At 58.1% G+C, this 57,671-nt stretch carries 38 protein-coding genes (2 of these 38 cut by a window edge); 18 read left to right on the plus strand and 20 right to left on the minus strand.

The genetic code is table 11. The features are described 5' to 3' along the window. The 6 genes from IEX74_RS18335 to IEX74_RS18360 all read right to left on the minus strand — a co-directional run. Window positions 1-420: the 5' portion of a PKD domain-containing protein gene (locus IEX74_RS18335; protein ID WP_188815486.1), read on the minus strand. 3,273 nt of this gene lie to the left of the window's left edge; only the first 420 of its 3,693 coding nucleotides appear in the window; it begins with the start codon at window positions 418-420; its stop codon lies beyond the left edge, outside the window. 215 nt (window positions 421-635) lie between these two features. Then, entirely contained in the window at window positions 636-1,526 is an 891-nt protein-coding gene (locus IEX74_RS18340; RefSeq protein WP_188815487.1) for a M48 family metalloprotease, read from the minus strand. 272 nt (window positions 1,527-1,798) lie between these two features. Continuing rightward, entirely contained in the window at window positions 1,799-3,583 is a 1,785-nt protein-coding gene (locus tag IEX74_RS18345) for an ABC transporter ATP-binding protein (RefSeq protein ID WP_188815488.1), read from the minus strand. 384 nt (window positions 3,584-3,967) lie between these two features. Then, the gene (locus IEX74_RS18350) at window positions 3,968-5,422 is read right to left on the minus strand and encodes an efflux transporter outer membrane subunit (protein WP_188815489.1); all 1,455 of its coding nucleotides are present in this window, start codon (window positions 5,420-5,422) and stop codon (window positions 3,968-3,970) included. Between the two features lie 309 nt (window positions 5,423-5,731). Then, complete coding sequence (locus IEX74_RS18355) at window positions 5,732-6,949, minus strand: efflux RND transporter periplasmic adaptor subunit (protein ID WP_188815490.1); 1,218 nt, start codon at window positions 6,947-6,949, stop codon at window positions 5,732-5,734. Window positions 6,950-7,048: 99 nt separating this feature from the next. Continuing rightward, window positions 7,049-10,399 (minus strand): efflux RND transporter permease subunit, encoded by a 3,351-nt coding sequence (locus tag IEX74_RS18360; RefSeq protein ID WP_188815491.1) that lies wholly within the window; start codon window positions 10,397-10,399, stop codon window positions 7,049-7,051. Window positions 10,400-10,790: 391 nt separating this feature from the next. On the opposite strand from IEX74_RS18360, the gene IEX74_RS18365 reads away from it, so the two are divergent. Both IEX74_RS18365 and IEX74_RS18370 read left to right on the plus strand, forming a co-directional pair. Then, window positions 10,791-11,747 (plus strand): bifunctional helix-turn-helix transcriptional regulator/GNAT family N-acetyltransferase, encoded by a 957-nt coding sequence (locus IEX74_RS18365; protein ID WP_188815492.1) that lies wholly within the window; start codon window positions 10,791-10,793, stop codon window positions 11,745-11,747. A gap of 147 nt (window positions 11,748-11,894) precedes the next feature. After that, complete coding sequence (locus tag IEX74_RS18370) at window positions 11,895-12,269, plus strand: spore germination protein GerW family protein (protein WP_229755365.1); 375 nt, start codon at window positions 11,895-11,897, stop codon at window positions 12,267-12,269. Window positions 12,270-12,290: 21 nt separating this feature from the next. Here the strand turns inward: IEX74_RS18370 and IEX74_RS18375 are convergent, their stop codons facing one another. The 5 genes from IEX74_RS18375 to IEX74_RS18395 form a co-directional block, all read right to left on the minus strand. Further along, entirely contained in the window at window positions 12,291-13,961 is a 1,671-nt protein-coding gene (locus tag IEX74_RS18375) for an MFS transporter (RefSeq protein ID WP_188815493.1), read from the minus strand. 252 nt (window positions 13,962-14,213) lie between these two features. Beyond that, entirely contained in the window at window positions 14,214-16,895 is a 2,682-nt protein-coding gene (locus IEX74_RS18380) for a PA14 domain-containing protein (protein WP_188815494.1), read from the minus strand. Window positions 16,896-17,518: 623 nt separating this feature from the next. Further along, window positions 17,519-18,187 (minus strand): hypothetical protein, encoded by a 669-nt coding sequence (locus tag IEX74_RS18385; protein WP_188815495.1) that lies wholly within the window; start codon window positions 18,185-18,187, stop codon window positions 17,519-17,521. Between the two features lie 515 nt (window positions 18,188-18,702). Then, entirely contained in the window at window positions 18,703-19,461 is a 759-nt protein-coding gene (locus IEX74_RS18390) for an OBAP family protein (protein ID WP_188815496.1), read from the minus strand. Between the two features lie 119 nt (window positions 19,462-19,580). Then, the gene (locus IEX74_RS18395) at window positions 19,581-20,594 is read right to left on the minus strand and encodes a chemotaxis protein CheB (protein WP_188815497.1); all 1,014 of its coding nucleotides are present in this window, start codon (window positions 20,592-20,594) and stop codon (window positions 19,581-19,583) included. Between the two features lie 243 nt (window positions 20,595-20,837). On the opposite strand from IEX74_RS18395, the gene IEX74_RS18400 reads away from it, so the two are divergent. Further along, complete coding sequence (locus tag IEX74_RS18400) at window positions 20,838-23,894, plus strand: CheR family methyltransferase (RefSeq protein WP_188815498.1); 3,057 nt, start codon at window positions 20,838-20,840, stop codon at window positions 23,892-23,894. A gap of 138 nt (window positions 23,895-24,032) precedes the next feature. Then, window positions 24,033-26,411: a PAS domain-containing sensor histidine kinase gene (locus tag IEX74_RS18405; RefSeq protein ID WP_188815499.1), complete on the plus strand. Its 2,379-nt coding sequence runs from the start codon at window positions 24,033-24,035 to the stop codon at window positions 26,409-26,411. A gap of 210 nt (window positions 26,412-26,621) precedes the next feature. On the opposite strand, the gene IEX74_RS18410 is transcribed toward IEX74_RS18405, so the two are convergent. Continuing rightward, window positions 26,622-28,781: a hypothetical protein gene (locus IEX74_RS18410; RefSeq protein ID WP_188815500.1), complete on the minus strand. Its 2,160-nt coding sequence runs from the start codon at window positions 28,779-28,781 to the stop codon at window positions 26,622-26,624. 362 nt (window positions 28,782-29,143) lie between these two features. Here IEX74_RS18410 and IEX74_RS18415 point away from each other — a divergent pair, with 362 nt between their 5' ends. Next, window positions 29,144-30,925 (plus strand): glycoside hydrolase family 15 protein, encoded by a 1,782-nt coding sequence (locus IEX74_RS18415; RefSeq protein WP_188815501.1) that lies wholly within the window; start codon window positions 29,144-29,146, stop codon window positions 30,923-30,925. Between the two features lie 78 nt (window positions 30,926-31,003). On the opposite strand, the gene IEX74_RS18420 is transcribed toward IEX74_RS18415, so the two are convergent. Next, the gene (locus IEX74_RS18420) at window positions 31,004-33,181 is read right to left on the minus strand and encodes a bifunctional alpha,alpha-trehalose-phosphate synthase (UDP-forming)/trehalose-phosphatase (RefSeq protein ID WP_188815502.1); all 2,178 of its coding nucleotides are present in this window, start codon (window positions 33,179-33,181) and stop codon (window positions 31,004-31,006) included. Window positions 33,182-33,807: 626 nt separating this feature from the next. Here IEX74_RS18420 and IEX74_RS18425 point away from each other — a divergent pair. Further along, window positions 33,808-35,568: an FG-GAP-like repeat-containing protein gene (locus tag IEX74_RS18425; RefSeq protein WP_188815503.1), complete on the plus strand. Its 1,761-nt coding sequence runs from the start codon at window positions 33,808-33,810 to the stop codon at window positions 35,566-35,568. A 69-nt stretch (window positions 35,569-35,637) separates the two neighbouring features. On the opposite strand, the gene IEX74_RS18430 is transcribed toward IEX74_RS18425, so the two are convergent. From IEX74_RS18430 to recQ, 3 genes are all read right to left on the minus strand, one after another. Beyond that, window positions 35,638-36,357, minus strand: coding sequence for a pirin family protein (locus tag IEX74_RS18430; RefSeq protein WP_188815504.1), 720 nt, complete (start codon window positions 36,355-36,357; stop codon window positions 35,638-35,640). A gap of 182 nt (window positions 36,358-36,539) precedes the next feature. Next, complete coding sequence (locus tag IEX74_RS18435) at window positions 36,540-37,343, minus strand: LexA family transcriptional regulator (RefSeq protein ID WP_188815505.1); 804 nt, start codon at window positions 37,341-37,343, stop codon at window positions 36,540-36,542. A gap of 216 nt (window positions 37,344-37,559) precedes the next feature. Next, window positions 37,560-39,797, minus strand: coding sequence for a DNA helicase RecQ (gene recQ / locus IEX74_RS18440; RefSeq protein WP_188815506.1), 2,238 nt, complete (start codon window positions 39,795-39,797; stop codon window positions 37,560-37,562). A 157-nt stretch (window positions 39,798-39,954) separates the two neighbouring features. On the opposite strand from recQ, the gene IEX74_RS18445 reads away from it, so the two are divergent. Next, entirely contained in the window at window positions 39,955-40,302 is a 348-nt protein-coding gene (locus tag IEX74_RS18445; RefSeq protein ID WP_188815507.1) for a four-helix bundle copper-binding protein, read from the plus strand. Between the two features lie 12 nt (window positions 40,303-40,314). Then, entirely contained in the window at window positions 40,315-40,569 is a 255-nt protein-coding gene (locus IEX74_RS18450) for a hypothetical protein (RefSeq protein WP_188815508.1), read from the plus strand. A 141-nt stretch (window positions 40,570-40,710) separates the two neighbouring features. On the opposite strand, the gene IEX74_RS18460 is transcribed toward IEX74_RS18450, so the two are convergent. Then, a complete protein-coding gene (locus IEX74_RS18460; protein ID WP_188815509.1) occupies window positions 40,711-41,910 on the minus strand; it encodes a THUMP domain-containing class I SAM-dependent RNA methyltransferase in 1,200 nt (399 codons plus the stop codon). A 234-nt stretch (window positions 41,911-42,144) separates the two neighbouring features. On the opposite strand from IEX74_RS18460, the gene IEX74_RS18465 reads away from it, so the two are divergent. The 6 genes from IEX74_RS18465 to IEX74_RS18490 all read left to right on the plus strand — a co-directional run bounded on the left by IEX74_RS18465 (window position 42,145) and on the right by IEX74_RS18490 (window position 50,657). Further along, a complete protein-coding gene (locus IEX74_RS18465) occupies window positions 42,145-42,807 on the plus strand; it encodes an aquaporin (RefSeq protein ID WP_188815510.1) in 663 nt (220 codons plus the stop codon). A gap of 151 nt (window positions 42,808-42,958) precedes the next feature. Continuing rightward, entirely contained in the window at window positions 42,959-44,362 is a 1,404-nt protein-coding gene (locus tag IEX74_RS18470; protein WP_188815511.1) for a sugar MFS transporter, read from the plus strand. 113 nt (window positions 44,363-44,475) lie between these two features. Continuing rightward, window positions 44,476-45,510 carry a UDP-N-acetylmuramate dehydrogenase gene (murB, locus tag IEX74_RS18475; RefSeq protein WP_188815512.1) on the plus strand — a complete coding sequence of 345 codons (1,035 nt, stop codon included), beginning with the start codon at window positions 44,476-44,478 and terminating at the stop codon, window positions 45,508-45,510. 287 nt (window positions 45,511-45,797) lie between these two features. Next, entirely contained in the window at window positions 45,798-47,846 is a 2,049-nt protein-coding gene (locus tag IEX74_RS18480; RefSeq protein ID WP_188815513.1) for a HelD family protein, read from the plus strand. Between the two features lie 273 nt (window positions 47,847-48,119). Continuing rightward, entirely contained in the window at window positions 48,120-49,427 is a 1,308-nt protein-coding gene (locus IEX74_RS18485) for an APC family permease (protein ID WP_188815514.1), read from the plus strand. Between the two features lie 60 nt (window positions 49,428-49,487). Next, the gene (locus IEX74_RS18490; protein WP_188815515.1) at window positions 49,488-50,657 is read left to right on the plus strand and encodes an LLM class flavin-dependent oxidoreductase; all 1,170 of its coding nucleotides are present in this window, start codon (window positions 49,488-49,490) and stop codon (window positions 50,655-50,657) included. A gap of 358 nt (window positions 50,658-51,015) precedes the next feature. Here IEX74_RS18490 and IEX74_RS23390 read toward each other — a convergent pair whose 3' ends face one another. After that, entirely contained in the window at window positions 51,016-51,144 is a 129-nt protein-coding gene (locus IEX74_RS23390) for a hypothetical protein (RefSeq protein WP_262892046.1), read from the minus strand. Between the two features lie 384 nt (window positions 51,145-51,528). On the opposite strand from IEX74_RS23390, the gene IEX74_RS18495 reads away from it, so the two are divergent. The 4 genes from IEX74_RS18495 (at window position 51,529) to IEX74_RS18510 (ending at window position 55,891) form a co-directional block, all read left to right on the plus strand. After that, window positions 51,529-52,524, plus strand: coding sequence for an aldo/keto reductase (locus tag IEX74_RS18495; protein WP_188815516.1), 996 nt, complete (start codon window positions 51,529-51,531; stop codon window positions 52,522-52,524). A 119-nt stretch (window positions 52,525-52,643) separates the two neighbouring features. Then, entirely contained in the window at window positions 52,644-53,522 is an 879-nt protein-coding gene (locus IEX74_RS18500; RefSeq protein ID WP_229755367.1) for an alpha/beta hydrolase family protein, read from the plus strand. Window positions 53,523-53,606: 84 nt separating this feature from the next. After that, window positions 53,607-54,521 (plus strand): helix-turn-helix domain-containing protein, encoded by a 915-nt coding sequence (locus IEX74_RS18505; protein WP_188815517.1) that lies wholly within the window; start codon window positions 53,607-53,609, stop codon window positions 54,519-54,521. A 167-nt stretch (window positions 54,522-54,688) separates the two neighbouring features. Next, window positions 54,689-55,891 (plus strand): hypothetical protein, encoded by a 1,203-nt coding sequence (locus IEX74_RS18510; protein ID WP_188815518.1) that lies wholly within the window; start codon window positions 54,689-54,691, stop codon window positions 55,889-55,891. A gap of 143 nt (window positions 55,892-56,034) precedes the next feature. On the opposite strand, the gene IEX74_RS18515 is transcribed toward IEX74_RS18510, so the two are convergent. Both IEX74_RS18515 and IEX74_RS18520 read right to left on the minus strand, forming a co-directional pair. Next, a complete protein-coding gene (locus IEX74_RS18515; RefSeq protein WP_188815519.1) occupies window positions 56,035-57,510 on the minus strand; it encodes a carotenoid oxygenase family protein in 1,476 nt (491 codons plus the stop codon). A gap of 132 nt (window positions 57,511-57,642) precedes the next feature. Next, window positions 57,643-57,671 carry the end of a GAF domain-containing protein gene (locus tag IEX74_RS18520; RefSeq protein ID WP_188815520.1) on the minus strand. It continues 679 nt past the right edge of the window, so only the last 29 of its 708 coding nucleotides appear in the window; its start codon lies beyond the right edge, outside the window; its stop codon occupies window positions 57,643-57,645.

Genomic DNA, 57,671 nt, shown 5'->3' on the forward strand with positions numbered 1-57,671 from the left:
CTTGCCAGGAGCCAGCTGGCTCAGCGGCAAACGGCCCTCAATAAAGTGCAGCTTGCTTTGGTCGGAAACCACCTCGAAGCCCCGCGCCACCAGCAACGGGCGCAACGCCGCCACATCCTCGGCCGTGATGCGCACCATCACGGTTTGCTTCGAGTCGTTGATACCTAGGTCCGAAAAGCTGCTCTGCATCGACACAGAACCCCCGCGGGCGGCGCTGCTCTGCCACTGCTGGTAGAGCTGCTGGAGCGAGCCCCCGATACGCGAATTTGGGTCCGGCCGCTTCAGCTCAAGGTCGGGAGCTACTGCTACTGCCTTGGCTCGACTGGTCGGGGAGAGGTTCCCTTTCGTGGAGCTACCGGACTGCGCCCAAAGCGGTCCGGAGAGCAGTGTCAGCATGAATACTGTAGTTAGTTTTCTCATAAAATATGATAGTGAAAGCAAGAATCAGGGGTAAATTATGACATTAAAATTTAATTAAAAATGGGTTTGTTAATAATATCCCTAATTTGTGATAAATGGTTTTCTACCTGCTCGTCACCGGCCAGAAAACCGTTGGAACCTAGGTTGTTGGCAAACGCAAAAAGGCCGGTTCCTTTTGGGAAGGAACCGGCCTTTTTACTTGGAGTAAGCTGGGGTTAGGAAGGGTCGGAAACCTGGCCGATCTGCTGACCGCGGTTGTTGTACACGCCGCCTTCTGCACTCACATAGAGCCGCCGCTCCTGGCCGTCTACCAGGATGTAGGGGAAGGAGCGGCTGTTGGAGCGCGTCAGCTTGCCGACGACCTGGGCCGTGCGGGAGTTTTGCTGCAACCGCACCACACTCAGCTTGTTAGTGAGGTAATACAGCTCGTCGGGGCTGTCGTGAAACGTGATTCTGCCGACCACGCTCACCGGGCTGGCCGAGGTTTGGGTAATCGGAGCCGGAGCCTGAATCGGGCGGCTGGCAATAGCCACCGGCGCCGACGAAGGAGCCGCCGTGCGGGTGCTGGCTACAATCTGGTCGTTGGCGCGTTTCCAGCCGTCGCCGATGGCTTTCAGGCGCGGGGCCTGGCTAGGGTGAGTGGCCGAAGCCCCTTCATCCGACACAACGGCCATAGCCGTTTGCGCCTGGGCCAAGCTGGCACCCATCTTGCGGAGCACAAAGCCCGAAAACTCGTCGGCTTCCAGCTCGTCGCTGGGGTTGCTGCCACCCGATTGCAGGGTATGGCCGTTGAGGTGGTGGCCCATCTCGTGGGCCAGAATGCTGATACCGGCCCAGTCGGTGTGGCCAGCGCGGTTCACGGCCGCCACAAACTGAGGATTGTAAAGCAAGTAGCGCTTGCCGCCGTACACGACGGCCGCAGCGTTTTGAACGTCCGTTGTGGCCCGCAGTTCAAAGCGAGGCTTCAGGCCGACCACATCCGTGATTTCACGCAGAATGTCGCGGGTGCTGGTCGTGGTTTGTGCCACGGCCATGGTGCCCGTCAGGAAGAGCCAGCCGGCAAGCAACAGGCCTGCACAGCGGCGGAAGATGCGGTTGGTTTTCATGAATATTTCCTTGGTTAGCTGGACGAAACAAAGACAAAAATCCTGCCGGAAGCGGGTTCTCTGCCAGTTTGCCCGTGTAGCTTTATAACGTAGAATAAGTATGTTTTAGTGCCTGAGCTCGTCTGATACTTAGCCTGTTTTACGCCTGTCGTCCTGAGGAACGAAGGACCTAATGCCAGTTCAACGAGTCGTTGTCACGATGGTCGTTGAACTGGCATTAGGTCCTTCGTTCCTCAGGACGACAGGCGGGTTCCGGAAATTACAAAGAGGTGCTAGGCCAGCTGCGGGGCTACCAGGGCCGCCGGCCGCTCGCCGATCTGCTGCCGCCACATGGCATAATATAAGCCCTTCTGCGCCAGCAGTTCCTCGTGGCGGCCTTGCTCGGCGATGTGGCCGCGCTCCAGCACGAAGATGCGGTCGGCGTGCAGGATGGTGCTCAGGCGGTGCGCAATGAGAATGGTGATGTGCTGGCGCGAGCCCGACAGTTCGCGCACCGTCCGCCCGATTTCCTCTTCCGTGAGCGAGTCGAGGGCGGACGTGGCTTCATCGAACACGAGCAGCGTGGGTTTGCGCAACAAGGCGCGGGCAATGCTCAGGCGCTGTTTCTCGCCACCCGATACTTTCACGCCGCCCTCGCCAATGATGGTATCCAGACCTAGGGGTGCACGGGCCAGAAGCGTGTCGGCAGCGGCTTGGCGCAGGGCGGCCAGGCATTCCTCATCGGTGGCTTGCGGCGCTACGAAGCGCAGGTTCTCGCGGATGGTGCCGGCGAAAAGCTGCGTATCCTGGGTCACGAAGCCAATCTGCTCGCGCAGCGTATCCAGATCGAGCTGGGTGCCGGGAATGTTGTTGTACAGAATCTGGCCGCTGGCGGGCGGGTAAAGGCCAACCAGCAGCTTCACCAGTGTCGTTTTGCCCGAGCCGGACGGGCCCACAAAAGCAATCGTCTCACCTAGCTTCGTGGTGAAGGTAATGCCATCCAAGGCCGGCAGGCTGGCCGAAAGGTGCTGAAAGCGAACCTGCTGAAAACCTAGAGTCTGAATCTGGTTGATAACCTGCGGATGCGCTGGCTTCACTTCCTTGGGCGTGTCGAGAATCTGCTGGTAATTGGCCAGCGAAGCTTCCGTTTCGCGGTACACGTTGATGATGGTACCCATCTCCTGCAAAGGCCCGAAAATGGCAAACGAGTAGATAAAGAAGGAAAAGAACTCGCCGACGGAAATAACCTTCTGCACCACCAGAAACAGCAGCATCAGCAGAATGATGTTGCGCATCAGGTTCACGAAAGTGCCCTGTACAAACGACAACGAGCGTAGGTAGCGCACCTTTTTCAGCTCCAGCTTCAGAATCTTGCTGGTGGTGTTGTTCAGGCGCAGCGTTTCCTGCTGAGCCAGGCCTAGGCTTTTGATCAGCTCGATGTTGCGCAGACTTTCGGTGGTAGAGCCGGCCAGCGCCGTGGTTTCAGCCACAATAGTTTTCTGAATGACCTTGATGCGCTTACTCAGCACCAGGCTCAGGGAACCTAGGAGCGGAATTGTGAGGAAGTACACCGCCGCAATAGGCCAGTACACGCTGATGGCGTACCACGTCACGAAGATGATGCCCACCAGCGAAATGAACAGCACATTGACGAAGCTCTGAATCAGCTTCTCGACATCGGTGCGCACTTTCTGGAGCTTGCCTAAGGTTTCGCCAGAACGTTGATCTTCAAAAACCTGGTACGGCAACTCCAGGGAGTGGCGCAAACCGTCGGAATACAGCTCAGCCCCCAGGCGCTGGGTGATGACGTTGGTGTAGTAGTCCTGAAAGTTCTTGGCAATGCGCGACACCATCGCGACGCCCATCGCTTTGAGAATCAGGATGCCGGCGCCCATTGTCATGAACTGCCAGAAGCCAGGCCGCACGGTGCTCCCCAGCGTAGGCGTGACGTAGCGGTCGATAATCTGCCGCAGAATGTAAGGGTCGAGCAGGGAAAAAATCTGGTTGATGGCCGCCAGCAACAGGGCCAGCGCCAGCAAGCCCCAGTAGTTGCGCAGGTAGCTGTAGAGGAGTTTCATGAGAAGGGGAGGGCAGTTCAAGGAAGATAAGCACCTAGCCTAGGCATAAGTTTCGACAATCGTAGGAACGCGCTACGGCGCGTTCTCGCCAGAACAGCCAGGGGCGTACCAATAACAGCCAGAACGTCATTTCGACCAACGGGAGAAATCTCGCGGGCTGACACCAGAACGTCATTCCGAGCCTTGCGAGGAATCTCGCGTGCAGTAGTAACTCCAATCGGCAGGGTTTACCATTGCAGTAGAGATGCTTCGACCAGCTCTGCATGACGTTCAACTTCAGCACGCGAGATTTCTCCCGTTGGTCGAAATGACGTTCAGGTTGGATACTTACCTACCTGCTTCGTTCTGGCGAGAACGCGCCGTGGCGCGTTCCTACAGTCGTTTTTACTCCCAGCCCCCGCCTAGGGCTTTAACAAGATTAACGGAGTAGCGGAGCTGATCAGCCTGGGTTTGCACCACGAGGCGCGCCGCTTCAAGTGTTTGGCGGTCAGCATCTACTACTTCGAAGTAGTTGGTCAGGCCGCGGTTGTACCGTTCGCGGGTGAGCAGCCCAGCTAGCCGCGCCGAGCGCAAAGCTCGCTGCTGCGCTTCGAGTTGAGCAGCGCTTTGCTGCACATCCGCTAAGGATGTTTCCACTTCCTGAAAGGCGGTGAGCGCCGACTGCTGGTAGTTGGCCGTCGCGGTGTTAAAACGCGCCTCGGCTAACTGCTGGTTGGAGCGCAAGCGCCCCCCGTTGAAAATCGGAATAGCCAGGCTGCCACCTAGGTAATAGGTGTAGCTGTCATTGAGGCGCATGATTTCGCCGAGCTGCGCGCTCTGCGGACCTACGTAACCGTTGAGCAGCACCGTCGGCCGCCGCGCCAGGCGGGCCGCATCAATGCGGGCATCAGAGGCAGCCAGCTGGCGCTCAGCGCGCTGCAAATCGGGGCGACGGGCGAGCAGAGTGGCCGGCACAGAGGTCGGAACGGTGGGCGCAGCGAGCACTGTAGGGCGCGGAGCCACTGTGAAGCTGCTGGCTGGCTGGCCACACACAGTAGCCAAAGCTGCCACGTAGCCGGCCCGCTGGCGTTGCACTTCCACCCGGCTAGCGTCCACGTTGGCTAGTTCCGTTTCAGCGCGGCGCACCCCGATTTCGTTATCAACCCCTGCTTTGAAGCGTGACTGTACCAGCTGCAAGTTCTGCACCCTAGCTTGGCGGGTGCTGTCGAGCACACCTAGGTCGGCGTCGAGCCCGCGGATGGTAAAGTAGTAGCTGGCCGCGTCGGCGGTAAGCGTGAGCTGCACCACGCGCAGGTCCGCTTCGGCCGCTTGCTGGTCCGTCTCGGCGGCGCGCACGTTGCTGCGGATGCGGCCCCACACGTCCAGCTCGTAGTTGACGTTTATGGGAATGTAAAACTGCTGCTGACTAATGCCGATAACCGTAGCATTAGGAAACTGCACCGGCCGCAGCGCCGACAAGTGGCTCTTGTACACCGAAGGGTTCACGGTCACTTCGGGCGTGCGGTAAGAAGTGGCATTGCGCACCGTAGCCCGCGCCTCTTCCACCCGCGACACGGCCGCGCGGGCGTTGAAGTTGCTGGCCAAAGCCTGCTGCTCCAATGTGTTCAGGTCGGGGTCGTTATAGAGCGTCCACCATGAAGGAGCCTGGGGCGCCTGATTGACAGGCGTTGGCGTGGTAGGCGCGGGCGTTGGGCTGGCTGGCTGCGGAGGCGTCGCAGGGTTCGTAATAGGAGCAGAACTATTGTTTTTCCACTGCGTTGGCGTCGCTACTTCCGGTGCTTTGTAGTGCGAGGTTGTCGCGCAACCAACCAGCCACAGCCAGCCGATATTGAATCCCAAACGACGAAAAAGAGAACTGGAACTCTTCAAAAACTTCATGCGAAGTGGTGAAAGCTAGGTAGGGGAAAGAAATAAGGATAATTGATAGTGAGATAGTTGTATGATCGTCTGTCATCCTGAGCGCAACGCAGTGGAGCATTCCGCGCATCAAGCGGCGTGACCTCCCTCTGATTAGCGAAAAGCCCTATTAAAAGTCCCAACTCACTTATCACCCAAACCTAGGTTAAGAGAGTTTTAGGGCTGCGTTAAACGTTGGTGCTTCTCAGAGTGAGGTCCTTCACTCTGCTTCGCGCCGTTCAGGATGACAGCTTAATGAGCATCCGCTACCGGCGACGACACCCTGGGTTGATCGGGGTCGTAGGGGCGCTGGGGAGCGGCGGGTTTGGCGGGGCCTTCGGGTTTCTTGGGGGCTTCGGCTACTTTGGTTTGCACAAGCTGGCCTTCTTCCAGGGTTTCGGCGGGGTTAATCACCAGCAGCTCGTGGCCTTGCAAGCCTTTTGTTACTTCCAGCTGCGCGCCGAAGTCGCGGCCGGGAACGATGGGCTGGTAATGCACTTTCTTATCCTGAATTACGACGACCTGCGGATTGGTACCGCCGGGTACCAGCGAATTTGCCGAGATGATAACGCTAGGTGCTGTGCGAATCAGCTTGAAGCGCACCTGAGCAAACATACCCGGCAGCAGCTTCTGGTCGCGGTTCGGGATTTTTACCTCCGTGCGCATGGTGCGGGTGGAGGTGTTCAGGGCGCCCGCCGTGCGCGACACGATGCCTTCAAACTTGCGGTCAGGATATTCGGGCACCAGCACGTCGGTGTGCATGCCCACTTTGATGCTCGGCACAAAGTTCTGCGGCACTTCCACGAAGGCGCGAATCGTGTCAGTTTGCTCGATCTTGAACAGCTGCGCGCCCTCGGCCGTGTTGGGCGATACCAGGGAGCCGACTTCCACATTCCGCTGCGTCACGATGCCGTTGAAGGGGGCAATTACCTGACGAAAAGCCTGTTGCGCAATCAGGCGCTGCACGCCAGCGCGTTGGGCTGCGTACTGCGCTTGGCTTACGTCCAGCTCCTGCTTCGAAATGGCGCCGGGCAGCTCCACGCTTTGCAGACGGCTGTAGCTGGTTTGGGCCAAACCTAGGTTGGCGCGGGCCTCGGCAATCTGCTGGTCTAGCTCGGGGGTGGAAATCACGGCCATCAGCTGGCCTTTCCGTACCCGCGTGCCGATGTCGGTGCGCCACGATTTCACGAAGCCGTTGGCCTGGGCAAACACAAAGGTTTCGCGGTTGGAGCGGGTGTCGGCGGGAAGCTGCACCTGCGTGGTATCGGGGGCGGGCCTGGCGGCTTGCACCGTCACGATGGGAGCCGCCGTAGCCTCAGTCTGGGCATCTGCTTTCAGGGCTTTCTCGTTGCGTAAGCGCGGCAAAAAACCCACTAGAAACAAGCCGCCGAAGACGAGCAGCACAATGAAAATGGTAATCCAAAACCGGCGTTTGCTGCGCGGCGCGTTGTAATCAGCAGTCGAATCCATAGTTCTTTTTCGGGGTTCCCGCAGAGGAGCGCGGAGGTTTCGCGGAGGTTCGCAGAGAACGACCTCTGCGAACCTCTGCAGCACTCTGCGGGAAATAAATTAATGCACTAACTCCGCCGGCTGCTCTTCAACCGGCTTTTCTTCCTGCTTTTTCAGGTAGCTAAACATGATGGGCACGAAGAACAACGTCGTGACAGTGGCGAGCATGATGCCGCCAATTACGGCGCGACCTAGGGGCGCGTTCTGCTCGCCACCCTCACCCAGGCCCAGCGACATCGGCAGCAGACCAATAGTCATCGCCAAGGCCGTCATCAGCACCGGACGCAGACGGGTATAACCAGCATCCAAGGCGGCATCCAGCGGCGACAAATCCGGCTCTTCCTCGCGGCGCTCATTGGCAAACGTCACCAGCAGAATACTGTTGGCCGTGGCCACGCCGATGCACATGATGGCACCCATGAGCGAAGGCACGCTGAAGGTCGTTTGGGTTACAAACAGCATCCACAGGATGCCCGACATGGCGCCCGGCAGCGCGGTGATGATGATGAACGGATCAAGCCACGACTGGAAGTTTACCACCATCAGCATATAAACCAGGATGATAGCGCCAATCAAACCGATACCTAGGCCGATGAACGACGTGCGCATGCTGTCCACCTGACCGCGAATCGTGATGGTCGTGCCTTTGGGTAGGTTTTTCTCCGTTTCGGCGATGATCTTGCGAATGTCGGTGCTCACGCCACCTAGGTCGCGGCCTTCCACGCTGGCGTACACATCCACCACGCGCTGAATGTTGTAGTTGCTAGCTACGGCCGTGGTTTTGGTGCGGCGTAGCACGGCGAAGTTGCTCAGCAGCTGAGTTTCGTTTTGGGTGGCGCTGGTTACCCCAATGTTTTGCAGCTCGTCCAGCGAAGCTAGGTTGCGCGTGGGCGTTTGCACGGCCACGGTGTAGTTCACGCCGTTTTGTGGGTTCAGCCACTGGTTGGGGTTGGTCTGGGTGCTGGAGCTGAGGTTGACGAGCACGTTGTTGGCGATGTCGCGCTGCGACAAGCCAGCTTGCTGCGCCCGCAAACGGTCCACATCCAGGCGAATCTGGGGCTGGTCGAAGGCCTGATACACGAAAGCATCAACCACGCCTTCCACGCCGGCAATCTGATCTTTCAGCTTGGTGGCAATCTTCTGGTTAGCCTCTTTGTTGCGGCCCACTACCTGAATATCAATAGGAGCGGGCAGGCCGAAGTTCAGGGTCTGGTTTACGATATCGGCGGCCTGGAAGAACACAATCAGGTCGGGTTGCTGCTGTTTCAGGCGGCGCCGAATCTCGGTGATGTACTCGGCCGTTGGGCCGTGGTCTTCCTTCATCGCCACCAGAATCTCGCCGTCGCCAGCGCCAATCGTTGGGTTGTCGCTCAGAATCAGGTTGATCGGCACAACGGGAAGGCCAATGTTATCCATCACGAGGTCTAGCTCATCCGCCGGAATAACCTCGCGAATCACCTTTTCGACCTGAGCAAAGCGGCGCTCGGTTTCCTCAACCCGCGTACCGGTAGGAACCCGGATGTGCAGGCGCATCTGCCCGGCGTCAACTTTCGGGAAGAAGTTCTGTCCGATAAACGGATACAGGCAGCCCGAGCACACAAACAGCACGGCAAAGCACGTCACGACGGTGCGGCGGTGGTGCAGGGACCACGCCAGCGCACTCCGGTAACTCTCCCGGAACTTCTCAAAACCGTGGTCGAAGGCTTTGTGCACGCGCCACACCCAGCTGCGCTCAATGCCTTCGGAGGCGCGGCGCTCCGCATCGGTGATGGGCAGCTCGTCGTCGTCCTCCGCTGTCATGCTGGCATGCTGCTTCTCGTAGTTTTCGCGTAGCAGCTGCTCCAGGCGGGCTTCCTGAGGTGTTATCGGATGATCGTCGCGCACTTCCGAGCTAGGTAGGTGCGCGCCACCTTCTTTGTGATAAATCGGCAGCTCCTTGCGAAGCAGGTACATCACCATCGTGGGCACCAGCGTCCGGGAGAGGAGGTAAGAGGCTAGCATAGCGAAGATTACGGCCATTGCCAGTGGGGCAAAGATGGACGAAGCCGCGCCCGCCAGGAAGAACACCGGCACGAACACGATACAAATAGCGAGGGTCGCGACCAGGGCCGGCGTAGCAATCTGTTGGGCACCGTCGAGGATCGAGCGTTTCAGCCCTTTCTTCATGCCCATGTTGCGGTGAATGTTCTCGATTTCCACCGTCGCGTCGTCCACCAGAATGCCCACAGCCAGCGACAGGCCGCTCAGCGTCATGATGTTAAGCGTCTGACCTAGCAGCTTCATCACGATGATGCTGACCAGAATCGACAGCGGAATAGACAGCGCAATGATGAGCGTAGAGCGCCACGAACCTAGGAACAGCAGAATCATCAGACCCGTAAGAGCCGCTGCGATGCAAGCTTCCGTGACAACGCCTTTAATAGAGGCCTTCACGAAGAACGATTGGTCGAACAACAGCTTGATGTTCAGGCCAGCGGGCGCTGAGGCTTCAATCTTGGGCAGCTGCTGCTTTACTCGCTCAATAATATCGAGCGTGCTGGCCGCACCGGTTTTCAGAATCGGAATGATGGCCGTGCGGCGGCCGTTTTGGCGCACGATGTTCTGCTGCACCGCGAAGCCTTCGTGCACAAAGGCCACGTCGCGGATGTAGATCGTTTGGCCATTCACCTGCTTGATAGGCAAGTCGTTGAGCGTCGCAATAGCTTCGGGGCTGCTGTTGAGCTTTACGTCGTATTCGCGGTTGCCGATTTTGGCCGTACCGGCGGGCAGCGTGAGGTTTTGCGAGGTAAGCGCATTCACCACGTCGTTGGCCGAAAGGCCCCGACCCGCCAGCGCGTCCGGGTTCAGGTCCACCATGATCTGCTTGGGCTTACCGCCGTTTGGTTGGAGCACCGAAGCGCCCTGCACTACGGCCAAACCCGGCCGGATAAACGCATTACCCGCGTCGTACAAGTCCGACTCACCTAGGTTGTCGGAGCTCAGGCTGGTTTGCGCAATCGGCACGTTGGAGGCCGAGTAGCGGATGATGAGCGGCGGTGTGATGCCGGGCGGCAGCACGCGCAGCAGCGTCTGGGTAATAGCAGTGAGCTGGGCTACGCCGGCTTCCACGTTGGTGCCCGGCTGGAAAAACACCTTGATCAACCCGACGCCTTTCAGCGACTGCGACTCGATGTGCTCGATGTTGCTAACCGTGGTGGTGAAAGCGCGCTCGTTGATGACCACGATGCGCTGGTTCATCTCCTCGGGGCTGATGCCGGAATACGTCCAGACCACGCCCACCACGGGAATGTTGATTTCCGGAAAAATATCGACCGCCATGTTGCGGATGGTCATGATGCCGCCCAGTAAGATCAGCAACGACATGACCACAAAGGTATAAGGGCGCGAAAGCGCCAATCGAACTATCCACATAAATCAGAATACAGAAGTGGCTTCGACCAAAGGTCCACCGTGGCGGATGAGGGAAGTATGAAATGGGGACTTGCTGCCGCAGGGCAGCAGAGTGGGCGTCCGTTGGTGCTAATCACCTTTCCGTGTATAGACATTCTTCTGCTTGAAAAGGACGCATCTGGCAGGAAAAAAAATGACTGTTCGTGCGGCGCACAACCACGTTGAGCTTCTTCAACTGCCTGGCTCTGCTATTGTTAGAATCACCGGATGATTTTAGGCTGCTGCAAAGCCGGTGCGGCGGGCCATGAACTACGGGTAAGACATTTGCTGGTATCAGGTGGCTATAACCAACGCTTGAGCATAAAAGTGACGCAAATTAGTAAGTGCTTACGTAATTATTTAAATTTGTTTCATGAATCTGTTTGATGAGTTAGGGCCCGCTGTGCTGGGAAGTCGGCTGCGCCGGCTGAGCGAGGTGATGACCAACCAGGCATCGGACGTGTACGCCCTCTACCAGGAGGTGCCGTTTGAGCCGCGCTGGTTTCCCGTTTTCTATACGGTCGCTGCGCAGCCGGGGCTGCACGTGGGCGATATTGCCGAGCGGATTGGTCAGACGCACGCGGCTGTCAGCCAAGTGGTTAAAGACTTAGCGAAGCACGAGCTGGTGAGCGTGCAGCGGGGCGAGGCCGACCAGCGCCGCAGCGTAATTACGCTCACCGATGAAGGCGCGAAGCTGTGGCCAACGTTGCAGCAGCAAATTGCCGATGTGCGGCAAGCCAATGAGGCATTATTAGCCGAAACCCGGCACAACCTTTTGCTAGCTATTGAAGAAATGGAATACGCCTTATCGCGCCAAAACCTAGGTGCCCGCGTGAAAGCCGTGCGCGACGCCCGCGTGGCCGGGGAAATCCGGCTGCTGGACTATCAGCCGCAGTACCAGGTAGATTTCAAGCGCCTGAATATCGAGTGGATCGAGCAGTACTTCCGGGTGGAAGAGGCCGACCTGAAAGCCCTCGACCACCCCAACGAGTACATCTTGCAGCGCGGCGGCCGCATTCTGCTGGCGGAGTATCAGGGCCAGATTGTGGGGGCGTGCGCGCTGCTGAAGATGGACGATGACACTTACGAGCTAGCCAAAATGGCCGTTTCGCCTACAGCGCAAGGGCTCGGCATTGGTTTCCGTCTGGGTCAGGCTGCCATCGACAAAGCGCGCAACCTAGGTGCGCGCCGCCTGTATCTGGAAAGCAACACCAAGCTGACGCCGGCCATCAATCTCTACCATAAGCTAGGTTTTGAAAAAACCGTGGCGGGCCAGCCCTCGCCGTATGAGCGCTGCAACATCCAGATGGAGCTGCTGCTTACCGACTAATAGCGTGTTTGCTTTATTTGTAGTGCGGACTTTGTAGTTCGTGAACAAAATGACCAGGCGCGGACTACAAAGTCCGCGCTACAGAATTACTTCCATTTGCCGCTGGCGCACGGCCAGGCGTCTTTCCACTATTCTCAACCTGCCTTTATGAGTGCTTCGCCCGACCCGCAGCCAATGCTGAATCGTTTTCTCGACCAATTTGTCCACGCCGCCGGAACGCGCGCGGTCTTCGGGGAACCGGTGGTGCTGCCCTACGCTACCGTTGTGCCCGTGGCCAAAGTAATCTGGGGCGTGGGCGCGGGGTTTGGTGGGGGCGGCCGCACACAGGCCCCCGATAAAGCCGACGCTACCGGCAGTGGCGGCGGCTACGGCGGCGGCGCCAGAGCCTACCCGGTTGGCGTACTCGATATTCGCCCCAAGCGGACCCGTTTCATCACGACGCCGAGTGCTACGCGGCAGGTGCTGCTGGGCGTGGTGCTGGGCGTGGCACTCACGCAGCTGCTGAAGCTCAGCAGCAAGTAGCAGAATTTGCCAACCTAGGTTCTAGGGCAACGCTTCCGTGGGCGTGTTCAGAATAGCGGGCGAGGGCGGGGCATACGATTGCGCAATCATGTGCGTCACTTTCGGCAACTCGGGGCCGCGGTGAAATTTGCGGGCCTGCGCCAGCAGCGCGGCTTCCTCGGTGCCTAAGCCGCGCTCGTGCTGCTCCTCGTGTTCGGCCCACGAATCGACCACGAAGTATTCCATGATTCGTTCCGGGTCGGCCAGGTCGGCGTAGAGGCCGACGCGCATGGCACCTTCGCGCCGGCGGATGCGGCTGAGCTGCCGCATAACGGCCGTGAAGGCAGGTAAATCCTGCTGGGCAACGCGGTAGGAAATCGTCACCAGCACGGGGCCGTCGTTTTCAGTGGGCTCGTACACGATGGTCGGCTCGGCCCAGTGCTGCGCAATGGTGAAGTCGAGGTTTTCGCCGTTGCGTAGCGAGAAGCGGAACACCAGCAGCAAGGTTAGCAGCATCCAAATGGCGGAGGCTATCAGGGCGACGGGCAAGCCAAACTCATCGGCCACGGCGCCCCAGGTGGCACTGCCCAGGGCCATACCGCCCTGGAAAACAAAGATGTATACACCCAGGATGCGGGCCTGCACCCAATTCGGCACGACAGTCTGAATAGCGACGTTGAAGCTGTTTTGGCTCAGCATCCAGGCCGCGCCGCCAATGATGAGTAGTCCGTACAGCGCCCAAAGCGGTACGTGCTGCGCAAAAGCCAGCCCCAGGCTGACCACCGCAAACAGCACCGCCGCCAGATTCACCCGCCAGTCGATGCCGAAGGCGCGATTCAGGCGCGGCAGCAGCAGGGCCGTGACCACCGCGCCGCCGCCCATGCACGAGAGCAGCGCCGAGTACACGCCCCCACCTAGGTGCAGCAGCTTATCGACCACCGGCGAGAGCAGCGCAAACACGATGCTGGCCCCGAAAGTGTAGGCAAAGGCCCGCACCAGAATGTTCTGCACCGGCGGCGAGAAGCGGGCGTAGCGCACCCCGCCGCGCAGTGCCGCCAGAATCCGCTCCCCATCCAAACCCGAAAAAGCTAGCCCTTGGTTTTCCCGCTTCCAGGTGTACACCATGTAAATAGTAGCCAGGAAGGACAGCCCATTCAGCAGGAAGGCAAAGCCCGGCGACGAATACGCTACCACCAGTCCGCCCAGGGCCGGCCCCAGCGCCCGCGCCAGATTAAAGCTGATGCTGTTCAGGGTAATAGCGCCTGGCAGCAGGGGCCTGGGTACCAGTTCCGGCGTAGTAGCTCGCCACACAGGGTTGTTCAGAGCCCCACCTATATCGAGCAGAAACGTCAGAAACAGCAGGCCCCACGGCGACATGTGCCCGAGCAGCGTAGCGGCCGCCAGCACCATCGCCACGATGCCCATCCAGGCCTGGGTGAACAGCAGAAACCGGCGCCGGTCGACCAGGTCGGCGAGGGCGCCGGCGGGCAGGCTGAGCAGGAAGATGGGCAGGGCCGAAGCCGTCTGCATGAGCGCCACCAGCACCGTGGAAGTGGTCAGGTGGGTCATAAGCCACACAGCGCCCACGTTCTGCATCCAGGTGCCGATGTTCGACACAAACGACGCAATCCAGAGCATCCGGAAAAACTTCACCCGCAGCGGCGCCCACGGCGAAACGGGCGGCGCAGGAGCTAGGGTAGAGGACTCGGGCATGAGGAGAGGAGCTAGGGTAGGGAGCAAGGAGCTAGGAGGCTACGGATAAATTCGTCTTCCAGTTCTCAGCTCCTGCCGTCGCCGCTATCAAATTCCTCCGAATGCGCTAAACAGAAAAACGCCCGGAGAACCACTGGCAGATGCCGTAGTTTTCCGGGCGTTTTTACCTCTGCTAATAAGTTGCGCAGCTAGCTCACTCCTGAATAGATGGGCAACTAGAAGCTAGGTTGCCGCACGCTGCTCCCGATACGCCTAGGGTAGCAGCTGCAAGCGCCGATACGTCACGTTGTCCCCGCAAATCAGCTTGCAGATATACATGCCCGGCTCTTGCTTGCTGCCGTCAAACGTGACTTGGTTTACTTTGCCGGCTAGTGTATTGCCCGCGAACAGCTTTTTCACGAGTATTCCCTGCATAGAGTAAACTTCTAGCACGGCGTAGCCTCCCTTGGGCGCCACGTACTCGATGGTGGAAGTGCCGGGAGAAGGGTTCGGGTAGATGAACAGCGCCTTGTCTTCGTCCGTTCGGCTTGCCGAAGCCGTTGGAGCCGTGCCTGCGGTGCTGCCGGGCACAAAGGGCATCAGGTGGGCGCCGGCGATAGGCCGTTGCAGAGAGTTGTCGGGCAGCTGCCAGCCCACGGAGAGGTGGTCCTCACCGGCGCCTTCTTTGTGCAGAGCCTCAATGTAGTACCGATGCCCAGTCAGCAAGCGCACCACCTTCGACTTCTGGGAGGCGTAGCGGCCGTAGTCGCCTGGGGCGGTGTACTCGGGCACGAAAGCTAGCTTTTGCTTGTGCGTGGGGTCATCATCCGTGCTCAGCCACAGCTCGGCCTGGTTGTCGCCGGCAATGTAGAACACATAGTCGCCGTCGGCGGGCGGGCACACGTAGCCGCGCAGGCGCTGCGCATAACGGTCGCCGGCATTCACGGGCGTGGCAAAGCTGCTAACCTGGCTGACCTGGCTGGGCGTGCTGGCGAGCGGAATATCAGTAATCAGGTCACCCGGTACGTTCGCCCAGTACTCGCGCCGAATGCTGCCCGTATTTGTGCAGCTCACGGGTGGCACCACGGGCGCCTTCGAGAATGGCACCAAATGGTTGCCGGCAATAGGCCGTTGCAGAGAATTGTCGGGCAGGCGCCAGCCCACGGAAAGGTGGTCGTCGCCTTCGCCTTCTTTGTGCAGAGCCTCAATGTAGTAGCGCTGGCCCGTCAGCAGCTGCACGGGGGCGGATTGCTGGGAGGCGTAGCGGCCATAGTCGCCTGGGGCGGTGTACTCGGGCACGAAAGCTAGCTTTTGCTTGTGCGTGGGGTCATCATCCGTGCTCAGCCACAGCTCGGCCTGGTTGTCGCCGGCAATGTAGAACACATAGTCGCCGTCGGCGGGCGGGCACACATAGCCGCGCAGGCGCTCGGCGTAGTGGTCGGCCATGTTCACGGGCGTGGCAAAGCTGTTAAGCTCGGTGAGCTGCGTGGGCGTGCTGGCAAGCGGAATATCGGTAATCAGGTCGCCCGTCACGTTGGCCCAATACTCGCGCAGGATGCTGCCCACGTCGGCGCAGGACGAAGTCGTGGGAGGAGTCGAGGGTAGAATATTCACCAGGAATGGCCCCACTACGCTTTCGGTGGCTACTTCGGTGCCCGTTGTCACAACCACGTTGCGGAAACCTGTCACGGCTGAGACGTCAATCTGGATTTCTGCCTTCAGTCGCGTTGCGCTCAGCGCCTGCGTGTTCAGCACCAGGATGCCGGGACCTAGGTTCAAAACCGAGCTGTTGGTGAAGTGGGTGTTAATTCCGTCTATGTTCACCGTCAGGCGCTGCCCCTGAGCGCCGGCCGCGGGCGAGATGGCCAAAATAGTGGGCGCCGAGGGAGCCATCGTCACCTGTACCAAGCCCTCGCCGACGGCCGTTTCGGTTCCTTCGGGCAGCGTCGTGGTGGCTGTCAGGTTTTTGAAGCCTACTGTGGCGCTGGGCTGCACCGTAATGCGGACTTCCAGCCGCAAGGGCGACACCACCCGGACGCTGTCGACCCGAATGCCCGCATCGTTGAACGTGACCGTGGTGCTGGGATTGAAGTTGGTTTTGGTGCCCGTCACGACCAGCGTGAGTGAGCTGTTCAGCGGCACCCGATCGGGCTGCACCAGGGAAATAGCGGCCGAGAGCCCGCCGGAAATGATACCGTAGCCAATGCTCTCGTAGCGGGCGCGCCCCTCGGCGGTGCCATTATTGATTTCCGGCACGTAGGCGAAAACGCCCCCGGTTTCGGCAGCCAGCGCTGAGAAAGCCTCCAGTGCAGTATAGTTGACGGCCGCCGCCTGACTGACGCGCGCGCCGCCGGTAGTACTGCCATTGGGGTCGTGGTTGTCGGAAAAGGGCGTGGGCTCCTCGGTCGGGCTGGCTGTCAGCTGAGCCGTTGCTACGGCCCGGCTCGCCACCGGTGTGCAGTCGCCCGACAGAATGGTGCTGATGCTGATGGTCCGCGCACTGGCGCGGGCGATGGTGCCCGGCAGGTCGACGCCGGCGTGCGGCGCAGCATCTGTCGCGACGAAAACGGTGCCATTATCCTTCACGTTTTCGAGCACGGCGCCGATGGCTTCCACCGAAGCCTCCGGGCAGTCGCCGCCCCCGGAGGCTACCAGCGCCGCGACTTGCTGCCGGATCACGGTCAGGTCGGTGGTGGGCTGGCGGGGATTGGGCGCATCCTTGAAGGTGATGAGCTGATAGACATACCCGCAGCCGCTGGCAGACGTGGATAAGGCAGTGATTTTACGCTGTACTATGTTAATAACGCTGCTGATTTCCTCACTCATGCTGCCTGTATCGTCAATAACGAAGGCAATATCAACCGGCCGGTTTTTCCCATCAACCTCGCCGCCGTTGTGAAATTTAGCCGCTTCGGTCTGGTCTACTTCCGTCATGCCCAGTCTAGTTTTATGCATTATTGGATTGCCTACGTCGGGTGGACTACCTAAGTCGCCTCGATGGCCTAGACCGCGAGTATGTCCAAACTCATGCACCATTACTTCTCCCATCACCTTATTGTCAGTTTCGGCAGTAAGGATCATTTGTGTCCCCTCTCCTGCGCAGCCATAAGCTGAGGCACCCGGATCTAGCTGGCAGAATGTTTCACCCGAATCGGGCATCATGGCGGTTACTACTTTAACAGTAAAACCAGTTGTTGCGATGGTAGCGGCAAGTACTGCGTCAAATTCCGCTTTGGTATTTATTACATCTAACCCATCCCCAATAAGCCCAAATGCGCCGATTGTTCCTGTACCTGCGGGTACAAACGACACCATCGTTGCAACGTCTTGTTCAGCGGTAACAGCATTATCACACTTTTGTAAAATACTGGTTCCGTAAATCAAAGCGGCGCTAGCATTTGCAGCTGTGAAGCCGTTAGTATCAGGATGTTTTAAAAAAGTAAATCTGTGTTTATGTTTATCAGAAGATGGATCAATGTGTCCTTGTGCAGAAGCCGATCTTGTAGTGCAAAAAAACACGAGAATTATTGTTGTAATAATTCTCAATGATATAAAAGAGCGAATAAACATTTTCATAGCTATTTACGGTTAAGAGTTTTTTCTACTCCGCGTGCTTGTATAGCACTATTGCGAGAAATTGCCTCGTCAACGTTATCCACCCAATCGCTTCGCAAATCCTTGCTTTTTCTTAGATCTGACAGGGCCCGATTAGCTTCCGGCTTGCCACTAACGCCCAAGCCCTGAATGGCTTGGCGAGCCAATACTTCACTCAAGGCTTCGTTGCGGTAACGGGAGAAGGAGAAGTGTAAATCCTTAGTTTTCCAGCTATCTAAGCTTAAGTAGTCTTCTAGCGCTTTCAGCGCTTGCTTGTCGCTGTCTTTTCTTGCTATGTGCCCTAAGGATTGGAATACATACAAGACGGCCCTGAACGTCTCCACGGAAATTTCCCCCTGCTGGCTGTCTACAAATTGCACTAACGGCTTAGTCGCCTTGGAAGAACCTATGTAGCCGAGTACAATGACGATATTCATCCAGCTTTTTTGATAAACAGGATCTTTTAGCATTGCTGCCAATACAGGAACATCTTGGCTACTGTATTTCTCTGCTTCATTTGCTGGTATCCCATGTATATAGAACTGGGTAACAAATTCGCGGATACTAACCTCTTCCTTTCGCTGCGCTTGGGCATCAGCACCTAGTAACTGCAGAATATAGAAAAAGGGAAAGAGTAAAACGATTTTCTTCATGATGAATAAGGATAAGAGTGAGATGGATGAGGCGGACTATTACAAGTAATTTTCCTGGGGGACCTACTGGCCTGTTTTTCTGAGGAAACGGCTAAAAAGTATAATTGCCATGCTTCTACATTGCTAAAGAATCATGGGGACGACTAGGCAGAATATAGAGCGTGAGTAGGTTAGGTGCCGGCCGCACGAAGCGGGGTTGGGAGTAGAAGGTCGCTTGGCTTGTAACCGAAAAGATGAGAACAAGGAAAAGATTTTCAGATAATTATGCATCAGTGTTGCCACTGAATACCAGGTGTAGCTAATGGAAGGCGCAGAAAAGCAGGCGCCACCTAGTTTTGCGACTGCTACTGATCCAGGGCAAATGAGCTTTGTGGCAGCTACCTAGCTACCACTGAAATAGCAGGGAGGTAAGCGCTGGATGCTGCGCGCCGAAAGCTAGGTTGGCACAACAAAAAGGGGGCGCGACAAACGTAACTTCTTACGTTTGTCGCGCCCCCTTTAGCTCCTAGCTCCTCCTAATGCCCGTTGTGCTGCATGGCTGGCTCGGCGCTGTTCACCACCTGCAACTGCCGCACTTCGCCTTTTTCCCAGGCGTTGGCGCCGGGCAGCACGGGCGGTACCTGAATGTCGGCGCGCTGGCGGCGCTTCTCGGCCATCGAGACGTGCATGCGCCGGTCGCGCTGCCCGACCATGGCCGTGTCGATCTGGCCATCCTTGGTGAAGCCGGCCATGAGCAGGGGCGTGCCCAGGGGCAGCTCTTTGTCGCGGTCGGTGTGCCAGGTGTGGAAGGTTTTGCCGTAGGTGGAAGCCAGCTGCTCCATCAGCTCGTGCTCGGCCACGTCGGGTAAGCCGGGCGCTACCAGCTCGCCCGATTTTACCTCGTAGGCGTGGCTGTGCCAGAGCTTCTTTTCCTCGGCGGGCAGCTTCTCAAACAAGCGCCGCGAGATGATGTACTCGATGCCCATGATCTTGGCATCCTTGCCGTTACCGTCGTAAATCACCGACTGAATCACGTCTTCGTTCAGCTTAGATCCGAAGTGGTGCGCCTCCATCTGGCTGCCGATCACGCCGTTGTAGAAGTGGAAGCCGTCGAGGTAGATATCGAGCTGGCGCAAAGGCTCTTTGCCTTGCAGCACATCGGCCCCGACCTCCAGCACCTTGGTTTTGGCCGATTTCTCGCCGCCCGGCGGCGTCACCGGCGATTTGGTGTTCTGGTCGCCGCAGGCAGCGAGCAAGGTAAAAGCCGGAAAAGCTAGGTAGAGGAAATGGCGCATGGGGTGGTAATTGGCTGATGGGGGTGAAATAACTCTATCGTTGTCGTTCAACTGGCATAAGGTCCTTCGTTCCTCAGGATGACAACGATTTCTATAGCGCTGGTTTTCGTGTGAGCAAGCTACCGATCATGGCGCACGGTGGGGCCGGCCAGGTTGTCTACGTCTTTGCCGTTGAGCAGGAACTCGCGCAGGCGGTTGATATGGGCTTTTATTTCGTTTACGCGCTCTTCCTGCTGCACGCTCCAGTAGCCTTCGCCGCGGCTGGCCATGCTGGTGAGCAGGTTTTTGCGCTCTTCCATCATGCGCAGCGCCACCCACAGGGTTTCTTCCAGCGTATCCTGACTGCGGTTGAGCAGCGAATCGGCCGTGAAAGAATGGCCCGTGTGGCAACGGTAGCGCAGTACCCGGCCCTGATCGATTTGCCAGAGCGTGCCCCCGCAGTCAGGGCAAGTCAGGGCCACTTGGTGGCCTAGCTTTTCTACGTCTTCAGCTGATCCCACTACTCGCTCCGCAATGGCGGCCTCCAATTTTAAGTCCTCGGGAATAGTACTTGGGGTAATTTCCTGCCGCACCAGCTCTTCGAGCAGGTGCCCCATGCGCGCCAGCGGCACGGCATAGTTGATGGGTAAGCTGCGCAGCGCGGTTTCGGGCATACTCGGAAATTCAGCTTCGCGCGGGTCTTGCACCACGGTGGTGCCGCCGCAGCGCCGGATAAAGTCCAGCCCGGCAGTGCCGTCGTGGAGCATGCCGGTGAGCACCACCCCGATAACGCCCGCCCCAAACTCGACGGCGGCCGACCGAAACAGCGCGTCGATGGCCGGGCGAAAGTTGTTTTCGTGCGGCCCCTTCGTGACCAGCAGATGATGATCTTTAACCAGCAAGTGCCGGTCGGGTTGGCAGAAGTACACGCTGCCCGCATGAATGTGCTGCCCGTGCCGGGCAACGTGACAGGACAACGTCGTACTTTCGTTGAGCCGCTCCACCAGAAACTCGGACGATGAAGTAGGGGCCAGGTGCTGCACCACCAACACCGCGGCGGGCAGCGTAGCAGGCAGTTGACTCAACACTTCGATGAGAGCAGGCATACCCCCGGCGGAGGTACCAATAACAATAAGCGAAGGATGGTTGGGCACAGACAAAAAAGCAGGAATAGCGTGGATGATAGAGCTATAACCTACGTATAGTCACTGAAAATTGTCACGGATTGCCTGGAATTTGTTGCAAACTCGGGCAGTTGTAAGAAACCGGATCGGACCACGCCTATTTTTGCGGTCCTGATTGCAACGGACCAAGGCCGCCGGCACTTGTGCAGCAGCGCGGCCACCCCGGATTTTCTAAACCTAGCTTATGCCGGCTAGCCGGTAGTTAACTTCCTCATGACTGATCTTTCCTCCCGGCCTTCTTCTGCTGACGACGAGCTTACTCCTGAACAAGGCGCCGTTACGATTGATGAGAGTGCGGGAAACCTGGCCGTGGGGCCCGCCGGCCCGCGCATAGCGCGGGTGCAGGGCTCCGAAGACAAGTTCCCGATTGTGGCCATGGGCGGCTCGGCCGGCTCCATCAGCGCCTTCGAAGCATTCTTTCAGAATCTGCCCCCCGATAGCGGCATGGCCTTCGTGGTGGTGGCCCACCAGCTGCCCACCCAGGATGGCGAGCTGGTGAAAGTGCTGCAAAGCTTCACCCCAATGCCCGTGCACCAGGCCGAAGACGGCATGACCGTGCGAGTAAGCCACGTTTATGTTATTCCGCCCGAGGAGGAGATGAGCCTGCTCAACGGCCGGCTGCTGCTATTTGCCCCCACGCAGCCCGCTTCCCGGCGCCTGCCCATCGACTACTTCCTGCAAAGCCTGGCCCGCGACGCCCGCGACCGGGCCATCACCATCATCTTTTCCGGCACCGGCTCCGATGGCACCCTAGGTTTGAAGATGGTGATGGAAAACTATGGTATGGTGATGGTGCAGGCTCCTGAAACGGCCCAGTACGATGCCATGCCGCGGGCCGCCATGTCCACCGAGTTTGTGGATTATGTGTTGCCGCCCGAGGAGATGCCCAAGGCCCTGCTTGAGTACGTGGCCAAGCCCCTGCTCGTGCGGCCTACGCGGGCCGAAGCCGAATCGGAGGAAAAGCCGGCCCACGCCTTCGACAAGATTCTGACCCTGATCAGAAGCCAGACCGGCCACGACTTCACGCTGTATAAGCGCAATACGGTGCTGCGCCGCATCGAGCGCCGCATGAACTCGCACCAGATCAAGTCTTTCCCCAGCTACGTGCGCTACCTCCAGGAAAACCCGCACGAGGTAGAACAGCTGTTTCGGGAGCTGCTGATCGGGGTCACCAAGTTCTTCCGCGACCCGGAGGCGTTCGAAAGCCTGAAGACCCACCTGCGGCCCCTGCTGCAAAGCAAGCCCAACGACAGCATCATTCGGGTGTGGGCGCCCGGCTGCTCTACCGGCGAAGAAGCCTACACGCTGGCCATGTGCCTGCTGGAATGCCTCGACGACGTAGACCCCGGCAAGTACCTGAAGGTGCAGATCTTCGCTACCGACATCAGCGCCGAAAGCATCGACTTCGCCAGGCTAGGTATTTACCCCGAAAACATTACGGCCGATGTGAGCCCCCAGCGCCTGCAACGATTTTTTCACCTCAACAATGGGCAGTACCAGATCCGGAAGGAGGTGCGCGACCTGGTAGTGTTTGCCCTGCACAACATCAACCGCGACGCGCCCTTCACCAAGCTCGACCTGCTGTGCTGCCGCAATCTGCTGATTTACTTCAGCGCCGATCTGCAAAAAAACCTGCTGCCCATCTTCCACTACGCCCTCAACCCGGAGGGCTTGCTGTTTCTGGGGCCGTCGGAAAACCTGAGCGGCTTTCAGGACCTGTTTGTGCCGCTCGACATGCGGTGGAAAATCTCGCGCCGCATCGAGTCGATGGCCCCGGTCCGGGGGCTGAACTTCCCGCTTTTCATCTCGCGCCATCAGCCCGGCCAAATGCTGCTGACCGGCGCCACGACCCAGGCCCACATGTTGCCCAGAAGCCGCGAAACCGGGCAGCTGGCCATGCTGGTGCAGCGGCTGCTGCTAAGCCAATACGCCCCGCCCGCCGTGGTGATCAATGCCAAAGGCGCCATTCTGTACGTGAATGGCCGCACGGGCAAGTACCTGGAGCCCGCGCCGGGCATGAGCAGCATGAACATCTACGACATGGCCCGCGAGGAGCTGAAGTTCGAGCTGAGCACGGCTATTCACCGGGCTTCGCAGCAGCGCGAGTCGGTGCAGGTCGATAGCGTGCGGGTGAAAACCGAAACCGGCTACCAGCTGCTGCGCCTGAAAGTGCGCTACCTGGAAGAGCCGGAGCAGCTGGCCGGCTTGCTGCTGGTAGCCTTCGAAGACCTGCCCACCCCGCGCAAGGTGCGCCAGGGCAAAATGACCGGGGTGGGATCTGACCTGAGCCGGGATGCCGTGGTGGCGGCCCTCGACAAGGAGCTGCAATACACCAAAAATCGCCTCCAGATGACCATCGAGGAGATGGAAAGTAGCCTGGAAGAGCTGAAAAGCACCAACGAGGAGCTGCAGTCGGCCAACGAGGAGCTGCAAAGCACCAACGAGGAAGCCATGACCAACAAAGAGGAGCTGCAAAGCCTGAACGAGGAGCTGCTGACCCTGAACATGCAGTACGAGAGCAAGACGAACGAGCTGGCCGAAGCCGCCAACGACATGCGCAACCTGCTCGACTCGACCGAAATTGCCATTATGTTCCTCGATAATCAGATGACGATCAAGCGGTTCACGCCCCGCGTGTCGCGCATCATCAACGTGTTGCAGTCTGATATCGGGCGCCCCGTCACGCATTTTGCCTCCAACCTGCGCTACGGCAACTTCGTGGCCGACGTCCGGCGGGTGCTCGACCGCCTGACCACCATCGCAACCATCATCCAGACCAACTCCGGCGAGTGGTACGCCATGCGCATTCTGCCCTACCGCACCCTCGACAACTACATCAACGGTGCGGTGGTCACGTTCACGGATATTTCGCACCTGCGCCGCTTGGAAGAGCAGCAGCAGCAAACGGCCACCCACTTCGTGACGGCCGACCTGGAAGGCGCGCTGGAGCCGCTGTTGGCCCTGAACCGGGACCTGAAAGTGCTGGCCCTCAGCGCCTCCTTTGCCCGCACGTTTGGGCTGAGCCAGTCGGAGGTGAAAGGAGCTTCCCTGTTCAGGCTGAACAACGGCGTCTGGAACCAGCTGCCGATGCGCGACCAGCTGCTGGCGCTGCTGGCCGGCGAAGCCGATGAGTTTGATGACTTGCTGCTGGAGCTGGAGCTGCCAAACCTAGGTCGGCGGCGGGCTACGCTCAGCGGCAGGCGCACCCTTCGCCACGACAGCCAAACGGATTATATCCAACTGGAAGTGAAGGCGCTGGATTTGATTTAGCGCCGGCTTTCGCCTCAAACCTAGGTTCGGGAGCCGGCTTTCTGCCTTTCCTGCTCCGGCCGTTGAGGTTGACGCGTAGGGAAATAATACCGAACTAGCTTCGGAGTAAAAGCACCGCATTCAAGCAAGGCAGAAGTGATGGCTGAACCGAACGAAAACGACCCACGGGCATCCCGGCAAAACGTAGACGAGGCCCTGGCCTTGCTGCGCCAGCGCGCCGAGCGGCGGCGCGAGCTGGTGACCCAAGCCGCCACCGATCGGACGCCCCAGGATATGATGCTGCTGGTGCAGGAGCTGCAAACGCACCAGATCGAGCTGGAAATGCAGTACGAGGAGCTGCTGCAAGCCCAGATAGAGGCGCAAACCGCCCGCGCGCAGTTTGAGGATCTGTACGAGTTTGCGCCCATCGGCTATATCACGCTCGACCCAGCCGGGCTGATTCAGCAGCTCAACCTGGCTGCCACCCAGCAGCTGCGCGATGTGCGCCAACGCTTGCAAGGGCGGCGCTTTCTGCTGTATGTCAGCCCCGCCTACCAGGACTATTTTCTGACTTTCTGGGATGCGGTTCGGCAGACCGACCACCGCCAGACCTGCGAGCTGGAGCTGCAACTGGATAAGGGGACGCCGCTGTTTGTGCGGCTGGAAGGCGTCAGCCTGCCAGCGCCCAATGGGCGTACGCCGCTGGTGCGCATCGCCATCCTCGACATTACGCAGCAGCATGCCGCCGCTCGGCAGCTGACGACCAGTGAGGCTAGGTTCCGGACCTTGTTTGAGGAGAGCAACGATGCCGTAGTATTGCTCCAGAATACAAGCTTTATCGACTGCAATGCCGCGGCCCTGAAGCTGATAGGAGCTCGACGAAAAAGCGACCTGGTGGGTACGCAGCCCTGGCAGCACGCACCGGAGCAGCAGCCGGATGGGCAGCCCACGTACGCCTTGTTTATGAACTCGGTGCAGCAGGCGCTGCGCGAGGGTTCGATGCGCTGCCAGGCCCAGATGTACCGCGTAACCGGCGAAGCCATCTGGATGGAAGCCGTACTGACGCCGATAAACCTGGACGGAGAGTCGCCGATCATTCATATCGTGTGGCGCGACGTGACGGAGCATAAGCGCGACGCCGAGCGCCTGCGGCAAAGCGAAGCCCAGCTCAGCGCGGCCTTGCGGGCGGGCGGACTGGGCGTGTGGCGCTGGGTGCCCGCCACCGATGCGCTGGAGCTGGACGAGCGCGCCCGCACCTTGTTCCGGGCCCCGGCCAGCGGGCCGCTTACCTTCGACGTGGTGCGGGCCGTGGTGCACCCCGACGATCTGGCGTTGGTAGGCGAAAAGCTAGGTGACATCCTGGCCCACCAGAGCGACTTCAACTTTCGCCACCGCCTGCTGTGGCCCGATGGCAGCGTGTGCTACGTGGTAGCCACCGGCCAGGTAGAGCGCGACGCGCGCGGCAACGCGCTTCAGCTCATTGGGTTGGTACACGACGTGACCCAGCTGGAAGAACACAAGGAGCAGCTGCTCGCCGAGCGCAACTTCACCCACAACCTGCTCGACAACAGCGTCGATGGCATTCTGGCCTTCGACCACCAGCGCCGCCTCACCGCCTGGAACCAGGTGATGGAGCAGCAAACCGGCCTGCTGGAAGCCGATCTGCTCGGCCGCGACGTGTTCGAGGTGTTTCCGCACTACGAGCACGCCCCCCAGGGCGACGCGATTCGCGAAGTGCTCGGGGGACGGCGCAGCACGCGCTACAACCTGAGCTTTTACGAGCGGGAAGGCTACTTCGAATCGTATCTGGTGCCGTTGCGCGAAGCGGAGGGCAGAGTGAGCGGCGCGCTGGTGCTCATCCGCGACGTGACCGAGCGCGTGCGGCTGGCCGAGGAAGCTACGCGCCTCAAGCTGCGGCAGCAGCAGGAAGTGCTGTCGGCCATTCTCACCACGCAGGAAGAAGAGCGTAAGCGCATTGCCGAGGCACTGCACAACGGCGTGGGGCAGCTGCTCTATGCTACCCGGCTCAACCTGGAAAACTGGTCGGGTAAGAACCCGGGCCCCCGCGAGGTGGTGATGGATTTGCTGGACGAAGCCATCCGAACGACGCGCACTATCTCCTTCGAGCTGACGCCGGGTATTCTGGAAGATTTCGGGTTGAAAGTCGGGCTTCAGGAGCTGTGCAAGCGTATTCCGAAGCAGAACCTGAACATTCATATGGAGCTGCACGGCCTGGAGCAGCCGCGGCCCCGCCTGCTCGACGTGGCCATTTATCGGATGGTGCAGGAGCTGCTCAACAACATCATCAAGCACGCCCATGCCCAGGAAGTGTACGTGCATGTGGTGCAGGAAGACGGCCACGTCACGATTTCCACCGAGGACGACGGCATCGGCTTTGATCCTACTCCCGATGCTTCCGCGCTCAAAGGCATCGGCCTGGCCGGCATCCGCCAGCGCGTCCACCTGCTCGGCGGCACCCTCACCATCGACTCCCGCCCCGGCCGCGGCACCATCGTGACCATTGAGCTAGCCATCTGAACCACGGATTCGGTCAGATTTTTCGGATTACGTGGATTTTGTGGGCGGGTACGGTTTGCTGTCGTTCATGCAGCTCGCCCACAGTCGTTGTCATCCTGACGCAGGAAGGACCTTATGAGACGAGAACGAGTTGTTGCAACGGATACTCGTGCTCACGTCTTAAGGTCCTGCCTGCGTCAGGATGACGATGAGTGGGAAAGCTGTGGGGTTTTATAGCCGCAAACCAATGCCTGGCCCAAGCAGAAAAAACGGCTTGCCGCCATTCACCAGGTAGCCTCCGCCCAGGTAGAGCGGAAAGGTAAGCTTGGCATCGCTGCGCGTCGGGTACACCGACCCTAGGATGACAATACCTAGGTTGCGGTCCTTGTTGTCGGGGCTCAGGTTGAACGCGTTCAGAGCAACGAAGCCCGCACCGATTTTATAAGGCCGGAGCCGGTTGATTTTGTTTGGACTATAGAAGCTGAATTGCGCCAGGGTGGCCAGACTGATGCCGCTGAAAGTGCCCACGCTGGCATCGCTGCCTATTTGCTTGGTAAGCAGACCCGCCGGAAAGCTCACGTCAATGTCAAACTTCACTTTGCGCTTGAGCACCAGTTCGAGTTGCTGCGTGAAGCCCGACTCGCCGTATTGCGCCTGGGTGTGCTTCACCGTTATCAGAATGCGCGACCAATCGTCGAGGTCATACGTCTTGCGACCGAGCAGATTGTTCAGGCTGATGTTGCCCACTTGGCACTGCTTGTCCTGGTAGAACGCCGCGCGCACTGAATTTTCGCCGGGGCACACCACGATGTTGTCGAGCGTGCGCATTTCAATCAGCTCGCCCTTGCTGTTTTGGGTTTTAATATCAACGGTAAGATACTGTTTGCCATACAGTTGCTGGTCGGTGTCGATGCCGTTGCTGTTGAAGCTGAACACCACGTCGCGGATAACCCGGTCGTAGAGCACCGGCCCGTTGAGGCGCGTGATGGAGCGCGGCGACTCACCAAAGGTTACGCTCACAAAATCAAGCGGGTGCGGCCGCTGAAACTCCCGCACCGACAGCGCGAAGCCCGTCGGCTGGCCGGCGTTGAAGATGGTAACGCGCTTTTTGTCAATCGTGACGGGCACCTGCACGCGGTACACCACGGCCGCGTCGGAGCGGACCGACGAATCGGAAGGCACCACCGTCAGGTCTTCGAAGTGGAAGCGCGCCCGCTGCAACGACTCGCCTTCCAGGCGCACGTCCACGGTTTCGCCGGGGTTCACGGCCAGGTTCGTGGTCCAGTCGCCGCCGCGGTGGCGCACCGTCACGCCCGAAATAGCTGTTTTGGGCGAAATGTTGAAGTTGGTGATGTACTTCGGCTGGTCGTTCTCCTTGATATAGAGGTAGCTATCGGTCTGGCGGTGGGTGTTATACACGCGCACCCAGCACAGCACCCGGTCGTTGGTCAGGTAGCTGCGCGTGAAGATTTCGGCGATGAGCGCCCCGCCGGGGTCCTCCTGATCTTCCACGCGATACGTGCGCTTCAGCTCGAAACTGCGGCCGTTGTCGAGGATGATTTCGATGCCGCGCCGGCGGGAGTTCTCATCAATGGTCACTTCCTTTTTATCGACGTTCAGAAAGCGCAGGCGCGACGACTTCACCGTAAACTCTTGGCGCAAAGGCGGTAGCGCGTAGCTCAGGCGGCGGTTGTTGTCGGTTAGGAATGGCTTTTCCGTTTGGGCGCGCACCGTTAGCACCCGCGAACCTAGGGTGTTGGGCAACACATGCAGCCGCAGCTGGCCGTTTTCCTGGGTGATGCGGTAGTCGATGTCCTGTCCACGCGTCCAGTCGGCAGAAGTGCGCACATTCTTGGGGTTGTTGCTGCGCAGCTCAAACACCTTTTCCTCCCCGATGTACAGATCATTATCGTTGGTGGCCAGGTCCACGGTAGTGCGCGTCACGGGCAGCAAATTTACCGTTTGGGTGCGGGCCGGGTGGCCGGCGCTATCCGCAGCCTGGGTGAAGGTGAGCTTCAGAAAGCGCGCCGCCGTCAGCTCTTTAAAGCGGATTTTTGCCCGGTAGTAGCTGTTATCAACGGCCGTAACGGAGTCGACGAGCTGAAAATCGGCCGAGCGGTTGAGGCGCAGCGGCGCCTTCGCCTGGAAGCTGACGGGGTAAATTTGCAGCTCCGCCGTTTCATCTTCCTGCCGGTAGTAGAAGTAGAGGCTAGGTTCACCCTGCGCCAGGATGGTGTTGCGGCTTAGCGTGTAACGCGTTGTGTCCGTGCGCAGTGCTAGGTCGCGGAGCAGGGGAGGAGCCGTCTGGGCCTGGGCTGAAAAAGTGAGGAATAGAACCAGAAATGAAGCAACGGCGACAATAACGCCGCCAATACCCAAGGGAAAACGCACGAGCGGTTCAGGTCAGAGGGTGAGAAATAGGTGTTGCGCAAAGGTAGAACGCCTTGCCTTTGCGCAAAGGCCAAACCAAGCCGCTGCGCACAAGGAGCGCGCCAATCTGGAAAGGGGCTGGGGGAACGTCATTCCGACCAGCGGGAGGAATCTCGCGTGCAATGCTTACCTCTGACGTCAGGATTACTATTGCACGCGAGATTCCTCGTAACCTAGGAATGACGTTCTTCCTCTAGCTCCCAACTCCTAGCTCCTCCCCTAAGCTCCTCAAAAAAAGGCAACCCGACCGGCCCCGATGCGGTACTACGCTGAACAGCTTTTCCTTGCAAAACGGCCCTTTTCGGCCCCAGCTATACGCTCTCATGATAAAGCATACCTACGACCTAGGTCTGATTGGCAACTGCGCCTACCTTGCCCTCATCCGCAAAGACACGTCGGTGGCCTGGCTCTGCTGGCCACGCTTCGACAGCAGCTTCGTGTTCGGCGACTTACTGGATACCAAAAAAGGCGGCGAGTTCAGCATCCGATCTTCTGAAAAGGAGTTTACCTCCAGCCAGTACTACGTGGAGAACACCAACGTGCTGTGCACCGAAATAGAAGACGCCAACGGGCGCTACCGCGTGACGGATTATGCCCCGCGCTTCTCGCAGTACGACCGGTACTACAAGCCGCTGATGATGATCCGCAAGCTGGAGCCGCTGTCGGGGGTGCCGCGCGTGACGGTGACCTGCAACCCGGTGGGCGAGTACGGCAGCACCCAGCTCAGCCGCCGCCGCAGCTCCAACCACATCGCCTACCTAGGTTTGGACGAGGAAATCCGCCTCACCACCGACATCCCGCTGACCTACATTATTGATCAGGAGTGCTTTGTGCTGAACGAGACGAAGTACCTGGTGCTGACCTACGGCGCGCCGCTGGAAGCTGCGCTGGCAAATACCGCCGAGCAGTTTCTGCGCAACACGTTGCAATACTGGCAAAAATGGGTGAAAAGCACCAGCATCAGCAACTTCTACCAGGACCAAGTAATTCGCTCGGCCCTCGCCCTGAAGCTGCACCAGTACGAAGACACCGGCGCCATCATTGCCGCTACCACCACCAGCCTACCCGAAGCGCCCGGCAGCACCCGCAACTGGGACTACCGCTACTGCTGGATGCGCGACACCTACTACATTCTGACGGCCTTCAACAACATTGGCCACTTTGAGGAGGTGGAGCGCTATTTCCACTACATCGCCAACATTTCCACCAAAGTGGAAGACAAGTACCAGCCGCTCTACGGCATTGGGGGTGCTAGTAAGCTGATTGAGACGGAGTTGGACCTGGAAGGCTACCTAGGTAACAAGCCCGTGCGCATCGGCAACGATGCCTACACGCACATCCAGAACGACGTGTATGGGCAGGTGCTGGTGGCCCTGCTGCCGCTCTACGTCGACCGCCGCTTCCGCGACGACGAGCGGGTGAACTCCTCGAAGATGATGTACGAGGCCTTGCGCATGATCAAAAGCACCATGAACATTCCCGACGCAGGTTTGTGGGAGTTCCGCCACATCGCGCAGTACCATTGCTACACGTACCTGTTTCACTGGGCCGGCGCCCACGCGGCGTGCAAAGTGGCAAGCTACCTCCAGAACAAAGACATGGAGAAGCTGGCCAACGAGCTGATGCGCGAAGCCGCCGACAAGATCGAGCAGTGCTTCGACCCGAAACAGGGTGCGTACACCAACGCCATTGGCTCGCCGCACCTTGATGCCAGCGGCTTGCAGCTCATCCTGATGGGCTACCTCGACCCGAACTCCGAGCGGGCCAAAACTCACCTCGCTGCCCTAGAAGGTGCCCTGAAAACACCCGAAGGCCTCTTCTACCGCTACCGTCACCCCGACGACTTCGGCACGCCCGAAACGACGTTCCTGATCTGCTCTTTCTGGTACGTGGAGGCGCTGGCTGTGGTCGGCAGGTTGGAAGATGCGAAGCACGAGTTTGAAAAGCTCATCACCTACACCAACCACCTAGGTCTGCTCTCGGAAGACGTGGACGCCAAAACCGGCAGCCAGTGGGGTAACTTCCCGCAGGCTTACAGCCACGTCGGGCTGATGAATGCCGCCTATCGAATTTCGAAGAAGCTGGACCGCCCGAATTTCTTGTAAAGTGGTGAAATGGAGAGGTGGTGAAATGGTGACTTGTTGTTCTTAGTCACCATTTCACCACCTCTCCATTTCACCACTTTACAACAGCGCCCGCAGCGTGCGGCGTACTTCGTTGGTATTGTTGATATTGTAGCGCGCCAACGAGCGGCCGGTGCCGCCTACTTTCACGGTGAAGGCTTCTTCTGGCATGGCGCGGAAGGTGTCCTCGTCGGTGCGGTCGTCGCCGAGGGCCAGGATGAACGTGGCATCGGGGTAGTTGGTGAGCCAGCGGGCGGCAGCTAGCCCTTTGTTGACGCCGGCGCTTTTCACTTCCACCACCTTGTTGCCTTCCATCACCTGAAGGTCGTTGTTGGTAGCCATGAAGTTGAGGTGGCTGGTAAGCTCGCGGGCGCGCACGGCCGCCAGCTCAGCGTCGGCGCGGCGGTAGTGCCACACCAGCGAGTAGTCCTTTTCCTCGATAAACGAGCCCGCCGTCCGGCTGACGTGCATATCCAGGATCGGACGAATCTCCAGCTTCCAGTCGTTGCGCAAGCCCTGCGCCATCGACCATTCATCACCTTCTGCCTTAAACCAGACGCCATGCTCGGCAATGAAGTCGAGCGGCAGATGACCGAGCCATTCCTGCAACGTGTTCCGGTCGCGGCCGCTGATGATGACGACGCGGTTGCGCTTATCGGCGCTCAGGGCGCGCAACAGCTGCAACAAATCCTCATCGGGGCGGGCTTTTTGCGGGTTCTTGTTGAAGGGAGCCAGAGTGCCGTCGTAGTCCAGGAACAGCAGGCGCTGCTCGGCACTCTTATACTGCTCAATCATTTGCTGCAACACGTCCGCGTCGAGCTTGGTCGTGGCCAGGGTTTGCTGCTTGATCTTGCTGTACGCCAACCGATCCATGAAGAGCTGCACCCAATGGTGCACGTTGTACTGCTTCACCAGCGCCTGCATGTTGGCCATGCGGTGCCGTTGCTCCTGCTCGGGCATGATCAGCGCCTCGTGCATGGCCTCGGCTACCTGGTGCATGTCGCTGGGGTTGATGATGATAGCGTCGGAAAGCTCACGGGCGGCACCGGCCCGCTCGCTCAGGATGAGTACACCCGGCTGGTCACCTTTGCAGGCAATAAACTCTTTGGCTACCAGGTTCATACCGTCGCGCATGGGCGTTACGAGCGCCACTTCGGCCAGTCGGTACAAACCCGCCAGGTCTTCAATCGGGAAGGAGCGGTAGAAGTACTGCACGGGGTTCCAGGAAAGCGTACGGTAGGTACTGGTGATGCGCCCTACCAGCTCATCGATTTCCTCTTTCAGCTCCTTGTACTGTTCCACCTGGTCGCGCGAGGGTACCACCAACATAAACAGCGTCACCTGCTCGCGCCACTCCGGGTACTGCTGAAGCATCAGCTCGTAGGCCAGCAGGCGCTGTGCAATGCCTTTGGTATAATCGAGACGGTCGATAGACAAAATCACGCGCACGTCGCCGAGTGCTTCGCGGTACGTTTGCTCGCTCTTCAAAGCTGGCTCTGAGGCAGCTAGCTCGGCGTATTTCTCATAATCAATGCCCATCGGGAAGGCATCAACCAGCACGCTCCGTTGGCCGGCCTCCACCATGCCGTTCTGGCTTGGGTAGCCTAGCAGTTGCGACACGGCGCTCAGGAAGTGGCGCATGTAGCCGTAGGTGTGAAAGCCAATGAGGTCGGCACCTAGCATTCCTTCCAGGAGTTGCTCGCGCCACGGCATGGCCCGGATGATTTCCTGCGACGGAAACGGGATATGCAAGAAGAATCCAATGCTGCTATCCGGGCGAGCCTTGCGCAGCATCTGCGGCAAAAGCAACAGCTGGTAGTCGTGCACCCAGATGGTGTCGTCGGGGCCAGCTTCGCGCAGCACGGCCTCGCAGAATTTCTCGTTTACGGCCACGTACACCTCCCATTGGTGCTGGTCGAAAACGGCGTATTGGCTGAAATAGTGGAAAGTAGGCCACAGCGTTTCGTTGCTGAAGCCCTCGTAAAAATCACGGATTTCCGCGTCCGTCAGGAAGACGGGGCTCATGCTGTCCTCGTGAAGCTGCCCGATTACGTGCTGCTGCTCGTCGGGGTCTTCGACTACCAGGCCGGGCCACCCGATCCACACGTTGCCATCGGCACGGTAGATGGACCCAAGGCCGGTTGCCAGACCGCCTTCGCTGGGAGTGAATTCGAGGCCGTTATCGGTACGGTGTGCTTTGGTAGGCAGGCGGTTGGAAACAATAATCGTTCGGGACATAAGTACGGCTGTTCGTTTGCAATCATCCTGCATACGGTAGAAACAGCCTTTTTGCCGAAAGAATTTGCAGTTAGGCTATGCGAAAGGGTGCAAGCTGAACTAAGCGGGAACCTCTAATTTCTTTTCCCGTGCCTTATAACACCACTGACCTAGGTATGCACTGACAGCAAAGTGAGATAGTAGTTGGTTTATAGCTATAGTTGAGCTTGGTAGGTAAGGAGACTTAATTATTTAATTTTGTTGATAATTTATTGTATATATCTGATTAACGAAATGCGATTTTTTTAACAAAAAAATTATTTTGTACTTAATTCTTAAAAGAATTGCAGCTTTTGTAGGTCATGAAGTGTCTTTCTTAATGGATTATTGCCGAGTAGCTGTGCTATTTGTTCTGGTAATAGATAAAAACTGCTGCTCAGGCCAAAAGAAGAAATTTTAGCAATATCTAAGGATTAAATAAAACATATTTACGCATAAAAGCGTACATTCAGCTTGTTCTACGGAGTGTCTGGTTCGAGTTTTGAAGAAGGCGCGTTTTTGTATCGACCCAACTGCTACAGCCCACCCATAGGCAGGAGTTCCGGAGCATCTTTCACTAGCCTCCGAGTTCCTGTTTTTCAGTGTTTATGATGTTACCCTCTACGCTTTCATACGAGCCGACCCTGGCTCGCGGGTTTTCCCGTATCCTAGGTTTCACAAGCTTGTTTCTGCTGATCGGTGCGGCACAGGCCCAAACGCCTACGGTTACCAGCATTTCGCCTGCTCGCAATACCTACAGCGTGCCGCGCAATAAAACGGTAGAGGTGAATTTCAGCCAGTCACTCTATCTGGAAGATGCTAACAGCCAAATATTAAAGATTTTTAGTGCGCAAACTGGCTATGTAAAAACAGGTGCCATCGGCACGAGCAACAACACGGTTAAGTTTGTGCCGGGTGCTGGATTCCGGCCGGGTGAAACCATATCGGCTACTATCACTACGGCCGCGCGGAGTAGTAGCGGACAAAAGCTGGCCAAGCCTCTGGTTTTTCAGTTCACCACGGCTACCAGCCCCAGCAAAGGTGTTTTTGGCGGCGATGCTGATCCTGGAATTGGGAACAATGCAACCAGCGCGACCCTAGGTGATGTGGATGGCGACGGCGACCTGGATATGCTGGTGGCTAACTACAACAATGAGGGCACGGTGAGTGTGCAGCTGAACAATGGAAAAGGCACGTTCAGCAGCAAAGGCCACGAGGTGAGAGTAGGAGCAGGGCCGTACCAGGTCGTGCTAGGCGACGTGGACGGCGACGGCGACCTGGACCTGCTCACGCCGAACGCCAACACCGCCGTGAGCACCGTAAGCGTGCGCCTGAACGACGGCAAAGGCAATTTCGGCGGAACGCAGGAAGTGCCCACGGGTGAAAATCCGCACGCTTTAGCACTGGGCGACATCGATGGCGACGGCGACCTGGATCTGCTGGCGGCCAACTACGTGGACAGCAAGAGCAACTTCGTGACCAGCACCGTGAGCGTGCGCTTAAACGATGGAACAGGTAAGTTCAGCGCTGTAGGCCAAGAGGTTACGGTGGGCACGCGCCCCATCAGCATCGCCCTTGGTGATATCGACAACGACGGCGACCTGGATTTTGTGACGGCTAACTCCAACACCGTGACTTCCAGCGTGCGCCTGAACGATGGGCTAGGTTCCTTTAGTGGCAGCCAGGAGGTGGTAGTCGGCACCAACCCGCACTCGGTGGTGCTGGGTGATATCGACGGCGACGGCGACCTGGATCTGGTGACAGGCGACCTTAACTCCAGTACTGCCAGCTTGCGCCTGAACAATGGGCAGGGTACTTTCAGCGGCGACAAAGTGGTGGACATCACCTCCGGCGCGCGTAGCGTAGCCCTGAACGATATCGACGGCGACGGTGACCTCGACCTGCTGGCTCCTAACTATACCGCCAACACCGTGAGCGTGCGCCTGAACAACGGCGCGGGTGCTTTCTCGGGCAAACAGGAGGTGAGCATCGGTGCGGGCTCCTACAGCATCGCCCTCGGCGACCTCGACAATGATGGCGACCTGGACTTGGTGACGGTGAATAACACGAGCAACACGGTCAGCGTGCGCTTCAATGAATCGGAGACTAAAAAGCTGGAGGAGGAAATCAGCGTTTTCCCGAATCCCGCGCACCTGAAAGCGCAACTCCAGTTTCCGCCGCGCTTTGCCGAGCAGTTGGTGCAGGTAAGAATTGTTGATATGGTCGGCCGCACCATGTCCGATCAGCAGGTAACGACGCAGCAGATAGCCACGCAGCCGCTGATGCTTCATAACCTGGCTACCGGCGTGTACCACCTCCGCCTCGACACGAGCGAAGGCAGCATCGTGAAGCGCTTAATAGTCGAATAAAGCTACTTCCAATAAACCAGAAAGCCGGTCAGAGGACCGGCTTTCTGGTTTAAGCCTAGGTGCTGACTGTTAGTAGTTTGCCTCACTAGCGGGCAGGTCGATAAGGATGAATTGCGCGTCTTTGGCTGCACGAATCTCAATTACGTGCTCATCGATTAGGCGGGCCTGATCGTTGATACCTAGCTCGGTGCCATTCACGAAAATGTTGCCTTCCTTCACGTAGATAAAGGTGTTGCGAATCGGGAAAGTCTGAAACAAAAGCTCCTTATCGGCGCTCAGATTGGCCCAGTACACGGCGCTGTTGGAGTTCATGTACACTACGTCTTCCAGCACTTTCTGCCCCGTCACCAGCGGTATTAGCTCGTTCTTAGTGCTCAGAAAATCAATGTCTTTCTGCTCGTAGCTAGGGCTGAGGCCCTTCTGGTTAGAGATAAACCAAAGCTGGTAGATGTGCAGGGGCGCATCAGTGCGATTGAATTCGGAGTGGGCAATGCCGGTGCCAGCCGTCATGCGCTGCACTTCGCCTTTCTTAATAACGGTTTTGTTGCCCATCGTATCCTCGTGGGTCACCTCGCCATCCAGCACCAGCGTCACGATTTCCATCTCGGAGTGCGGGTGTTGCGGAAAGCCCGACTGCGGGGCAATGCTGTCGTCGTTGAACACGCGCAACGGACCGAAGTGCATGTTATCCGGGTCGTAATAGTCAGCGAAGCTGAATAGGAAGTAGCTGCTGAGCCACTGCACGGGCGCTGCATGATGGCGGTCGGTAGCTGGGATGTACTTGAGCATAAGGGTCTTAGTTGAGGTTTAAGGGAGGAACCCTAGGTTTGCATACGCGACTGAACCAAGGGAAGTTAAGTAAAGCCCGCGACCTAGGCTGCTGTTTACGACTTTATGCGCAAAAGAAAAGCCGGGCCGGAAAACAGTTTCCTGCTTTCCGGCCCGGCTTTGTAGCAATGGCGCTTATGTTCTTACGCTTTCTTCAGGGTCGTCATCTGCTTTTGCAGATCCAACACAATGCTAGCCAAGCGGTTCAGCGAAAGGTCGGCGATGGGGAAGGTGCTGCTGATGTAGGCCTTCGCTTCCCAGATTTCGACGACATCCTGCACGTCAATCTCGTAGGGCGAGTACACGGGGTTGTCGGAGTGCAGGCTGAGGGTGGCGGCGTTCTTGAGGCGGTTGTATACACGCTTGAACACGATGCCTTCCTTGGCGCTCACCACGATGCAGGGCGTGCCGTCCTTCAACGTCAGCCAGTCATCCACGTAGCGCCCCACGATAACCGTACCCGAAGCAATCGGCAGCATCGAGTCGCCGGAGATTTCGAAGGCGCGGTACGTACCACCCGAACCTAGCATCGGCAGGCGGAACTTCGGCAGCTCCTCGATGAACTCGGGGTCGGCGTAGCCGTTGAGGTAGCCGGCGCTGGCCTTCAGCGGCACCAGCTCAATATTCTCGTTCTGTTCCTTATCGACGGTGAGGGCCAGCACGCGCAGGTTGCCAGCGGGGCGCGGCGGCTCCGGCGTAGTGTTCACGGGCTCCAGGTGGCGAATAGCGGTCTTGGCTTTGCCCTTCTTGCTGAAGTCCGTCGTAACCAGCGCATCCAGTGTAATACCGAACAAGCGGGCCATGTTGACGAGCGTCGTTAGCTTGGGCTCAGCGCGGCCTTCTTCGTAAGCGCCTACCAGTGAGCGTTTAATACCTAGCTTCTCAGCCATTTGGGCCTGCGTCAGGCTTAGCTCACGCCGCCAGTATTTAAGGTTAGTGTTGATCATCGCGCAAAGAGCCGGGGAAAGGCTTCTAATTCAAGAACATATCGGCTCGTGAATTTAGTAACATCTTTGCGTTATTACTAATTCAATTAGCTTAAAGTTTTGCTAAATTTTTTATTGAGTTGCTAATAACCTAGCTCAATAAGGTTCAACAGGAAACGAGTTTGTCATTCCGGGCAGCAGGAGGAATGACAAACTCGTTTCCCGAACAATATTATATTACTCACCGCGCAGCTTCTTTTGATAATGCAGCGCCAGACGCAGCTTGAAATAGTCGTATTTCTCGCGCAGGTGGTCGAATAAGTCGCGCAGCAGGGGCGAGCCACCTAGCTGCCCGATAGCCGTCTGGATTTCGGCAAACTCATCCATGGTTAGAAACTCTTCCAATCGGATGGGGAAGCCCTTGGCGTAGAGCGTTTCGATGTGGGCACGAATGGTGCCGGGGCTGAGGTTGCGGCGCTCGGCAATGGCCTCTACGCTCAAGCCCACGCGGTGCAGTTGCAAGGTCGTTTCGTGGGTGTCGCCTACGTCCTTCTTGCGCGGTGCTTTCGGGGCGGGTGCTTCTTCAATGTCTTCTGGCTCATCGGCTTCGGTATCCGCGGGGTTGGGCGCGCCGCCGTAGGCTAGGATTTCCTTGATGAACACGTCGCCGTAGTTTTCGAATTTCTTCATGCCCACGCCCGAAATGGCAAGCATGGCCACGCGCGAAACGGGACGCTCGGCGGCCATTTCCTGCAAGGTGGTATCGGTGAAGATGACGTACGGCGGCACGTTTTGCTCATCAGCAATGCGCTTGCGGAGCTGACGCAACTTCTCGAACAAGGCAGCTGTGGCATCGACAGGTTTAGCAGCTTGCGCAGCCGCGGCGGCTTTCTTGCTGGCGCGGGTTGGCTTTTCAGCTTTCTCGGCAGGCTGGAATTTCTTCATAGCCAGGGTGCGCTGGCCTTGTAGCACTTCCCGACCTAGGTCGGTGATTTTCAACGCATAGCCTTCCTCGTAGGCAATGTAGAGCAGGCCATCGTTGAGCATCTGGTGGATGTAGCTGTACCAATCCAGGTAGGGCAAGTCGGCACCGGCACCGTAGGTTTTGATCTGGTCGTAGCCAGCGGTGAGCACGGCCTGGTTGCGCATGCCACGCAGCACGTCGATGAGCAGGCCGATGCTGGCCCGCTCGCGCGTGCGCACTACTGCCGATAAAGCTTTCTGCGCGAGCAGCGTGCCATCAAACGTAGTAGGCGGGTTGCGGCAAATGTCGCAGTTGCCGCAGTCCTGGGGCAGCGTCTCGCCGAAGTAGTTGAGCAAAATCTTACGGCGGCAGCTGGCAGCTTCCGCAAACTGCTGCATGCGCTCCAGCTTGGTGAGGTTGAGCTGCGTGAGGCTAGGGTTGTCCTTGGTGAGCATGTCGCGCAGGCTCATCACGTCGGCGAAGCTGTAGAATAGCAGCGCCGTAGCCGGGGCGCCGTCGCGGCCGGCGCGGCCAATTTCCTGGTAATAACCCTCGATGTTCTTGGGCAGGTTGTAGTGAATAACCCAGCGCACGTTGCTCTTGTCGATGCCCATGCCGAAGGCGATGGTCGCCACAATCACCTGCAAGTCGTCTTTCAGGAAGGCCTCCTGCACCGAGCCGCGCTGGTTGGGCGTCATGCCCGCGTGGTAGTGGCCGGCGCGAATGCCCTTGGCTTTCAGCTTCTCAGCCATTGTTTCGCACTGCTTGCGCGAGAGGCAATACACGATGCCGGCTTCGTTGGGGTGGCGCTCCACAAACTCCACGATGCTGCCCACGCGGTCCTGGCCGGGGCGCACGATGAGGTTCAGATTGGGCCGGTCGAAGCTGGAAAGGAACACCCTAGGTTCGTTCAGGCGCAGCTGCTGCTGAATGTCGCGCTGGGTGAGGCGGTCGGCGGTGGCGGTGAGGGCAATGATAGGCACCTGCGGAAACTGCTCCCGCAGCAGCTTCAGCTGCGTGTATTCGGGCCGGAAATCGTGCCCCCACGACGAGATGCAGTGCGCCTCATCAATGGCAAACATGCTGATGCGCAAGCGGCGCAGAAACTGCAAGAAGCCTTCCGAAAGCAGCTTTTCGGGACTCACGTAGAGCAGCTTCAGGTAGCCGTTGAGGCAATCGGAGGCAATACTATTCTGCTCGCCCTGGCTGACGCTGCTGTTGATGTATTCGGCCGATACACCGTTGGCTTTCAGTGCTTCTACCTGATCTTTCATCAGGGCAATCAGCGGCGAAACGACTACGCACACGCCTTCTTGCACAATAGCAGGCACCTGAAAACACACTGATTTGCCGCCGCCGGTAGGCATGAGCACTACCGTGTCGCGCCCACCTAGGATGGACTCGATGATATCGGCCTGCATGGGCCGGAAAGAGTCGTAACCGTAGTATTGTTTCAGGACGCGGCGAGCCGAGTCGAGGGTAGGGGCTAGGGGTTCGGGCGCAAATAACATTCGGTAAAAATACGGCGATTAGCGGGGACTTCCAGTGATGAATAAACTATAAGAGCGCACAAATCGTGCACATCTTTTTCCCAATACTGCACCACCTAGCCCTCGTTCAAGGGCGTATAACCAAGAAGTTGTTACTAATTCTTAAATCCACTTTCTCATGAGTGAACCGAATGCGTTTACCCCTCAAAACCCTAATGCCCAAGCCATATTAGAGGCATTAAATCGGTGCATCAATGCCTGCGAAAATTGCATTTCGGGCTGTCTGAGCGAAGAACACGCCCAGATGATGGTTCGCTGCATTGCCTATTCCCGCGACTGCGCGGACTACTGTCGGCTCACGGCCGCATTTATTGCGCGCCGCTCGGAGCATGCGCCGCATGTCATCAGAGAGTGCATCGAAATCTGCCAGAAATGCTACCTAGAATGCTCGCAGCATCAGGATGACCACTGCAAGGAGTGCGCGGCAGCGTGCCAAGCGTGCGTAGAGGCCTGCCGGACGTATTAGGCTGCCTCTCCTTTGGTAGCATTCGGAGCGCCGATGGTAACGGCACCAGTTGGGGCAGCGGCAACCAAGAGGGTAGGAACTGCCGTTCTTACCGAACCAGACACTGCGCCCGAAACCGACCCGGAGCTGTGGCGCTGGACGGAAGATCTGCTCGACCACATGCGCACGGCGCGCCCTTACCTGGCTCCCGAGCTGACCCTAGGCGAACTGGCGGCCCAACTGCGTACCAATACCTCGCGGCTGTCGCGGACGAAATTTTGCTCCTAGGCGCTGCCCCCGCAACTCGCGCCACAAGGCTTGCTCCGCTTCAGTGGTTTCTTTGCGGTTGGTGCGGGCATGTTCTTTCCAAGTATCCCAGCTTTTCGCGCCGGTTGTAAAGACGTATTCCTGTGCTCCGCCGAGTGTTACTTAACTGGGATTCTCTTTAGATACAACTCCTTTGCGCGTGCCGTGGTACAGCTCATACTTCAGCAGGCGGCATTCAATCGGTCCGTTGTAGAGCGGGATGCGGCGCGAGGTCTTCAGGCCGATGCGCTTGGCTGCTTCCAGGTTGCCGGTGAAAACATACGCGTCGTAGCCTTGAAAACCGCTTTTCAATGTGTCGCCGATAGTTTTATAAAGCGCCGCCATTTCTGCTTCCTCCCCGATTCGTTCGCCATAAGGCGGGTTCATAATGACGATGCCGGGCTCCTCTTTGGCGGGCGCTTTGGCATCTTTCACGTCGCGGACGGAGAGGCGGATGAAATCTTCTAGGTCGGCGGCGGCCACGTTCTGGCGGGCCAGGTTGATGAACTCGCCCGAAATGTCGGAGCCACCTAGGTAGGCTTGCGGCTCTTCCAACCTAGCCTGACGCGCATCGAGCCGCACCGAATCCCAGAGCGCTCGGTCGAAATCGGGCCAGTTTTCAAAGCCAAATTTGCCTTGGTGATACAAACCCGGTGCAATGCGCTGTGCAATAAGCGCCGCCTCGGTGAGCAGCGTGCCGGAGCCGCACATTGGGTCAATGAGGGTTTTGCGACCGTCCCAACCCGTAAGCAGGAGCAGACCGGCGGCCAGCACCTCGTTGAGCGGTGCCACGTTGGTGCCCTGACGGTAGCCGCGCCGGTGCAGCGAGTCGCCGGCCGCGTCGAGGCTCAGGGTCACTTCGTTTTCCAGCATGTGCAGGTGCAGCCGAACGTCGGGGTTCTTCACATCCACACTCGGGCGCTGGCCGGTGCGGTCACGGAACTGATCCACAATGGCATCCTTGGTGAGCTGGGCCACAAACAGCGAGTGCTCGAAGCTCGACTTATTCACCACGGCCGTGATGGCAAAAGTCTGGTCGGGCCCGATAAAGTCCTGCCAATTAATACGGCTTACTTCGCGGTAAAGCGCCTTTTCGTCGCGGGCGTAGAAGCCGGCGAAGGGCTTCAGAATACGCATGGCCGTGCGACACCACAGCACTGCTTCATAGAGCAGCTGCTTATTGCCGCTGAACTCGACGGCCCGCTGCCCCACCCGGTCGATGGTGGCGCCCAGCTGCCGCAGCTCCTCCGCCAGCACCTCTTCGAGGCCAAATTGAGTGGTGGCAGTCATGTAAAACGAAGCGGAGCGGCGGTTGTCAGCCATGTGCGTAGGCGGTAAAATGAATAAGCAGGTCGCAAAGGTCGGGAAAGAAGCGCGTCGAACCGCACCCGACGACCTTCGGTCCCTCGGAGTCCCTCACGACTGCTGGCCTGCGATTTCAACAAAACTCCTTATTTGCAGCAGCATAAGCTCGGAAACCTGGCTTTCGGGCGGAGGCAACAGGGCTTTTGCTTGCCTGATCATTCTGCCAATCTTTATTCTGTTCAGCAAGGATATATGAGAAAATATGTCGCGGAGGCGCTGGGTACGTTTGCCATTATATTTTGCGGAACAGGGGCTATCATCATCAACCAGGAAAGCCACGGTGCCATCACGCACGTGGGCATTGCCATCACCTTCGGCCTGATCGTCACGTCCATGATCTACGCGCTGGGTACAATTTCAGGGGCGCACTTCAACCCGGCCGTGTCGATTGCTTTTGCCGTGGCGCGGAAGTTTCCGGCCGGGCAGCTGCTGCCGTACATCGGTAGCCAGCTGGTGGGTGCCCTGATTGCCAGTGCCACGATACGCTATCTGTTTCCGGCCAACGAACTGCTGGGTGCAACGCTGCCGGCGGGCTCCGAAGCGCAATCCTTCGTGCTGGAATTCATCCTGACGTATCTGCTGGTGCTGGTCATCATGAACGTGGCGCACGGCTCGAAGGAGCAGGGCTTGTTTGCGGGGCTGGCAATCGGGGCGGTGGTGCTTCTGGAAGCCATGTTTGCCGGGCCGATCTGCGGCGCTTCCATGAACCCGGCGCGCTCTTTTTCGCCGGCTGTAGTGTCGGGCCACCTGGAGCATCTGTGGCTCTATTTGGTGGCGCCTACAGTCGGGGCAATGGGTGCTATTTTTACGTGGCAGTATCTCACCAGGTGCGTGCCCGCGCCCGACGTTGCCTGAAGGTAGCCTTCCAAGCTAGGTTCAGGCCTGGGCCTAGGTTCTCGGGCAAGCTGCCCGAATGCTCCGGCTTATTTCCCGCGGCATTTTCCGGAAAACTCCGTAGCATTGCTTAGCTGGCCCCGTAGTCGGCTTCTCCTATCATTCTGCCAGCATGGCCGTTCCTACTTCTTCCTCTTCTGCCACCACGGCCACCCCCGCTACCACGCGCAGCTACGTGCTGCCCATGGCGGCCATGACGTCCTTGTTCTTCCTCTTCGGAGCCGTCACGAACTTCAACGGGGTGCTGATGCCCTACCTCAAAGATGTGTGCCAGCTGACTGATTTTCAGTCTTCTCTGGTTCCGTTTGCTTTTTTTATCGCCTATTTTCTGATGTCGTTGCCGGCGGGCTGGGTTATCCGGCAGCTAGGTTATCAGCGCGGTATTGTGGTGGGGTTGCTGGTGATGGCAGCGGGCGCGCTGCTCTTTATTCCGGCGGCCAACTCGCGCACGTTTGTGCTGTTTCTGATCGGCCTGGGAGTGCTGGGGGCCGGCGTGACGCTGTTGCAAGTCGCGGCCAATCCGTACGTTTCGGTGCTCGGGCCAGCGCGGCGCGCGGCTAGTCGGGTGAGTATTGTGGGGGTGGCCAACAACCTAGGTGGCACCTTGTCGCCGCTGATTGGCGGATTATTGCTCTTCGGTAGTGCGGCGGCGCTGCAAACGCGTCTGGCGGCGCTTTCCGCCGAGCAGCGCCTCACCGAAGAAGCCGCTTTGGTGAAATCGCCCTACCTAGGTCTGGCTATTTTTCTGGTGCTGTTAGGTGGGGTTTTCTGGCTTCTGCGCCTGCCCGAAATCGAGAGTATTCCGGTTGATGAAACCGAAGAAGCCGTTCCTGCCGCCCTGGCCGGCCGCCGTTCCGCCCTCGATTTTCGGCATCTGGTGCTCGGCATTGGGGCAATATTCCTGTACGTGGGCGTGGAAGTGGGCCTGGGTGATTTCCTGATTCGCTACGGAGAAGCCCAGAATATCACCCAATTAAGCGGCTTCACGCAGACCTTGGTGCGCGGGCTGAACGCCGTTACGAACTACGGCTTGCTGCTCATCGGGCAAACGCCTCTGCCGGTTAACACGGCTGGCGGCTTCACCAAAGCAATCGGGGCCATTCTCGTGTCGTCTTACTGGTTCGGCTCCATGATTGGCCGCATCGTGGGCATTCCGCTGCTGCGCCGCTTCGACGACCGGCGCATGCTGATAGGCGTTTGCGCGGCGGGCACGGCCCTGGTGCTGGCGTCGGTGCTGACGCATGGCGAGTCGGCCTTGTGGCTGGTGGTGCTCTGCGGCCTGTGCAATTCTATTATGTGGCCCGTTATTTTCCCGCTGGCAATCAAGGGCCTAGGTGTCTTTACCAAGCAAGGTTCCTCGTACCTAATCATGGCCATCGTGGGCGGGGCCATCATTCCGCTGCTGATGGGCTGGGTGGCTACCAACGGCGGCGGCTTGCGCGTGGCGTTCATTCTGCCGGCGCTGTGCTATGCGTATCTGTTGTACTACGCGGTGAGCGGCTACCGGGTGCGGTAAGCATGTAGCGCGAAGCTCTGCTTCGCGTATCGTTGCTGATGTTGGCTACAAACAACGTCCATTGTTCAACGATAAGCGAAGCAGAGCTTCGCGCTACGGCTTACCTTTGCGTCATGTCTACCGCACCCGGCCTCGAATCCAACGTTTCCCTTCGTCCTTATAACACCTTCGGCATTGACGCCAAAGCGCGCCTTTTTGCCCGCTTCACCAGCGTCGATGAGCTGCGGACTTTGCTGGCCCTGCCCGAAGTGCAGCAAGCCGAAAAGCTCATCCTGGGTGGTGGTAGCAACCTGCTCTTTACCAAGGATTTTGATGGCGTTGTACTAAAAAACGAGATTCGGGAGCTGGAAGTAATCGGACACGATGATGCCAGCAACACGGCGCTGGTGCGCGCCGGAGCGGGCGAGTCGTGGCACGCGCTGGTGGAGTACACGCTCCGCCAGGACCTGAGCGGTGTCGAAAACCTGTCCCTGATACCCGGCACAGTAGGCGCGGCCCCGCTCCAGAACATCGGCGCCTACGGGGCGGAGCTGCAAGACACTTTCGACCACCTCGAAGCCGTGGAAATCAGCACGGGGCACCTGCGCACGTTCACGCGGGTTGAGTGCGGATTTGGCTACCGCGAAAGTGTGTTTAAAGGCCCACTCAAAAACCAGTACATCGTGACGGCCGTGGTGCTGCGCCTGCGCCGGCAGCACCAGCTTAATGTCAGCTACGGCGCCATCCGCACCACCCTGGAGGAGATGGGTTTGGAGGGCGACCCCACGCCCGCCAACGTGAGCGAGGCCGTGATGCGTATCCGGCGCAGCAAGCTGCCTGACCCGGCCGAAATCGGCAACGCTGGCAGCTTCTTCAAAAACCCCGAACTCTCCCAGGCCAAGTACGACGCTCTGAAAGCCGAGTACCCCGACCTGCCCGGCTACCCCGTACCCGGCGGCGTGAAGGTGCCTGCGGCCTGGCTGATCGAGCAAAGCGGCTGGAAAGGCCACCGGCGCGGTGCCCACGGCGTCCACGACCGGCAGGCGCTGGTGCTGGTAAACCACGGCGGCGCGCAAGGTGCCGACATCCAGAACCTAGCTCAGGAAATCATTGCTTCCGTCCGCGAGAAGTTCGGCGTGGAGCTGCACCCCGAGGTGAACATTATGTAGAGCAAGGGCTGCCCAGGCGCCGAGGTAGCGTTACGCAGAAGCCACTAAGCTTTGCCCGATGGCTGGCTGCTAAGCGCTTATCAACCTAGGTATCATTCCCCTACGGATTGTGCTGATTGCCACCAAGAAGCAAGGGCTGGCTTGACACGATTTTCAACGATTCATGAGCCCGGCCGCTGGCGTACAGCTAGGTTGTCGCTCGTTCATGCGCCTGCCGAAAGAAGCAAAACGCTTCTGCAGCCCGTAATTTGGTGCCACCTTTGGGGTCCATTTCTCAAGCGCAGCACGTGATAAACGCAACCGAACAAGAAGAGCGAGCCTACCTGGAAGAGGTTAAGGAGAAACTGACGCTGGCCATCAAACGGGTTGATGACGCCGTCAGGCAGTTTTCCGACGAGCTCCGGCAGAAAAAGGAGTACATCCACGAGCACCAATCCGGCATGGACGAAGCCGATATGGTCGCGGCCGGCCAGTCGATCAACCGTATGGCCTTCACGGGCGAAGCGGCCGTGGCCCGAAAACGCAAACTCTTCAAGCTGGCACAGTCCCCGTATTTCGGCCGCATCGACTTCGTCACTCCAAATCAGGTCAGCACGCCCGTGTACATCGGCGTGCACTCTTTCCTAGACGAAGGACAGCGCCGGAACCTGATCTATGATTGGCGCGCTCCTATCTCCTCCCTGTTCTACGATTTCGAGCTGGGCGAAGCCTCCTACAGCACCCCGTCGGGCAACGTTCGGGGCCGCATTGAGCTGAAACGGCAGTACAAGATCCGCGATGGTCGTCTGGAGTTCCTGCTCGACAGCGACGTGAACATTCACGACGACGTGCTGCAACGCGAGCTTGCGAAGTCTTCCGACGACAAGATGAAGAACATTGTCGCCACCATCCAACGCGACCAGAATGCCGTGATCCGCAACGAGGATGCTTCGGTGATGGTCATTCAGGGCGTGGCCGGCTCGGGCAAAACCTCAATTGCTCTGCACCGCATTGCGTTCCTGCTCTACCGCTTCCGGGAGACTATCGCGGCTAAAGATGTTCTGATTATTTCGCCCAACAAAGTCTTCGCCGACTACATCTCGAACGTCTTGCCCGAGCTAGGGGAAGAGCACATTCCCGAGCTAGGTATGGAGGAGTTGGCCGCCGACTTGCTCGGCAATCCCTACACGTTCCAGACCTTCTTCGAGCAGGTGTCCGCGTTGCTGGAAAAGCCAGACCTAGGTTTTATCGAGCGCATCCAGTTCAAATCCTCGTTTGAGTTCTTGAGCAAGCTGAACCAGTATCTGCTGCATGTTGAGAATAATTACTTCGCTGTCAAGGAGTTGCGGGTCGGACGCACCGTTGTGCCGGTTGCCCTTCTTCAACAGAAGTTCCGGACCTACCACCGGGTGCCGCTTCTGAAACGCTTCGCATTGGTAGCTAATGACGTAAGAGCCTACGTGCGGGACGCTGCCGGTCGCAAGCTGACCGGGCAGGAGAAAGCCACAATCGGGGAAGCCATTCCGCGTATGTTCCGGTTTAATAATGCACTGGACTTTTACCGGGATTTTTACCGCTGGATCGGCCGGCCCGAGCTGCTGAAGCTCGACCACCGCCTGCACCTAGAGTACGCGGACGTATTTGCCTTGCTTTACCTGCGGCTGCGGCTGGAAGGTCTCACCACCTACGAGCAGGTTAAGCACCTGCTCGTAGACGAGATGCAGGATTACACCCCGGTGCAGTACGCCGTCTTGTCGCGCCTGTTTTCGTGCCGAAAGACGATTCTGGGCGACGTTAACCAGACGGTGAACCCCTACAGCGCTTCCTCGGCCGAAACTATCGAGCGCGTCTTCCCGCAGGCCGATGTAGTCAAGCTCTACCGCAGCTACCGCTCGACCGTCGAGATTACAGGTTTCGCCCAGCGCATCACCCCCAACCCTGACATCATCCCGCTGGAACGGCACGGGCGGGAGCCCGCCATCGTACGGTGCAATAATAAAGACGAGGAGTTAGGAGCAATCCAGCAGCTGCTCACGGCCTTCAACAGCTCCGGCTATCATTCCCTGGGCATCATCTGCAAAACCCAGCGGCAAGCTGATGCTATGTATCAGGCGCTTCAGGCACCCGGTGTGCAGCTGCTCACGGCCGAGTCCACGACCTTCAAGGAAGGGGTCGTCATTACGACGGCTCATTTGGCAAAGGGGCTGGAATTCGACGAGGTGTTGGTGCCCTTTGCTTCCGCCCGAAATTACCAAACGGAAGTCGACAAGCGGATGCTGTATGTTGCCTGCACCCGCGCCATGCACCAGCTCACCCTGACGTATGCAGGTGAGCTGACGTCCTTCCTGGTGGCCTGAAGTGTGTTGGCTCTCACCTTCTAAGTGGCATATTTAGTCAGTCAGGCATTGAAGCACACAACGCAGGTTTTTGCGGGAGTAATAAATAAGCCCAACGCTTTCCAGCTAGCTTTGCCGAAAGGTGGATGCAACCGCCACTTATTTTACCACTGCCATTCTCTCATGCTGCTCGCAGAGTTGATAGAAAAACGCTGTTGTTGCTGTGCAACTACCTAGCCTACTGAAGCCAGCTACCGGCCGCCTGCTTTTTTTATCCGCTTTTCCTTCGTTTGCATGACTTCTACTTCCAGAGGCGCGTCGCAACCCAACTTGGTGCGCGGTATTCGGCGCTGGGATTTTGTAGCGCTTATCATCAATATCACCATTGGCGCCGGTATTTTGGGGCTGCCGGCCAAAATCTACGCGCTGGTCGGCGACTATAGCCTGGTGGCATACGTAGTCAGCGCAGCCATTGTGGCGCTCATTATCCTGTGCTTTGCCGAGGTCAGCAGCCGGTTTAGCGAGGCCGGCGGGCCTTACTTGTACGCGCGCGAAGCGTTTGGGCCGCTCGTAGGGTTTGAAGTAGGCTGGCTGCTCTGGATTTCGCGCCTGGCTAGCTTTGCCGCCCTCTGCAACCTGTTTGTCGATTATGCCGCCTACTTCTGGCCGGCAGTGGGCGCAGGCACCGGCCGCACCATCCTGATGACGGGGCTGATTGTTAGCCTCACGCTCCTGAACTGGGTGGGCGTTCGTACGGCTTCGCTGGTAAATAATTTGTTTACCATCAGCAAGTTGCTGCTGTTAGTATTGTTCGTGGCAGTAGGCTTGTTTTTCGTGAACTGGAAAGTCTTCTCCTTTGCCACGCTGCCAACGTACCCTAGCTTTTCCGGCGCCGTTTTGCTGCTCATCTTTACCTTCTCTGGGTTTGACGTAGCTGCTATTCCGGCCGCTGAGATTCAGCAGCCGCAGCGCAACGTGCCTTTTGCGTTGTTCACGGCTATTGCCACGGTGGCGGTGCTGTTCTTGCTGGTGCAGGTGGTGTGCATCGGCACGCTCCCGAACCTAGGTGCTTCCGAGCGCCCGCTAGCCAGTGCCTCGCAGCAATTTTTAGGGGCAGGCGGCGCAGCCGTCGTGTCTGCCGCTGCCATGCTGACGGCCCTGGGCACCCTCAATGCGCTCATGCTGACGGGACCTAGGTTGCTGTTTGCCCTGGCCGAGCAGAAGCAGATTCCGGCCATTTTCGGTGCCACGCACCCACGTTTTCGCACGCCCTACGTGGCCTTGCTGGTGTCGGCAGTGTTGAAGCTAGCTTTGGCAATTTCAGGCACGTTTATCTACGCTCTCACGCTCTCTACCATCATTCGCCTCACCTATTTTGCGCTTACCTGCGCGGCCCTGCCGGTGCTGCGCCGCCGCTTTCCGACTCAACCCGCACCCTTTCAGGTGGTAGGCGGCACCGTAATAGCGGCCGGATGCGTAGGTCTGTGTTTGTGGCTTTTGCTGAGCAGCACCGGCACCGAAGCCCGCGATGTGGCCCTGATGGCGGTTGTCGGGCTCGGGGTGTATTTCGTAGCCAATCAACGAAAGCCCGCCCGACTGTGACCTAGCTTTCAGCTCTTTACGAGCCGCTTCAAACGTTGTATTCCTGTTTCTTTCTGAGTGATGTCTCTTTCTTCTCCAATTTCATCTGTTGCCATTCGCACGCCGCAACGGGTGGCGGAAATCTCCTGGTTTGATGACCTGTGCGGCGGCGACACCCAGTATCTGAGCGTGCTTGATGGAGCGTACCGCAGCTCATGGGCGCACTGTCGGGACATTACGCTCTCGGCGGAGCGGCTAGGTTACTCCAATATTCTGCTGCCGACTTCCTACACGGTGGGGCAGGATGTAATGACGTTTGCCGCCGGCATTGCGCCCCAAACGTCGCGTATCAACCTGCTCACGGCCATCCGCACCGGCGAAATTCATCCGCCTATGCTGGCCCGTGCTCTCGCTTCGCTCGACCATATGCTGGAAGGTCGGCTTACCATTAACATCATCAACTCCGATTTGCCAGGCCTGCGCGAAGTGCCCGAGCTGCGTTACCAACGTTGCGCCGAAACCATCGAGATTCTGCGCCAGGCCTGGACGCAGGAGCGCATCGTGCACAAAGGCGAGCTATACCAGTTCGACATGCCGTCGGACCCGGCCAAGCCGTATCAGCAGAATGGTGGTCCGCTGCTGTACTTCGGTGGCACGTCGGAAGGCGCACGGGAGGTGTGCGCCCAGTACTGCGACATGTTCCTGATGTGGCCCGAAACCGAGGAAATGCTCTACGAGACGATGCAGGACCTGAGTGCCCGCGCCGCCCGCCACGGCCGCCAGATTGATTTCGGTCTGCGAATCCACGTCATCGTGCGCGAAACCGAGTCGGAAGCCCGTGCCTACGCCCGCAAGCTCATGTCGAAGTTTGACCCGGTAAAAGGTGCCGAAATCAAGAGCCGGGCGCAGGATTCGTGGTCGTTGGGCGTGCACCGGCAGAACCAGTTGCGCGAATATGCTGATAATGAAGGCTTCGTGGAGCCGCTGCTCTGGACCGACATCGGGAAGGCGCGCTCCGGCGCGGGTGGCGCCCTGGTCGGCACACCCGACCAGATCGTGGAGAAGCTCAACCGCTACATGGACATGGGCTTCCGCGCCTTCATCTTCTCGGGCTACCCATTGCTCGATGAGGCCGACTACTTCGCCCGCTACGTGCTGCCGCGTCTACCCAACGTCTCGATGCCGCAGGTGCAGGGCCGCATTCCGCACGCAACGCCCGTGACGCCGCTCACTACGGCGCCGCTGCGATAACAGCCTGCGTTTCATCCCGAAACGAAATCCGTTTTTTAAAACCAAAAGCCAGCTTTTCGCCTCCAGTGCATCCGGCGAAAGGCTGGCTTTCTGAGTTCGAACAAGATTTTGCCAGCCGAAAACAAACAATACTGGTGGAGAAGGCGAAAACTACCTGTATTAATATTAGTTAATATAAATATAGGCACGCATTTTGAAAGAGGGTATTTCAAGGCACTTCTCCAGGTGCCGTGGTATGGTAAGTAAAAGCCTCGGTTCTTTGGCCGGGGCTTTTCTGCGTACAGCCTAGCCGTCCAGTTCGTCAGAGCTGGGGCAGATAAGACGTCAAAATTGGCAGGGCTGTTTGCCCGCAATAAGCCTAACGGACGCGACTAGGGGTAGGCTCCTGGGTGCGGGTGCGAGGATCGTGCTCCACGGTATTAGTTACGGGTTTTTCTTCGCTGGTGCGCGTGGTAGTGCAGGCTTGCACAGCAAGTGTAGTGAGCAAAGAGAGGAAAAGTAGACATTTGGACATAAAGAACTAAGAGAGGTAAAGTGAAACAGTGCTTGCACGCCCTCACCTTTCGTGCCACCTTGTGAGGCTATGAAGATATTTTGCATTTTAGCAATAAAAATTGGTGTGGCTGGTAAAGGCTAAGGAAATCACTGTTTCTTATAGATAATTATCATTATACTACAATAAATATAGGTGCGTATGATGTGTTCATGTGTAGCTCGAAAAGAAGGGATGAAGCGTCTGGGTTGTTGACTTATTCAGAAAATAAGTACCTGCGTTTTGTGTAGTAAAAGCCTCGGTTTGTATAAGTCATGGTTTGGATGGTAGCTGGACCTTTGTAGTGAAGATTATTCACGCTAAATCTTATCTGACTCGATGAGCACAATCAAAAAAGTAGCATTAGGCAGCCAAGGCTTGGAAGTGCCCGTCGAAGGGCTAGGCTGCATGGGTATGACCCAAGGTATTGCCGGCATGAGCGTATATGGGGAAGCCGACGAGGTGGAAAGCGTGGCTACCATTCACCGAGCGCTGGAGCTAGGTGTTAATCTGTTGGATACGGCTGATTTGTACGGCCCGGCCGTCAACGAACGGCTGATCGGCAGAGCCATTGCCGGACGTCGGCAGGATGTTATTCTGGCCACGAAGTTTGGTTTTGAAGTAGATGACAACGAGACGTTTACCGGTAAGCTGAACGGCCGACCCGACTACGCCCGCAAGTGCATCGAACGCTCGTTGCGCAACCTAGGTACCGACTACGTGGACCTCTACTACCTGCACCGCGTCGACCCGAATACGCCCATCGAAGACTCGATAGGGGAGATGAGCCGGTTCGTGGAGGAAGGTAAAGTGCGCTACCTGGGCGTTTCGGAAGTCTCGCCCGATATCCTGCGCCGGGCCCACCAAGTGCACCCGATTACGGCTTTGCAAACTGAGTATTCCTTATTTGACCGGGGCGTGGAAGAAACTGGCTCCCTGCACACGGCGCGGGAGCTAGGTATTGGGTTTGTGGGCTACTCGCCACTAGGTCGCGGCTTTCTGTCGGGCGAAATCAAAACCCCGGACGACTTCGAGCCCAACGACTCCCGCCGCTTTTTCCCGCGCTACCAGGGCGAGAACTTCTACAAAAACCTAGCTTTGGTGGAGAAGCTGCAAGCGATGGCTCAGGACAAAGGCGTGACCGCCGCGCAGCTGGCGCTGGCCTGGGTGCTGGCTCAGAATGTGGTAACAATTCCCGGAACTAAGCGCCGCAAGTACCTGGAAGCCAATGTAGCAGCAGCTAGTATTACCCTAAGTTCGGCGGAGCTCACCGAGCTGGAAGCTATTATGCCGGTGGGCAGCGCCGCAGGTGCGGCTTATCCGGCTGGCTTTTAGCTGGTTTCCAGCCCGGTCGTAATGCTGAAGGCATCATCACGACCGGGCTGGAAATACCGGCGCTGACTAGCAAGGAAATCGTCCTGATAATAGCGTACTTGCCAGGCAAACACGCAATGATGAGCGACTTTGTTGGCTATTGCACAGTAGACGTGCATGACAGCGCGCTGGCCGTAACCTTTCCCGTGCTGGTATTTTACCCAACCAGCACACCCGGCCAGGTGGAAAAGCTAGGTTCCTACCCGCTGAATGTCGCGCTGGATGCGCCTCTGAAAGCCGGACCGTTTCCGTTGATTCTGATTTCACACGGCACGGGTAGCACGCCGCTGGTGTACCGAAGCTTGGCTTATTATCTGGCCCAAAATGGGTTCGTGGTGGGCTTGCCAGAGCACCCGTTCAACAACCGGGACAACGACGCCTGGGCCGGAACCATGCAGAACCTGGCCGCCCGGCCCCGCCATATCCCGCTAACCATCGACCATTTCTTCGATGAACCTAGGTTTGCACCAGCCCTCAAACCAGCTAGCGTCGGGCTGATTGGTCACTCGCTGGGCGGCTACACGGTCCTGGCGCTGGCGGGTGGGCAACCGATGGTGGGGCCGCCCCACACGCCGGATGGGCAGTGGCATGCTGTGCCCGTGCCCGCGCCCGACCCGCGCGTAGCGGCGCTGGTGCTGCTGGCCCCGGCCGTGTCGTGGTTTAGCCCGGCCGGGACGCTGCGGCAAGTCCGGCTGCCGATTTTGCTGTTGGTAGGAGAGAAGGACGAGCATATACCACCGACGAACGCGCAGATTGTGTTGCGCGGCGTGCCAGACTTAGGTAAGGTGCAGCACCGCGTGGTGGCAAATGCCGGGCATTTTTCTTTCCTGAGTCCTTTTCCAAAAACTAGGGTCAGCCCGGCGTTTCCGCCTTCCCAGGACCCGCCCGGCTTCGACCGGGAGCATTTTCACGCGGAGCTAAACGCGGAAGTGTTGGCTTTTCTGAGGCGAGAAGTTTAGCAGCCAGCTACGTTAAACCTAGGTTAACGGCGCTGCTAAACTTCTGCCGGGGTTATTGGCTTATCGTATATAGTGTAACGCCTTATGAAACAAGCTGCTAAAGAGTTCAAGGTGCTGGCCTCCGTGTCAGACTTCACCCAGCACTTCGGCTACCCCAACCCGGCCCACCCGCTGCTGACGATTATCGACCTCGCTCAGGTTCGCCACCTGGTGCCGCCGAGCGGGCCGGCGCTGCGGCACATGTACATCATTTCGCTGAAGAAAAACCTGAAAGGCCGCATTCACTACGGTCACCGCACCTACGATTTCAGCGAAGGTGTGCTAGGTTTCTACGCGCCGGGGCAGTTGTGCGAATCCAACCCAACACTGGACATATCGGAGCTAAGCGGCTGGCTATTAGTGTTTCACCCGGATCTGCTGAACAAGTACCCGCTGGGCAAGAAGATAGGCAGCTATGGTTTCTTTTCCTACGACGTACACGAAGCCCTGCACCTCTCGGCGCGTGAAGAAACGATGCTCGACACCCTGATGGACAGCATTCGGGCAGAATACGAGCAGCCCATTGATGCCTTCAGCCAGGATGTGCTGATTTCGCAGCTGGAAGTGCTGCTGAGCTACGCTAACCGCTTCTACCACCGGCAGTTCCTGACCCGCCGCACGGCCGAGCACGACCTGCTCAGTCGTTTCGAGGCGCTGCTGAATGCCTACTTCGCGCAGGATGGCGAGCAGCCGCTGCCCACCGTGCAGTACTTCGCCGACGCGCTGCATGTGTCGCCGGCTTACCTGAGCGACATGCTGCGCACGCTCACGGGCCAGAGCACGCAGCAGCACATTCACTACAGTCTGATTGAAAAAGCCAAGCGCCTGCTGCTGACTACTTCGCTGTCTATCAACGAAACGGCCTTTCAGCTAGGTTTCGAGTACCCGCAGTATTTCACCCGGCTGTTCAAGAGCAAAACCGGCCTTACACCCGCTGCTTACCGCTTTTCGGCTCACTAAGCACGTCGCTGGTTGCGTCTCCGAAGTAATGTGTCAGATAGTAGATGGACTATTTTAGGGAGAATTTATAATTAAATTTTAATATATAAATTTATAATTATTACCTTGTGCTTCTATTAGAGGCATGGCCTCACTTGGTCCTTTATTTTCCCTCATCTTACCCTATTATGCGCTTGCCCATTACGCTGTTAGGCACTGCTTTGTGCCTGACCCTCTCTGCTCATGCCCAAAGCATCGATCCTCAAAAGGTTACATTTGATTATGTGCGGCTGCCGTTGGTGCCTGTGCCGGCAGGCACGCACACGTTTCAGCCCGAAGTGCTGCTCCGCTATGAAGACGCCGTGAAGCAGCAAAAGGCTGATCATCAGACGGCTGTTGCAGATGCTAAAACCAAGGCCGAGCAAGCCAAGCAGGAGTACAAAGCTCAATCCTTCGGCGCCAAAGCCCTGAACCGCCTAGTGCTGGATGAGCGTAAGCCGGGCGAAGCGGTAATTCCGCCCGCCGACTACACGGCGCAGGTGTATGACGGTAAGTCGCTGGCTAGCACGTATGTGCACGTAAGCGGCTTGCAGGCCTCGCAAGGCAGCGGCGACTTGCACGTGACGGTAAGCTTAGATGGTTTCACCCAAGGACCCATTACGCCGCTGGCGGTGCAGGGTTCGCAGGTGAAAGTAGGTGGCGCTGCCCTGGGCGACGGGGTGAAACACGCCTATGAAGTTTCCTATAAGTCGCCGATGTACGTGAAAGTAGCGGCCAAGGACGGCACGGTGCTGCTCGACGAGATGATCGAGGCAACCAATACCTACACCGTTGCCAAAACCGAGGCTTTCGCCACCGAAGAAGGCCTCAACAAATACTGGCGCACCAACCAGAATGCCTTCATGCGGCAGCTCGACGAGAACCTGCTGAAAAGCAACATGAAGCTCGTGACGGAGTATCTGGACAGCAAGTTTGGGCAGCGCCCCGTCACGCGCAACACCTCCATCATCGTGATTTCGGACAAGAAAGTGAACTATGATGAGTACCCGCAAGCCTATGAGAAGGCGCTGATGGGCTACAAAATGCTAGCCGATCCTAGCCGCGCTACCGATGCGCAAAAGCAGATTGGTGAGGCCATTGCCTTGTGGAACAAAGCCTTAGCCGAGGCGAATCCGAAGGATAAGAAAGCCCGTATCGACGAGAAGGTGATGGCTGCCACGCTCTTCAACGCTGCCGAAGCCAACGTATGGCTGAACAACTTCGATGAAGCCGAACGGCTGTTAGCCCGCCTGAAGCTGCTGGATATTTCCCGCTATAATGAGCTGGCAAAAGAGCTAAGCGTTGTGGTGCAGGATCAGCGCACGCGCTATTCAGCCAACAAAAAAAGCTAGGTTCCTACCTAGGTTATAACGACTGATAAACTAAAGAAAGAACCCAAAAGGCTCCTCACTACTGAGGAGCCTTTTGTCGTTGTGCTGGCAATTAAAAATTTGAATAGTAAACAGTTACTGCTAGTTAGTCTATAGCCACTAACCTAGGTTTGCTCCTGCCACAAGCCATGAAACCCCAGCGGAATATTGTGCGGGAGCCGCAACCTGGCCAGGGTGCGTAAGTCAGCAGCATCGGCTACTATCAGATCGGTTGTGCGCGTAGGCGCGGCAAACCGCAGGTAAACCAGGTAAGCATCGTCTTCGCGTGGGCTCGCGGCGCCGTTGGAGGTGAGGCGCGGTACGACTACCGGTTCGCTGCACAAGGTGCCCGATTCGTATGCGTGGCGGGCTTGCCCGGTCTGAACATCCAGCTTGATGAGATGATCCAGCAGCGGCGACGGTGACTCCGGCGGGCGGCCGATGGCCCAGGTATAGCGGTACGGCTGGCCAACCCGTGCCGGATGAATTTCGGGCAGCTCCCCTTCGTACCTGGACAAAGACTGCCGCGTAACGGTGCCGGAACCTAGGTCGAGTCGGAAGCGTACGAAGGTTGCCTGGGGCTGGTCATCAGGCAGATTGCCAGCCAGATACGCCTTGATGCTGGGCGAATCGGGGTAGTCGCCGAGCAGCAGCGCATCGGCTACCAGCGTGCCATCGGCGTCCTGGTAGCCATTGATGAAGTGGAAGGTGAAGCCAAAATCCGTTTCCAGGCGGTGCACCGCGCCGGTAGGGTCCACGACCACAATCTGCGTCGGTTGGGTACGGTTCACGCGGATTGAGGCGGCCGGCGAGGTAAGGCCCGTAATGGCCCGCAGCACGTCGAAGGCTACCGGCGTCAGGAAGAAAATCTGGTGCCCGCTCCGGGTCAGCACAAAGTCGTGGGCGAAAGTCGCTTCGGGCATAGGCAAGGCGTGCGCCAGCCTAGCTTCACCGGCCGGGCTAACCTCATAGAGCGCCAAGCGGTGTTGAGCCCCCGCCACCGTGCCGAAGTTGTGGAGCACCCCCGTATCAGGATGCACCTTCGGGTGCGCTGAAAAGGGCATTTCGGGCGTGATAAGGCGGTCGAGCCAGGAAAACGGGTTGCGCAACACGCCCTCGTAGTCAAACCGACCTAGGGTATCCAAAGTGTCCGGATCGAGGCGGTGGGGGAGGCCACCTTCCCACAACGCCAGCAGATGCCCGCCGTGCTGCACCAGGCTGGTGTTGGCGGTGTTTTTAAACTTGGTTTTCAGAAAGTTAGTCCGAATGCCACCGGGCAGGTTGGTGCCGAAGCTGCGGTAGAGCATGCGCTCCGCAGCTTCTTCCGCCACGAACTCCGCTGTGCGCACGTACCGGTTGCGGTAGTGTACCTGCCGGCCATCGAAGCGGAAGCGGGCCACCATGCCGTCGCCATCAAACAGGTGGTCGTACTTCACGCCATGATGCTCGAAGCGGCCGTTGCCGTTGCGCAGCAGCGTGCCAACCAGCTCGGGCGGCAAAGCGCCTTCTACCAGCTCCAAGGCAACGTCATCGTATTCCGTCGTGACGCAGCGGTTCGCCACAATGTAGTCGTGCAGAATAGGGTAGTGGCGGACGGGCATGAGCAAGTGGGTTGGCCGGGTAACAAGGCGCTTACGAAAATAGTTGGCAAGCCTTGAGCTGATTACCGGCCGCTGTTCCGGTCAGGCGCCGAACCTAGGTAGCGGTTCTGCCACTATTGCTCTCACTACCAGCTACTCCCACTGCGGGTTGAGGATGTCGT

The organism is Hymenobacter cavernae, from assembly GCF_014641455.1.
Taxonomy (GTDB): Bacteria; Bacteroidota; Bacteroidia; order Cytophagales; family Hymenobacteraceae; genus Hymenobacter; species Hymenobacter cavernae.

Coding starts and splice junctions, on each gene's coding strand:
- IEX74_RS18445 (WP_188815507.1), top strand. CDS start 39,955: ATGAGTGAACCGAATGCGTTTACCCCTCAAAACCCTAATGCCCAAGCC.
- IEX74_RS18460 (WP_188815509.1), bottom strand. CDS start 41,910: ATGGCTGACAACCGCCGCTCCGCTTCGTTTTACATGACTGCCACCACT.
- IEX74_RS18465 (WP_188815510.1), top strand. CDS start 42,145: ATGAGAAAATATGTCGCGGAGGCGCTGGGTACGTTTGCCATTATATTT.
- IEX74_RS18375 (WP_188815493.1), bottom strand. CDS start 13,961: ATGCCCGAGTCCTCTACCCTAGCTCCTGCGCCGCCCGTTTCGCCGTGG.
- IEX74_RS18505 (WP_188815517.1), top strand. CDS start 53,607: ATGAAACAAGCTGCTAAAGAGTTCAAGGTGCTGGCCTCCGTGTCAGAC.
- IEX74_RS18400 (WP_188815498.1), top strand. CDS start 20,838: ATGACTGATCTTTCCTCCCGGCCTTCTTCTGCTGACGACGAGCTTACT.
- murB (WP_188815512.1), top strand. CDS start 44,476: ATGTCTACCGCACCCGGCCTCGAATCCAACGTTTCCCTTCGTCCTTAT.
- IEX74_RS18365 (WP_188815492.1), top strand. CDS start 10,791: ATGAATCTGTTTGATGAGTTAGGGCCCGCTGTGCTGGGAAGTCGGCTG.
- IEX74_RS18420 (WP_188815502.1), bottom strand. CDS start 33,181: ATGTCCCGAACGATTATTGTTTCCAACCGCCTGCCTACCAAAGCACAC.
- recQ (WP_188815506.1), bottom strand. CDS start 39,797: ATGTTATTTGCGCCCGAACCCCTAGCCCCTACCCTCGACTCGGCTCGC.
- IEX74_RS18390 (WP_188815496.1), bottom strand. CDS start 19,461: ATGCGCCATTTCCTCTACCTAGCTTTTCCGGCTTTTACCTTGCTCGCT.
- IEX74_RS18470 (WP_188815511.1), top strand. CDS start 42,959: ATGGCCGTTCCTACTTCTTCCTCTTCTGCCACCACGGCCACCCCCGCT.
- IEX74_RS18515 (WP_188815519.1), bottom strand. CDS start 57,510: ATGCCCGTCCGCCACTACCCTATTCTGCACGACTACATTGTGGCGAAC.
- IEX74_RS18490 (WP_188815515.1), top strand. CDS start 49,488: ATGTCTCTTTCTTCTCCAATTTCATCTGTTGCCATTCGCACGCCGCAA.
- IEX74_RS18385 (WP_188815495.1), bottom strand. CDS start 18,187: ATGAAGAAAATCGTTTTACTCTTTCCCTTTTTCTATATTCTGCAGTTA.
- IEX74_RS18430 (WP_188815504.1), bottom strand. CDS start 36,357: ATGCTCAAGTACATCCCAGCTACCGACCGCCATCATGCAGCGCCCGTG.
- IEX74_RS18340 (WP_188815487.1), bottom strand. CDS start 1,526: ATGAAAACCAACCGCATCTTCCGCCGCTGTGCAGGCCTGTTGCTTGCC.
- IEX74_RS18355 (WP_188815490.1), bottom strand. CDS start 6,949: ATGGATTCGACTGCTGATTACAACGCGCCGCGCAGCAAACGCCGGTTT.
- IEX74_RS18370 (WP_229755365.1), top strand. CDS start 11,895: ATGAGTGCTTCGCCCGACCCGCAGCCAATGCTGAATCGTTTTCTCGAC.
- IEX74_RS18435 (WP_188815505.1), bottom strand. CDS start 37,343: ATGATCAACACTAACCTTAAATACTGGCGGCGTGAGCTAAGCCTGACG.
- IEX74_RS18380 (WP_188815494.1), bottom strand. CDS start 16,895: ATGCATAAAACTAGACTGGGCATGACGGAAGTAGACCAGACCGAAGCG.
- IEX74_RS18500 (WP_229755367.1), top strand. CDS start 52,644: ATGAGCGACTTTGTTGGCTATTGCACAGTAGACGTGCATGACAGCGCG.
- IEX74_RS18345 (WP_188815488.1), bottom strand. CDS start 3,583: ATGAAACTCCTCTACAGCTACCTGCGCAACTACTGGGGCTTGCTGGCG.
- IEX74_RS18425 (WP_188815503.1), top strand. CDS start 33,808: ATGATGTTACCCTCTACGCTTTCATACGAGCCGACCCTGGCTCGCGGG.
- IEX74_RS18360 (WP_188815491.1), bottom strand. CDS start 10,399: ATGTGGATAGTTCGATTGGCGCTTTCGCGCCCTTATACCTTTGTGGTC.
- IEX74_RS18510 (WP_188815518.1), top strand. CDS start 54,689: ATGCGCTTGCCCATTACGCTGTTAGGCACTGCTTTGTGCCTGACCCTC.
- IEX74_RS18485 (WP_188815514.1), top strand. CDS start 48,120: ATGACTTCTACTTCCAGAGGCGCGTCGCAACCCAACTTGGTGCGCGGT.
- IEX74_RS18415 (WP_188815501.1), top strand. CDS start 29,144: ATGATAAAGCATACCTACGACCTAGGTCTGATTGGCAACTGCGCCTAC.
- IEX74_RS18495 (WP_188815516.1), top strand. CDS start 51,529: ATGAGCACAATCAAAAAAGTAGCATTAGGCAGCCAAGGCTTGGAAGTG.
- IEX74_RS18405 (WP_188815499.1), top strand. CDS start 24,033: ATGGCTGAACCGAACGAAAACGACCCACGGGCATCCCGGCAAAACGTA.